The organism is Muricomes intestini (assembly GCF_004346165.1).
In the GTDB taxonomy this organism is placed as follows: Bacteria; Bacillota; Clostridia; order Lachnospirales; family Lachnospiraceae; genus Muricomes; species Muricomes intestini.
This window is the reverse complement of the sequence record NZ_SLZZ01000005.1, coordinates 115,344-171,662: the sequence shown is the minus strand read 5'-3', so window position 1 is coordinate 171,662 and position 56,319 is coordinate 115,344. Positions and strand designations below refer to the sequence as shown.

48 protein-coding genes, 1 tRNA gene and 2 pseudogenes (1 of these 51 cut by a window edge) are annotated in these 56,319 nt (G+C 44.0%); 7 read left to right on the top strand and 44 right to left on the bottom strand.

Annotated features, from left to right (window positions below):
- A pseudogene (locus EDD59_RS05545) lies at positions 1-90 on the bottom strand (MerR family transcriptional regulator); the annotation flags it as partial.
- A gap of 149 nt (positions 91-239) precedes the next feature.
- The gene (locus EDD59_RS05540) at positions 240-617 is read right to left on the bottom strand and encodes a substrate-binding domain-containing protein (protein WP_132379741.1); all 378 of its coding nucleotides are present in this window, start codon (positions 615-617) and stop codon (positions 240-242) included.
- Positions 618-850: 233 nt separating this feature from the next.
- Between EDD59_RS05540 and EDD59_RS18550 the strand changes: the two are divergent.
- Positions 851-2,352, top strand: a pseudogene (locus EDD59_RS18550) (transposase).
- Positions 2,353-2,580: 228 nt separating this feature from the next.
- Here the strand turns inward: EDD59_RS18550 and ftsZ are convergent.
- The 30 genes from ftsZ to EDD59_RS05385 all read right to left on the bottom strand — a co-directional run bounded on the left by ftsZ (position 2,581) and on the right by EDD59_RS05385 (position 32,756).
- A complete protein-coding gene (gene ftsZ / locus EDD59_RS05530; protein WP_132379739.1) occupies positions 2,581-3,798 on the bottom strand; it encodes a cell division protein FtsZ in 1,218 nt (405 codons plus the stop codon).
- Positions 3,799-3,925: 127 nt separating this feature from the next.
- Positions 3,926-4,687 (bottom strand): cell division protein FtsQ/DivIB, encoded by a 762-nt coding sequence (locus tag EDD59_RS05525; RefSeq protein WP_132379737.1) that lies wholly within the window; start codon positions 4,685-4,687, stop codon positions 3,926-3,928.
- A gap of 37 nt (positions 4,688-4,724) precedes the next feature.
- The gene (locus tag EDD59_RS05520) at positions 4,725-5,810 is read right to left on the bottom strand and encodes an FtsW/RodA/SpoVE family cell cycle protein (RefSeq protein ID WP_132379735.1); all 1,086 of its coding nucleotides are present in this window, start codon (positions 5,808-5,810) and stop codon (positions 4,725-4,727) included.
- Between the two features lie 56 nt (positions 5,811-5,866).
- Complete coding sequence (murD, locus tag EDD59_RS05515) at positions 5,867-7,231, bottom strand: UDP-N-acetylmuramoyl-L-alanine--D-glutamate ligase (RefSeq protein ID WP_132379733.1); 1,365 nt, start codon at positions 7,229-7,231, stop codon at positions 5,867-5,869.
- Between the two features lie 4 nt (positions 7,232-7,235).
- A complete protein-coding gene (gene mraY, locus EDD59_RS05510; protein WP_132379731.1) occupies positions 7,236-8,192 on the bottom strand; it encodes a phospho-N-acetylmuramoyl-pentapeptide-transferase in 957 nt (318 codons plus the stop codon).
- Positions 8,193-8,391: 199 nt separating this feature from the next.
- Positions 8,392-10,143 (bottom strand): peptidoglycan D,D-transpeptidase FtsI family protein, encoded by a 1,752-nt coding sequence (locus EDD59_RS05505; RefSeq protein WP_132379729.1) that lies wholly within the window; start codon positions 10,141-10,143, stop codon positions 8,392-8,394.
- A gap of 67 nt (positions 10,144-10,210) precedes the next feature.
- Positions 10,211-12,232 (bottom strand): peptidoglycan D,D-transpeptidase FtsI family protein, encoded by a 2,022-nt coding sequence (locus EDD59_RS05500; RefSeq protein ID WP_132379727.1) that lies wholly within the window; start codon positions 12,230-12,232, stop codon positions 10,211-10,213.
- Between the two features lie 11 nt (positions 12,233-12,243).
- Complete coding sequence (locus EDD59_RS05495) at positions 12,244-12,786, bottom strand: hypothetical protein (RefSeq protein ID WP_132379725.1); 543 nt, start codon at positions 12,784-12,786, stop codon at positions 12,244-12,246.
- Positions 12,787-12,868: 82 nt separating this feature from the next.
- Positions 12,869-13,804 carry a 16S rRNA (cytosine(1402)-N(4))-methyltransferase RsmH gene (gene rsmH / locus EDD59_RS05490; RefSeq protein ID WP_132379723.1) on the bottom strand — a complete coding sequence of 312 codons (936 nt, stop codon included), beginning with the start codon at positions 13,802-13,804 and terminating at the stop codon, positions 12,869-12,871.
- A 29-nt stretch (positions 13,805-13,833) separates the two neighbouring features.
- Positions 13,834-14,271 carry a division/cell wall cluster transcriptional repressor MraZ gene (gene mraZ, locus EDD59_RS05485; RefSeq protein WP_132379721.1) on the bottom strand — a complete coding sequence of 146 codons (438 nt, stop codon included), beginning with the start codon at positions 14,269-14,271 and terminating at the stop codon, positions 13,834-13,836.
- Positions 14,272-14,601: 330 nt separating this feature from the next.
- Positions 14,602-14,838: a hypothetical protein gene (locus EDD59_RS05480; protein WP_132379719.1), complete on the bottom strand. Its 237-nt coding sequence runs from the start codon at positions 14,836-14,838 to the stop codon at positions 14,602-14,604.
- A gap of 52 nt (positions 14,839-14,890) precedes the next feature.
- Positions 14,891-15,730, bottom strand: a complete 840-nt coding sequence (locus tag EDD59_RS05475; protein WP_132379717.1) for a DegV family protein — start codon at positions 15,728-15,730, stop codon at positions 14,891-14,893.
- 111 nt (positions 15,731-15,841) lie between these two features.
- Positions 15,842-17,035 (bottom strand): FtsW/RodA/SpoVE family cell cycle protein, encoded by a 1,194-nt coding sequence (locus tag EDD59_RS05470; protein WP_132379759.1) that lies wholly within the window; start codon positions 17,033-17,035, stop codon positions 15,842-15,844.
- Positions 17,036-17,057: 22 nt separating this feature from the next.
- Entirely contained in the window at positions 17,058-18,938 is a 1,881-nt protein-coding gene (gene asnB / locus EDD59_RS05465) for an asparagine synthase (glutamine-hydrolyzing) (protein ID WP_132379715.1), read from the bottom strand.
- 144 nt (positions 18,939-19,082) lie between these two features.
- Positions 19,083-20,060: a hydrogenase expression/formation protein HypE gene (gene hypE / locus EDD59_RS05460; protein WP_132379713.1), complete on the bottom strand. Its 978-nt coding sequence runs from the start codon at positions 20,058-20,060 to the stop codon at positions 19,083-19,085.
- 1 nt (position 20,061) lies between these two features.
- On the bottom strand, positions 20,062-21,117 hold the full coding sequence (hypD, locus tag EDD59_RS05455) for a hydrogenase formation protein HypD (protein ID WP_132379711.1): 1,056 nt from the start codon (positions 21,115-21,117) through the stop codon (positions 20,062-20,064).
- On the bottom strand, positions 21,104-21,331 hold the full coding sequence (locus EDD59_RS05450; RefSeq protein ID WP_132379709.1) for a HypC/HybG/HupF family hydrogenase formation chaperone: 228 nt from the start codon (positions 21,329-21,331) through the stop codon (positions 21,104-21,106). The genes hypD and EDD59_RS05450 overlap by 14 nt, the downstream gene beginning before the upstream one ends.
- A 4-nt stretch (positions 21,332-21,335) precedes the next feature.
- The gene (gene hypF / locus EDD59_RS05445) at positions 21,336-23,624 is read right to left on the bottom strand and encodes a carbamoyltransferase HypF (protein WP_132379707.1); all 2,289 of its coding nucleotides are present in this window, start codon (positions 23,622-23,624) and stop codon (positions 21,336-21,338) included.
- Positions 23,597-24,250 (bottom strand): hydrogenase nickel incorporation protein HypB, encoded by a 654-nt coding sequence (gene hypB, locus EDD59_RS05440; protein WP_132379705.1) that lies wholly within the window; start codon positions 24,248-24,250, stop codon positions 23,597-23,599. Before hypB ends, hypF begins: the two co-directional genes overlap by 28 nt.
- A 14-nt stretch (positions 24,251-24,264) precedes the next feature.
- Positions 24,265-24,612: a hydrogenase maturation nickel metallochaperone HypA/HybF gene (locus EDD59_RS05435; protein ID WP_330571909.1), complete on the bottom strand. Its 348-nt coding sequence runs from the start codon at positions 24,610-24,612 to the stop codon at positions 24,265-24,267.
- Positions 24,581-24,931: a 4Fe-4S dicluster domain-containing protein gene (locus EDD59_RS05430; RefSeq protein ID WP_132379701.1), complete on the bottom strand. Its 351-nt coding sequence runs from the start codon at positions 24,929-24,931 to the stop codon at positions 24,581-24,583. Before EDD59_RS05430 ends, EDD59_RS05435 begins: the two co-directional genes overlap by 32 nt.
- A gap of 5 nt (positions 24,932-24,936) precedes the next feature.
- Positions 24,937-26,016, bottom strand: a complete 1,080-nt coding sequence (locus tag EDD59_RS05425; protein ID WP_132379699.1) for a hydrogenase large subunit — start codon at positions 26,014-26,016, stop codon at positions 24,937-24,939.
- On the bottom strand, positions 26,016-26,363 hold the full coding sequence (locus EDD59_RS05420) for an NADH-quinone oxidoreductase subunit C (protein WP_132379697.1): 348 nt from the start codon (positions 26,361-26,363) through the stop codon (positions 26,016-26,018). The genes EDD59_RS05425 and EDD59_RS05420 overlap by 1 nt, the downstream gene beginning before the upstream one ends.
- A gap of 6 nt (positions 26,364-26,369) precedes the next feature.
- Positions 26,370-26,801: an NADH-quinone oxidoreductase subunit B family protein gene (locus tag EDD59_RS05415; RefSeq protein WP_132379695.1), complete on the bottom strand. Its 432-nt coding sequence runs from the start codon at positions 26,799-26,801 to the stop codon at positions 26,370-26,372.
- A 9-nt stretch (positions 26,802-26,810) separates the two neighbouring features.
- Complete coding sequence (locus tag EDD59_RS05410) at positions 26,811-27,677, bottom strand: respiratory chain complex I subunit 1 family protein (protein WP_132379693.1); 867 nt, start codon at positions 27,675-27,677, stop codon at positions 26,811-26,813.
- Positions 27,674-29,596 carry an NADH-quinone oxidoreductase subunit 5 family protein gene (locus tag EDD59_RS05405; RefSeq protein WP_132379691.1) on the bottom strand — a complete coding sequence of 641 codons (1,923 nt, stop codon included), beginning with the start codon at positions 29,594-29,596 and terminating at the stop codon, positions 27,674-27,676. The genes EDD59_RS05410 and EDD59_RS05405 overlap by 4 nt, the downstream gene beginning before the upstream one ends.
- 201 nt (positions 29,597-29,797) lie before the next feature.
- Complete coding sequence (locus EDD59_RS05400) at positions 29,798-30,487, bottom strand: amino acid ABC transporter permease (protein ID WP_243117348.1); 690 nt, start codon at positions 30,485-30,487, stop codon at positions 29,798-29,800.
- Positions 30,484-31,212: an amino acid ABC transporter permease gene (locus EDD59_RS05395; RefSeq protein WP_132379689.1), complete on the bottom strand. Its 729-nt coding sequence runs from the start codon at positions 31,210-31,212 to the stop codon at positions 30,484-30,486. The genes EDD59_RS05400 and EDD59_RS05395 overlap by 4 nt, the downstream gene beginning before the upstream one ends.
- Positions 31,209-31,994, bottom strand: a complete 786-nt coding sequence (locus EDD59_RS05390) for a transporter substrate-binding domain-containing protein (protein WP_132379687.1) — start codon at positions 31,992-31,994, stop codon at positions 31,209-31,211. Before EDD59_RS05390 ends, EDD59_RS05395 begins: the two co-directional genes overlap by 4 nt.
- Before the next feature lie 36 nt (positions 31,995-32,030).
- Positions 32,031-32,756: an amino acid ABC transporter ATP-binding protein gene (locus tag EDD59_RS05385; protein WP_132379685.1), complete on the bottom strand. Its 726-nt coding sequence runs from the start codon at positions 32,754-32,756 to the stop codon at positions 32,031-32,033.
- A gap of 946 nt (positions 32,757-33,702) precedes the next feature.
- Between EDD59_RS05385 and EDD59_RS17720 the strand changes: the two genes are divergently transcribed.
- Together EDD59_RS17720 and EDD59_RS05380 are read left to right on the top strand one after the other, a co-directional pair.
- Positions 33,703-33,876 carry a hypothetical protein gene (locus tag EDD59_RS17720; RefSeq protein WP_165920870.1) on the top strand — a complete coding sequence of 58 codons (174 nt, stop codon included), beginning with the start codon at positions 33,703-33,705 and terminating at the stop codon, positions 33,874-33,876.
- A gap of 3 nt (positions 33,877-33,879) precedes the next feature.
- Positions 33,880-34,290 carry a hypothetical protein gene (locus EDD59_RS05380; protein ID WP_132379683.1) on the top strand — a complete coding sequence of 137 codons (411 nt, stop codon included), beginning with the start codon at positions 33,880-33,882 and terminating at the stop codon, positions 34,288-34,290.
- A 218-nt stretch (positions 34,291-34,508) separates the two neighbouring features.
- Here the strand turns inward: EDD59_RS05380 and EDD59_RS05375 are convergent.
- Positions 34,509-34,583: transfer RNA gene (locus EDD59_RS05375), tRNA-Pro, on the bottom strand.
- A gap of 109 nt (positions 34,584-34,692) precedes the next feature.
- Between EDD59_RS05375 and EDD59_RS05370 the strand changes: the two genes are divergently transcribed.
- The 3 genes from EDD59_RS05370 to EDD59_RS05360 are packed head-to-tail and all read left to right on the top strand — an operon-like array spanning position 34,693 to position 35,945.
- Positions 34,693-35,058 (top strand): spore coat associated protein CotJA, encoded by a 366-nt coding sequence (locus EDD59_RS05370; RefSeq protein WP_132379681.1) that lies wholly within the window; start codon positions 34,693-34,695, stop codon positions 35,056-35,058.
- Positions 35,055-35,324, top strand: coding sequence for a spore coat protein CotJB (locus EDD59_RS05365; RefSeq protein ID WP_132379679.1), 270 nt, complete (start codon positions 35,055-35,057; stop codon positions 35,322-35,324). The genes EDD59_RS05370 and EDD59_RS05365 overlap by 4 nt, the downstream gene beginning before the upstream one ends.
- Before the next feature lie 3 nt (positions 35,325-35,327).
- The gene (locus EDD59_RS05360) at positions 35,328-35,945 is read left to right on the top strand and encodes a manganese catalase family protein (protein ID WP_132379677.1); all 618 of its coding nucleotides are present in this window, start codon (positions 35,328-35,330) and stop codon (positions 35,943-35,945) included.
- Between the two features lie 151 nt (positions 35,946-36,096).
- Here EDD59_RS05360 and EDD59_RS05355 read toward each other — a convergent pair whose 3' ends face one another.
- On the bottom strand, positions 36,097-41,016 hold the full coding sequence (locus EDD59_RS05355) for a Spy0128 family protein (protein ID WP_132379675.1): 4,920 nt from the start codon (positions 41,014-41,016) through the stop codon (positions 36,097-36,099).
- Between the two features lie 268 nt (positions 41,017-41,284).
- Here EDD59_RS05355 and EDD59_RS05350 point away from each other — a divergent pair, with 268 nt between their 5' ends.
- A complete protein-coding gene (locus tag EDD59_RS05350; RefSeq protein ID WP_132379673.1) occupies positions 41,285-42,700 on the top strand; it encodes a hypothetical protein in 1,416 nt (471 codons plus the stop codon).
- A 51-nt stretch (positions 42,701-42,751) separates the two neighbouring features.
- Here EDD59_RS05350 and EDD59_RS05345 read toward each other — a convergent pair whose 3' ends face one another.
- The 10 genes from EDD59_RS05345 to EDD59_RS05300 form a co-directional block, all read right to left on the bottom strand.
- A complete protein-coding gene (locus tag EDD59_RS05345) occupies positions 42,752-42,949 on the bottom strand; it encodes a heavy-metal-associated domain-containing protein (protein ID WP_132379671.1) in 198 nt (65 codons plus the stop codon).
- A 12-nt stretch (positions 42,950-42,961) separates the two neighbouring features.
- Positions 42,962-43,267 (bottom strand): metal-sensing transcriptional repressor, encoded by a 306-nt coding sequence (locus tag EDD59_RS05340; protein ID WP_132379669.1) that lies wholly within the window; start codon positions 43,265-43,267, stop codon positions 42,962-42,964.
- A gap of 46 nt (positions 43,268-43,313) precedes the next feature.
- Positions 43,314-45,572, bottom strand: a complete 2,259-nt coding sequence (locus EDD59_RS05335; protein WP_132379667.1) for a heavy metal translocating P-type ATPase — start codon at positions 45,570-45,572, stop codon at positions 43,314-43,316.
- A gap of 172 nt (positions 45,573-45,744) precedes the next feature.
- Positions 45,745-47,061, bottom strand: coding sequence for a S1C family serine protease (locus EDD59_RS05330; RefSeq protein WP_132379665.1), 1,317 nt, complete (start codon positions 47,059-47,061; stop codon positions 45,745-45,747).
- A 135-nt stretch (positions 47,062-47,196) separates the two neighbouring features.
- Positions 47,197-49,188, bottom strand: a complete 1,992-nt coding sequence (locus tag EDD59_RS05325; protein WP_132379663.1) for an S-layer homology domain-containing protein — start codon at positions 49,186-49,188, stop codon at positions 47,197-47,199.
- 32 nt (positions 49,189-49,220) lie between these two features.
- A complete protein-coding gene (locus EDD59_RS05320; protein ID WP_132379661.1) occupies positions 49,221-50,429 on the bottom strand; it encodes a glycosyltransferase in 1,209 nt (402 codons plus the stop codon).
- A gap of 31 nt (positions 50,430-50,460) precedes the next feature.
- Positions 50,461-51,567 carry a polysaccharide pyruvyl transferase family protein gene (locus EDD59_RS05315; RefSeq protein ID WP_132379659.1) on the bottom strand — a complete coding sequence of 369 codons (1,107 nt, stop codon included), beginning with the start codon at positions 51,565-51,567 and terminating at the stop codon, positions 50,461-50,463.
- 68 nt (positions 51,568-51,635) lie between these two features.
- Positions 51,636-53,462 carry a glutamine--fructose-6-phosphate transaminase (isomerizing) gene (glmS, locus tag EDD59_RS05310; RefSeq protein WP_132379657.1) on the bottom strand — a complete coding sequence of 609 codons (1,827 nt, stop codon included), beginning with the start codon at positions 53,460-53,462 and terminating at the stop codon, positions 51,636-51,638.
- A gap of 268 nt (positions 53,463-53,730) precedes the next feature.
- Complete coding sequence (locus tag EDD59_RS05305; RefSeq protein WP_165920869.1) at positions 53,731-55,206, bottom strand: cohesin domain-containing protein; 1,476 nt, start codon at positions 55,204-55,206, stop codon at positions 53,731-53,733.
- Between the two features lie 29 nt (positions 55,207-55,235).
- Positions 55,236-56,319, bottom strand: the 3' portion of a protein-coding gene (locus EDD59_RS05300; protein WP_132379755.1) for an LCP family protein. The gene runs 311 nt beyond the window's last position; only the last 1,084 of its 1,395 coding nucleotides appear in the window; the start codon falls outside the window, past its right edge; the stop codon is at positions 55,236-55,238.

The following is a 56,319-nucleotide window of genomic DNA, read 5'->3' as shown; positions in this document are numbered from 1 at the left end:
TTTAAGTATTTCGTCTCTGTCCCAACGTTGGAGTGTTTTTACTGATACTCCTAGTAACTCTGCAAAATCCTTTGGCTTGTAGTTTGTGATATTCGATGTGTTCATGATTATTATATTGCCTCCTTCATAAACACATTATATCGCATTTGAGTATATTTGTATATATTTTTAATTACTTAAAATCTCTCCTTCCTTAAATTCAGAATATTCTGAAAATGTCTTGTAAAAGGGTCAGTCCCCTATTGTGCTCTCTTTTTGAACTCTGCAACATTGTCTTTATTCACTTCCTCAAAATCAATCCAGTAATTATCCTCTACCTTTTCACCTTTGATTGCATTAACCAGGACCTCCACGGCCTTACTTCCCTGGCCTGCTCCGTCCTGGAAGATAGATGCCACAAGATCATCATTTTCTACTGCATTTAAAGCATCTGTAATACCGTCCACTCCAATGGCAGGAATATTTTTATCTGAGGCTTTTACCGCTTCCCTTGCACCTAGTGCCATCTCATCATTTTCAGCTACAATTGCATCAATCTGCTCAAATGCCTGGAGCCAAGTTTCCATGACAGTCATTGCCTCTGAACGTGACCAACTTTGTTTTATCTTATCACACATCTCTTATATACTCCATATAAAACTGGAAGGACATCTTGGATTTACATATCAAAACAATGGACAATAAAACAGAGAAAAATGTATATAAAAGGGGTTGTCAGGAAATAGATAATCTCAAAGAAGGAGGGCGTGACCGATGCCGGTCACACCCTCCCTCTTAACTTTATCCTAAAAAAGAAGAAAAGATGGCTAACGACAACCACCTTTTTTCCGTTACATGTTATAATGTAACTATGCAAAAACAAGATTATTATAACGAATTTTTTGAAAAAGGGCAACAAAAAATTAACATCAGTTTCTTCGAATTGCATTTACCCGATGACGATCCAGTCTATTCCCTGAAAAAAGTGATGGAGGAATTAGATTTTTCAGGCTTACTTGCCTGTTGTTCAGATAAGGGAAGAACCGGGTATAATCCAATCATGCTGTATGCTGTTGTTACTTATGCAAATATGCGGGGAGTGCGTGCTGTTGACCGTATTGTTGAATTATGCGAAAGAGACCTAGCTTTTATCTGGCTGACCAAAGGCCAGAAGCCGAAGCGGGATGCGTTTTATGATTTTAAGAGTAAAAAACTCACCGGGGAAGTTTTGGACGAACTGAATTATCAGTTCCTCCGCCGGTTGAAAAGGGAAGGCCTTATCACGCTCAAAGAGCTTTTTATAGATGGTACAAAAATAGAAGCGAATGCAAACCACTATAGCTTTGTCTGGCGGGGGAGTATCAACTACCATCTTGCCGGTCTGCTGGATACGATAGATACCCTTTATGCAAAGTACAATACACTTCTGCACGAAAACGGATATGGTCCCAAATATGATCTTGGGGATGCGCAGATGTTTCTCATTGAAGGCATGGAAAAAGTCAGACGTATAATTGACGAAAACCGGAAACGGAAGCTGACAAAACATAAGAAACTCTCAAACAATACGGTCATCGAAATTGATAACTGCTCTCCTCTTGAGATTTTGAAACTCCAGAAGAATCTGATGCGGATTGCAGAGGGTGAGGGAATTTCATTCGTCCATAGTAAGGGAAAACAGAAGACCGAAATACAGAAACTGTATGAGGAACTGGAAGAATGTGGAAATCGTCTGATGTGATATAAAGAGTGTTTTGAAATCATGGGAAAAGACCGCAACAGTTATTCCAAAACAGATCTGGAGCGACCTTTATGCGGATGAAGGAAGACCACATGCTTAACGGGCAGTTAAAACCAGCATACAACGCCCAGATCGCAGTGGAAAACTACTTCATCATTCACGGCTATGTGAGCAACGACCGGACGGATTATAACACTCTGATTCCGGTTCTGGAAAAGCATCGGAAAGCTTTTGGTGAAACATTGGAAGAAGTGACAGCAGACAGCGGATACTGTAGCGGATGTGAACATAAAGCCCGTTGTCTGTATAAATATGATGCGGAAAAGAACAGCGGCCGGAATAAAGTGATGAAGATTAATGAGCAGTGGGAAGCCCTGAAAGAAGCATCCAATGCCAATATACAGAGTGAGAAAGGAATCCTGAAGCGTCAGATCTGCTCCATCCAGACCGAAGGTCACTTTGGGGATATCAAGGAAAACGAAAACTTCCGGCGGTTCAATTACCGCAGTTCAGAAAAAGTGTATAAAGAATTCATGCTGTATGCAATGGGTCGAAATATAAATAAATATCATCGGTTCCTTCACCATGAAATTGAGAAATTCACAGGAAAAGCCGAGCAGAAAACAGCTTAGAGAACAGTGTGCGTCCAGGGTTATGGAAAAAGGGGATTTTGTGCCCCAAAATAGGCCAGCTAAAGAAAAAACAAGCATATCTACCAGAGCGTCCTTTGCTGAAAAGCATGGAACTCTGTAGGATATGCTTGTTTTGGTGTAAGAGCCTTAAAAATCGGTATTAACCGACAGCCCCTTGAATTGTAAAACAATTCTGAAAACGGGCGGCAAAAGGGACTGACCCCTTTTTTATTTTTTGAAAAAGTCCGGAATCTTGATCTGTTGTTCTTTGACCTTTCCTGAAGGTGTTCTGGGCTGTTCCAGGGTCGGCATTGTGCTGTTCCCTGAATTTGTCCGGCTCGCGGAAGATGAGCCTGTCCCCGGCTGTCTTATTTGCGTCGGTGTCCTGCGCTCTCCGTCCAAAGGAACTCTGTTGACTCTTTCCCCTGAGGGGAGGATGGAGCCTACCTTCTGCTGTCCTTCCAGTCTTGCTTTGAGCTTGGAAGAACTTCCGCCCACATTATGTAAACCAGTGGCGATAACGGTGATTGTAGCCTCGTCGGACCTGGAGTCATCATACATAGCACCGAAGATAATATTTGCATTCTCGCCGGCGAGATCCTGTACATATTCAGCTGCATCGGATGCATCCATCAGGGTAATATCACCGGAAATATTGATGATAACATGGGATGCTCCCTGGATGGTTGTCTCAAGCAGCGGGCTGGCAACAGCCTGCTTTACCGCCTCCAGAGCCTTGTCGTCTCCGCGGCCTGCACCGATACCGATGTGAGCAACACCCTTGTCCTTCATAACAGTCTGGATATCCGCGAAATCCAGGTTAATCAGTGACGGCACATTAATCAAATCAGTAATACCCTGAATACCCTGCTGAAGAACCTCATCAGCCTTCTTCAGAGCCTCCGGCATGGTTGTCCTTCTGTCAACTACCTCCAGCAGCTTGTCATTCGGGATGACAATCAGTGTATCTACATTCTCTTTCAATTTATCTATACCTGCCTGGGCATTGGCCATACGTGTCCTTGATTCAAAGCGGAAGGGCTTTGTGACAACGCCTACCGTCAATGCTCCCTGCTCTTTTGCTATACGCGCAACAACCGGAGTAGCTCCTGTTCCTGTTCCGCCTCCCATACCGCAGGTTACAAATACCATATCGGCACCTTTCAATGCGGAAGATATCTCTTCTGCACTTTCTTCAGCAGCCTTCTCCCCCACTTCCGGCTGTGCACCTGCTCCAAGACCTTTCGTAAGCTTCTCACCTATCTGCATCAGAGTGGGAGCCTTACATAGCTGAAGTGCCTGCTTGTCTGTATTAATCGCAATAAATTCCACGCCTGCAATCTGCTCATCAATCATACGGTTTACCGCGTTATTACCGCCGCCGCCGACTCCGATGACAATAATTCTTGCAGCCGCTTCCGATTCGTTTGTTTTAATTTCTAACAAGAGTATTTCCTCCTTTATAGTCTTATTAATATAATTTTATACTTCCCTTTTTGATTGAACGATATAATTCAATAAGTATATAATATAGTCTTTCATACAAATAATCAATAGATTTTTGCTTATTTTCTCACTTTTTATCCGGTACAAAGCGTATAATTTTGTCCGAAGTGTCATAGTTTTCCAGATGCAGCGTCCCCGGGGTATCAGGATACTGCTTGGACAATTTTTCTAAAATAGGAGGCAGCTGGGCAACACGGTCCTCATAATTCGTCTTTCCCACAAGGACCTCCACATTTCCAAAATAGAATGCCGGACCGGCCTTTGAGCAGACAATTCTGTCAGGGACCAGTTTATATTTCCTGAGAAGCTTTGACAGTTCCACTGTTCTCTGAAATATATCCTTATCTGAGACAGGGAGCACCTCTCCCAGTTTTACTTTTGATACGTCCACCTCCAGACCTTCCAGGTTTGCCACCCCAGCAGGCTTATCAGCGGTTGTCAGCATTGCTGTCCCTTCTTTGTCAAAGCACAGATACCCGCCGTTATACTCTATATAACCGGATATTTCCTTTTCTTTCACCGTGACCTGCACAATCCAGGGTGTTCTCAGTGTGATTTTGGTAGACTCCACCCCGGGCAGCTGTTTTGGACTGGCAAAATTATATCGTCCCCAGATATACACAGTATTAGCAGTATACTTGTCTTTCTTCAGCCATTCTGTGACGTCCTCTTCACTGACATATTTATTCCCTTTTACCTCTATCTTTTGTGTGTGGAAAAGGAGCATGAATGAAAATAGGACAATCAGAATTCCGAGTATAAAAATCAAAAGCCCAAGAACTACTCCCTGGCGTTTTTTCTTTTTGTGTTTTTTCTCTTTCTGCTTCATCTAAAGTCCTCCTCTATCCAATCGGACCTGGATACTGTTATTCTATCAGATTTGACACACTTAGTACAAGCCCCATTTCCAGAAGAAGAAACATGACCGAAGTTCCTCCGTAGCTGATAAAAGGCAGTGTGATTCCTGTATTTGGTATCGAATTTGTCACAACTGCAATATTTAATATTACCTGTATCATCATGTGAGCCAGCGCGCCGGTTGCTATAAGAGCTCCCAGCAGGTCTTTTGCATGAGTCGCAATAACAAAAAAGCGCCAGATCAGAATCAGAAACAGCAGGATAATAAAGCTTGCTCCCACCAGACCCAGTTCTTCACAGATAATGGAAAATATCATATCATTTTGTGCCTCCGGCAGAAATCCCAGCTTTTGCACACTTTCTCCCAGTCCCCTTCCAAAGAGGCCCCCGGAGCCGATGGCATAAAGTCCCTGCAGTGTCTGATAACCCTTTTCGTACATTTCTGGATTCCGCCAGATAGCCAGTCTTTCCATGCGGTAACTCTCCAGCGCCAGAAAGATTCCCATGAATCCCACGCCTGCAGCTCCCATCCAGATAAACTGGGCATATTTTGGACTGGCAACAAAAATCAGAACCACCGCAATGCCCATAATAATAATAGCAGTACTTAAATTGCTTGCCCCAACCAGCCCCACTATGGGCAGTACGGGAACCAGTACTTTTATCAGAGTTCTGAATTTGCCCATCTTCTTCACATTTTTTGTAACGAGACATGCGAGAAAAAGTATAACCGCTACTTTTGCAAATTCTGACGGCTGAAAAGAAACAGGCCCCAAAGACAACCATCTTTTGGACCCATTGTACTCATCTCCTATAAATATGACCGCAACCGATAACAAAATAGCGGTCAGATAGCCTAAGTTCGCCAGAGGCACCCACTTGTGATAATCAATTTTTGCCACAATCAGCATTCCGGCCATTCCCAGCACCGTTGCAAATCCCTGTTTTTTCAAATAGTAAAAAGAATCGTGAAATTTTACCCGTCCATTATAGGAACTGGTGCTGTACAAGAGAACCAACCCTATACTTACCAGAAGTAATACAACAATCAGCAGTGTGTAATCATACCGCCTCTTTTTAGCCGGACGCTCCAATATAAATTCACTCCTTATACTTAATGTTTTGCTCGATCCCGCTACACTGCATGCATCTAGTTTAACTGTAACACCATCTCTTTAAATTTATCTCCGCGTTCTTCATAATTCTGGAACATTCCCCAGCTTGCACAGGCGGGGGACAAAAGAACAGCGTCACCCGGCGCTGCATATTTTACACAGGTTTCTACTGCCTCCTCAAATGTATCTACAAGGACGGTGTCTGTGAATCCAAGCTTTCTGGCCGTTTCGTCAATTTTTTCCCTTGTGGCCCCCAGCAGCACCAACTTCTTTACTTTGCCGTCAAATGCCTGAATCCATTCTTCATAGGAGGATCCCTTATCGTACCCCCCCCCGATAAGCAGAGTGGGACGGTTCATTGCCTGGATTCCCCTGATGGCCGCATCCGGGTTGGTGCCCTTGGAGTCGTTATAGTATACCACTCCGTTTTTTTCAGCCACAAACTCAATCCGGTGCTCCACGCCCTGAAATTCTTTCAATGTCTTTCTTATAATTTCCATGGGAACCTTATAGGCTAACCCCATAACAGCCGCCGCCATAACATTCTCATAGTTATGTAATCCAAGAATTTTTAATTCATCTACATGACAGACTTTTTCCGGCACACCTGTAATATTGCAGATGATACTGCCGTTATCCAGATAAATTCCCTTTTCTAGTTTACGCTGGCTGCTGAAATATAGAACCTCGGCGCTGACTTTTTCTCCAAAATTTCTTGTCGCCTCATCCTCATAGTTCAACACACAGGTGTCTGCAGGTGTCTGATTTTTTGCTATATTCTGTTTTGCCGCTATATAAGCCTCCATGGTATGATGGCGGTTCAGGTGGTCTTCAGTGATATTCAGAATCGCGCTCACCTTAGGACGGAAGGTATGTATGCTTTCCAGCTGAAAGCTGCTCATCTCCGCAACAATCACTGAACTTTCTTTTGTTTTGGAAACGATATCGGTGTATGGATTCCCAATATTCCCCACCACAAAGACGCTTTTCCTATAATTCTTTATAATTTCGCCCAACAGTGTTGTGGTGGTAGTTTTCCCGTTGGTGCCGGTGATTGCAAGTACATCACCCTTCCCCAGGACATAGGCAAGTTCCGTCTCCCCCCAGATAGGTACCCCCTTTGCCCGCATCTGGTTTACCGCAGGAATATCCAGAGGCACGCCGGGACTCATAATCGTCAAAGCTAGGCTGTCCACAATTTCTGCCGGCAGTTTTCCCAGTATCACTTGTAATTTTCCTTTTCTATCCTCCAAAATCTCATTCTTTATCTTCTCGGCATCCAATGAGATATTCCCATCATAGAGAATCACCTCAGCTCCTTTAGCGAGCAGCAGACGGCTTGCAGACACTCCACTGATACCGGAGCCGAACACCAGAATATTTCTTCCTCTTAAATCCATTCTTTTACACCCCCATAAGCGCAATCAGACAGAGAATCGCTGTTGTGACGGAAAATACCGCAACAACCTTCGTCTCAGACCATCCGCTCAGTTCAAAGTGGTGATGAATGGGCGCCATTTTAAAGAAACGCTTCCCGCCTGTTTTCTTAAAATAAGTAACCTGTATTATAACTGAAGCAACTTCCACCAGATAAACCAGACCCACAATAATGATAAACAGCGGCATCTGCAGCATATACGCCGTGCCCGCCACAAAACCTCCGAGAGCCAGCGACCCTGTGTCCCCCATGAATACGCTTGCAGGATATACATTAAATAGGAGGAATCCAAGCAGGGCGCCTACGACCGCACATGTAATCGGCTCTATTCCACTTTTTGTCCCTATGGCAACCACTGTAAAAAATGTTGCCACCAACACTGTCACACTGGAAGCCAGACCATCCAGTCCGTCGGTAAAATTCGCTCCGTTCACTGTCCCAATTACGGCCACAAACAAAAGGGGGACTGCCGCCCAGCCGATATCCCAATACTTCCCGCCGGAAAAGGGTACTAAAAGAGTCAGAGGAATCTTTGACACCTCTATAAGGTAATAGGCGAAAACAGCCGTCACTACAAGCTGCAGTGCCATCTTCTGCTTTGGATAAAGTCCATCTGAGCGCTTCAGCACCACCTTTAGATAGTCATCCAAAAATCCAATCAGACCAAAACCAATTGTGAGAAATAAAACAGGAATAATATTTGGATAGCTTTTTACATAAAGCAGAGAGGTAATCACCACACTTCCCAGGATGATCACACCTCCCATAGTGGGCGTCCCTGTCTTTTTTAAATGGGACTGCACCCCATCTGTCCTCTCCGTTTGTCCCATCTTCAGCTTTCTAAGAAACGGTATTACAACCGGTCCCATCAATAAGCTCAACGCAAATGAAATCAATACCGGAATCACTACATGATAATTCATACATACACCTCTTCAACTCTTTTGTTAAACGGACACATATCTGCCGTGCTTTCTTTATCCGGCAGACACTTTATTTAGTATATCATATCTTAATACACATTTGTAGTTCTGTTTTCAAGAAAATGTAACAGATCAGCCATGCGGATTTTAGGCAGCACAGGCAGAAAAAAGCTTGCTGCTGAACTGTTAGAAGAACATCTCACTGCTGCTCTTCATCACTCACCGTCTCGCTCTTTTCTATTCCAAGATAAGGGAGTACATTGTCAAAAATATTTCTCATCACCGGCGCAGCTATTGTTCCTCCGTAGTACACCCCCTGGGGATTATGTATCGCAATCATTCCCAGCACCTGCGGATTGTCTGCCGGAGCAAATCCAATGAAGGAGGAAATATATTTATTTGCACTTCTGGGCAGGGTTTGCGATGTGGCCGTTTTCCCTCCGATCGAATACCCTTCGATATAGGCATTTTTCCCCGTTCCTTCCGATATAACCCCTTCCAGAAGCATCCGCATGGTGGCAGATGTCTCTTCAGATACAATCCCATCTTTTTCTTTATATTTCAATTCTTCCACCACGTTTCCCTCTTTGTCCAGAACTGCCATTCCCAGATGAGGCGTTATCCGTTTTCCTCCATTGATGAGTGAGCTGACCGTTGTAGCCATCTGGATCGGTGTGATCTGGAAGGACTGTCCGAAGGACATGGTTGCAAGCTCCACCAGACCTATGTCCTCTTTTTTGTGCATAATCGTTCCCGCTTCGCCGGGCAAGTCTACATTTGTCAGACCAAAAAGCCCAAACTGGTCAAAATAATCATAGAACCTGTCGGCTCCAAGACGGAGGCCAATGTCTATAAAAACGGGGTTGCAGGAATTTTGTATCCCCTGGACAAACGTTTCGGAGCCATGGCCTCCCACCTTATGGCATCTTATCTTCCTGTCCTCCACAACCCGGTACCCGGGGCAGGAAAATGTATCATCTAATTTTACGACACCCTCCTCCAGAGCGGCGGAGGTAGTAATAATCTTAAACGTAGAACCGGGCTCATAGGTATCATTAATGCAGCCGTTCCGCCACATTTGGTTTAACTGATCCTGCAATTGTTCATCAGTCAGTGTGTCCGCATCTGTCCCTGTATTTAGTATATACGGCTCATTCAAATTAAATTCCGGCACATTGACCATTGCCAGAATTTCTCCGTTCTGGGGATTCATCAGCAGTATGGATACAGCGTCCGCCTGTTTTTCCTCCATAGACTTCAGTGCCGCCTGCTCACAGAAGGACTGAATATTATAGTCCAGGCTGATTTGAAGTGACTGCCCCGCCACAGGTTCCATTCTATCTTCCGCCACTCCCTCCAGCTCTACTCCTCTTGCATCGGTAGTCGTCAGAATCGTCCCGTTAATTCCCTTTAAATAGTCTTCATATTTAACCTCAAGGCCAATAATCCCTTGATTATCGCCTCCCGTAAAGCCAAGTACCTTGGACGCCAGTTCATTGTGTGGATAATAACGTTTAAAATCCTCATCCACCTTTACGCCTGCCAGATTATAATTGCGGATTCTATCCCCAATTTCCTTCTCCACATTTGTTTTTATTCTTTCTATAGAAGAAACTTTCTCTACACGTTTTCTGACTGCCGCTTCATCCAGCTCCAATTCCTTTGCCAGAGTCTGGATAATAAGCTCTGGATCCTCAATTTGATTATGTATGACAGAAATGGTGCAGACTGTCTTGTTCGTGGCAAGCACTGTCTTATTTCTGTCTACAATTTCGCCCCTTGCAGCCTTGATGTCCCGCTCCCGCTCATGAAGTGACTCTGCCTTTTTCTGATAGTACTCTGCGTCAAATATCATGAGATATGCCAGACGCCCAATCAAGGCCAAAAGAATGGCTGAAGCACACACAAAAACAATGAGTACTTTTCTCTTATTATATGTTTTGTTCTTCATAAATAAAAAACCTTACAAAAGATATTTTTATAACATATTACATCTTTTGTAAGGTTATGCGTACTCTCTATTCCGACGGTTGGCCGGCAGCCCAGTCATCAAGGTCAGGTGTATAGTTTTCGTCCACATAAGAGCCGGCCTGATTCGTATATGTATCCTCATATTCGGAATCAAAGGCTTCATAATCTGTCCCCTGAGAAGCCGTATCTGCTGGATCTGTATTCTCCGGGGCAGTATCACCGCTTTCTGTGGTTGTGATATTCAGATAGGGAAAAACCTGAGACATTATTTTTTGAGAAAGCCCCAGTACATAAGCACTGTTATCCTGCCTTTCCACATTTGGCTCATCTATTACCACATAAACCACAACCTCTGGATTTTCCTGGGGAGCATACCCGATAAAAGATAGCAGGTACTTGCCCTGATTCCGTGGAAGCTTTTCGGCGGTTCCTGTTTTTGCTCCGATATCATATCCCGGCACCTGTGCTCCTTTCCCGGTTCCGGATGTCATAACGGCCTTCATATATTGTTTCACCATTGTCGATGTCTCGGCTGATACTGTCTTTCTTAAAAGCACCGGGTTCTTTGTCTCAACAACACTTCCGCTCTGATCCTGAATCTGTTTTACTACATGAGGCTCATAATACAAACCCCCGTTTACCAGAGAAGAAAAAGCAGCGGCCATCTGTGTCATTGTCACGTTAAATCCCTGTCCGAAGGAGTTAATTGCCAGATCTGTAATCCCCATATTTTCATTTGTGTAGACAAGAGACGAGGTACCCGCTTCACCAGGCAGGTCAATTCCCGTATATTCTCCGAATCCAAAAATATGCTGGTATTTGACGAAATTCTCTATGCCGATACTCTTAGCCATCTGCATCAGCGCTACATTGCAGGAATTTGCCACTGCCTGTTCTATAGTTTGTGTTCCGTGCCCTGTTTTAAGATGACAGGAAATGTCCCAGTCCCCCACGTGAAGAAATCCGTTGCAGACATAACTTTCGTCCCCGGTCAGCGCTCCTGACTCCAGGCCTGCAGCCACCGTAAACGGCTTTACCGTCGAACCGGGCTCATAAGCATCACTGACAGCAAAGTTCCGCCACAATGTGTTCATGGCATCCAGCTTTTCATCATCTGACATCGCTGCTGTCTGCTCCTTGGAATACACCCCGGACAAGTCCCTGGGGCTATTCAGATTGAAGTTCGGGTAGGAGGCCTCAGTCAGTATTTCTCCTGTGTTGGGATTCATTATAATGACCGCTGTGTTCTTGCTTCCCGGCTCGCCTGCTCTCACCTCTCCGGCATGTTCCTCATTGAACTCTCTGATGCATTGCTCCACAATGCTCTGAAGTGTCACATCAATGGTAGACACAACCGTATTCCCGTTCTTAGCCGGTTTTACAGTGCGTTTTGCCAGAGATGCGTCATCGAAATACCCGTATTCGCGCCCGTCTGTTCCGCTTAATATGTCATTGTAGGCACTTTCAATTCCGATTGCACCCTGATCCTCGGAAGACACAAAGCCGATTACATCACTTGCCAGTGTGTCATAAGGATAATGCCTTTTATAATCATCCTCCAGCCATATTCCTTTTACGTTTGGGTGATTTTCTGTATCATCCTCTATCTCTTTAAATTTCTGGGCCTTGTCATAGGCCACGCCCTTTGCCAGTATCTGATACCGGCTGTCGGGGGCTTCCTCGATTACTTTTTTTACGTCTTCTTCTTTTATCCCGAAAACATCTCCCAAAACTTTTATCGTGGGCTCCTCATAATCCTTATCAGATTTCAGAGCAGCTACATCTAATATGACATTGTAGACTCTCTCGCTGGCGGCCATCTTTGTGCCGTTGCGGTCCACGATATCTCCCCGCTTATATGGAATCACACGGCTGTCATACTCCTGCTGGTCAAGTACAATCTTTGTATACCGGCTGCCCTTTGATGCGTTAATATAAGTAATTCTGCCTATAAGAACAATAAAAGCCAGTATAATTGCCATAAACAGCATTACCAGCTTTTGTTGCATCTTTTTTGAAAACCGTTTCGTTAAAAAATTAAATCTGTTCTTTTTATTTCGTTTTGTCATATTTTATATCCTTAATCTGCCGCATTCTGAGATCTGGCGAGGACACCGTCAGAGGGTATATCACTGTACTGGCGGACATAATCGCTGGTAGGGCTGTTATACTCTATCACAATCCCCTGGGCTGCATAAACCATTCCCATCTCATTCATTGCTTTGCTGCGTATTTCCTCCAGATTCACGGAATCCGCCACTGCATTATAGGCCGTATCATTTTGCTCTGTTAATTCCGTTAATTCTTCCTGCAGTGCAGAAACATTTTCAGTTCTGTCGACCATATCCGACTGCAGCTTCAGATATGACACACATATCATAACTGCGCAGACTGCGGCAATCATCTGGAATATCACATATGCCAGGCTCATACTGAGTGCACGCCTGCGGTTCCTGCGGACCCGGCTGCTTGTCCTTACCGGACGCTTCGGCTGTTCCCGTGTTCTTCTCACCGGCACAGCTTCCGGCTGGCGTACTGTATTGCCATAAACATATTCCTGTCTGTGACTGTTGTTTGTACTTCTTACTTGTCTGGTTGCTGACATCCTTCTTCTTGCCGCCATACTGTCTGCCCCTTTCTTAATACTGGTTCCGTCAGGCTCTCCCCTTCCTGCCGGATCTATTTGCTATACTCCTTTGACTTCCCTAGCTCCGTTCAAATACTCTCAGCTTTGCGCTCTTTGAACGGCTGTTTTCTGCCAATTCCTCCTCACTTGGTAAAATCGGTTTCTTTGTGATTGCCCTTCCTTTTGATACTTTCCCGCATACACATACAGGAAAATCAGGCGGACAGGTGCAGGGATTTTCATTCTTTCTGAATGCACTCTTTACAATTCTGTCCTCCAGAGAATGGAAGGTGATAATACAAATTCTGCCTCCTGGATTCAGTAAATCGATCATATCATCCAATGTATCCTTTAAGACATCCAATTCATGATTCAGCTCTATACGGATTGCCTGAAATGTCCTCTTGGAAGGATGTCCTGAAGTTTTCTGAAACTTCATGGGAACAGCTTGTCTTATAATTTCATTGAGCTGTCCCGTTGTCTCAATCGGACCCTTCCCGCGTGCTCTTACGATATGCTTCGCAATATTCTTTGCAAATCTATCTTCCCCATAATCCCGGATCACGCGGTAAAGGTCTGATTCGCTGTAGTCATTGATAATGTCCTTTGCCGTCCTCCGCTGCCTCTGATCCATTCTCATGTCCAAAGGAGCATCGGTACGATAGGAAAAACCTCTTTCTGCCGTATCCAGCTGATACGAAGATACGCCCAAATCCAGTGTAATCCCATCTACCTTTTCAATGCCCAGTTCCCGGAGCCTCGGCTTCATATCACAATAATTGCTCCTGATTATTGTAACTTTCTCCCCGAAGTCGATTAATCGAATGCCGGCTGCTTCAATAGCTGCCGCATCCTGGTCTATTCCTATAAAACTCCCCTTGCTGCTTAACCGCTTACACACCTCAAAGGCATGTCCGCCTCCGCCGAGTGTAGCGTCGACATAGATCCCATCTGGCTTCACAGCCAGAGAGTCTACTGTCTCATTCAGTAAAACTGATGTGTGCCTGAATGCCATAAATGCCTCCATGTGTTATTTAACCGTCATTAGATTCGGATACCGATGGATTCCATACGTTCTGCAATCGCATCTAACTCTTCTTCGCTGACCTGACTTCTTTCTTCCCAAAGTGCTTTATCCCAGATTTCAACGCGGTCCTGTACCCCTACAAGGACAACATCCTTCTCCAGTTGGGCTGCTTTTCTAAGTGTGGGGGAAATCAAAACCCTCCCCTGTCTGTCAAAGCTGCCTTCCGATGCGCTTCCGAAGAAATAACGTTTGAATATTCTGGCATCTTTATTCATCCGTGGCAGTGTTTCCAGTTCGGCGACAAAGTTATTCCATTCATCCTTAGAGTACACAAAGAGACAGCCCTCCAAGCCATTACAGATTACGAAACTTTCTCCCAAATCATCTCGCAACCGGGCTGGAATGATTAATCGGCCTTTTTCATCAATTGTGTGATTAAACTCCCCTAACAGCATCCGGAACCCCTTCTTCTAAGCGGGCCTCCACATTCCTCCCACTTTACACCACTATCTACCACTTCCTACCACTTGACACCATTGTAAACCACACTCACTCCATTTTCAAGTGTTTTTTTCTTTTTTATCTAAAAGGGTAGTCCTGTTTTAAAACTCCAAACGCGCCTTCCACCTGTATGAAACGGTTTATCCGTAATTCAATCCCTTTTGGAGTCATTATATTTTGACCCGCCACTACAAGTTTCTTGTGCCCGTCATCCGCGCAAAAAAATAGTGCAGCCTCCATAGGCCGCACTGTTTCTTATCCTTCTTTAATCTATTCTTTTTTGATTATTCACTCAGCTGACTCATATAATCGTTAACCCCATTGTAGTTGATCTCTGCCACCGGCCGGTCTTTCTTTGCTTCCTGCTTCTGATGTGCAGAAAACCCAAGCCACAAGACGACTGCAAATGCCGCCAGCACCAGTGCGGTTCTCCGCAAAGCATCCATGATCCGCTGTTTTTTCATGATTTTCTTTCTGTTGGCTTTTTCCTTTTTGTAACGGTCTACCTTCTCCTGACTCATACTCAGTTCTCCTTCGTGCTAAACAGTTATGTTTATTTTAACACAAATCACTTTATATCACAACTATGATTCCGCCGTCATTGGCATACATAGTGCTGATGCCTGCCGTATCTACAATGAAACTAGATTTCACTTTTACTTTCCGGAGAATTGACTCCTGTACCTCCAGAGCTCTTTCCTTACAATTGCAGTGTGCAATGGCCAGTATTTTTCCCTCCGGATTCTTCAAATCCTCTAAAATATGCCCTGTCATCTTCACCAGCGCTTTCTTCATGCCCCTCGCCTGTCCCAGCTGACAGATAACGCCCTCCGGCTTTGCCCCCATAATCGGCTTAATATTCAGTGCACTGGCCACCATTGCTTTAATCCCGGTAAGTCTTCCGTTTTTGCGGAGTGTATCCAACGTTTCCAGCACAAAGTAAGTATTCTGGATCTCTATATATTCTTCCACTGCTGCAATAACCTGTTCGAAAGCCATACCCGCTTCTTCACACTCCTGAATCTTTAATGCAATCAATGTCTCCCCTACAGAGGCAGAACGGGAGTTGAATACATAGATATCCTTTTCTCCATACTCTTCTTCATACAGTTTCTTACCCAGCTCTGCGCTGTTATAAGAGCCGCTTAGCTCTGAAGACAATGTGACTGCATAAACTCTGTCTGCCTCACAGTGATATCTTTCCATAAACTCCTGCGGCGACGGACATGAAGACTTAGGGCTTACCTGGCTTGCCGCCACACGCTTCAAAAAATCAGCCTGATCAAATGACATATCGTCTGCAATCCGCACTCCATCCACTTCCATCGTAAGAGGCGCAGTTTCAAATACCCCGCTCCCTTTCATCTTATCAGTTAATTCGCCACAGCTGTCAACAATTACTTTATAGCTCATGTTATATCCTCCCGCACCATACATCATGCATTCTAATCCTATTATATGTAGTTTCGAATACTACATTATAATATAACACAATTTATATAGTATGAAAAGATATTTTTTTACTTAGTTTTCATCTAGTTGAATTTTCCGCGATATGCCCAGTGCAATTCCCATTTCCGTCATAAGAAATAAAATAGAGGTTCCCCCGTAGCTAATGAACGGGAGCGTGACTCCTGTTGTGGGAATTAGGTTAGTGACGACTGCTATGTTCAATATTACCTGGAGTGCAATATGTGCAAATATGCCGGAAGCTACAAGGGAGCCGTACATATCCGGTGCATTCCTGGCAATAAACATCAGACGATATAAAAGAAGCCCGAACAACATCAGTATCACAATGGCGCCAAACACACCCAGCTCCTCACAGACAATAGAAAGAATCATATCATTTTGCACTTCCGGAATCACACCCAGTTTCTGTGTACTGTTGCCAAGCCCTTTTCCGAAAAAGCCGCCGGAGCCTATGGCATACAAGCCCTGCATCACCTGGAACCCGCCGGTGTCCGCGTGATTTTCCGGGTCCAGCCATGTAATAACCCGGCGCAGGCGGAAGTTATCACTTGTTGAAATGGCAGAAGCTAATATAGAAACACCGACTGCCACTACAGCTGTCCCCCCTGCCAAAATAGCAATAAAAGGTTTCGTTTTAGGATGAACGATAAATATCAGCACGCAGGTAATTGCCATTACGATAATCGCAGTGCTCAGATTATCGGTCAGGAAAAGAACCCCTGCGGCAGCCACTGCTCCAAACGCCAGAACTCTGATGATTCCTTCCCGTGTACTGATTTTCTTTCCCATCCTGCACAATTCATAAGATATGAACAGAATCACTGCTATCTTTGTAATTTCCGAAGGCTGCAGGGTCATATTCCCCGGAAGCTGTATCCATCTTCTCGCACCGTTTATCTCTGTTCCCAGGGGAGACTGCACAAGAGCCATTATAATCATAGCCAATATGTATAATTCAAATGAATATGCCCCCAGAATGTGATAATCAATTTTTGACACAATAAGCATGAACCCAAAACTTATAATGCTGAAAATTGCCTGTCTGGAAAAATAATGCATATCATTTCCGTCAAAATCTATCTGGGCGCTGTACGCACTTGTACTGTACAAGATAACCAGCCCAAAGCACGTTAAAAAGATAATGACCAGCAGCAGATCATAATCGAAATATTTTGTTTTCTCTCCTGTCTGCTGCCTGCCTCTCCTTTTTGTTCCAGCAGAAGACCTCGGCTTCCTGCCTCCCATACTTTCTCCCCTTTTCTTATACTTACCTTCCATTCATTGCCGGATGTATTGGTTTTCCATGTTCAAAAAAGCGGTCATACCATACAAGGAAAATATACACTGTCCAGATTTTGCGGCTGTTGTCCGTCTTTTCGTTGGTATTCTTTCCGTTTTTGTGGTTATCCAGCATTTTGACAAGCAAATCTGTATTAAAGAACTTTCTTGCCGCCTCGGAGGTAAACATTTCTTTTACTATGTTGTAATACTTGTCTTCCTTCAGCCATACACGGGTAGGTATCGGGAATCCCAGCTTCTTCTTCTCCGCCGTCTTGCTCCGGATCACTTTCTCAGCGGCGCCACGAAGCGCTACCTTTGTCTTTGGTGCCCGAACCTTGTAATCCAGAGGTAGATTCTGGGCCAGCTCCAGAACCTTCTTATCCAGGAACGGCACTCTGACCTCCAGCGAATTTGCCATTCCCATCTTGTCCCCCTTCATCAGAATGTCGTGAACCAGCCAGAGATGTAAATCCACATACTGCATCTTTGTAACCGGGTCCTTCCCATTTACTCTGTCATAGAGCGGGCGGGTCACCTTCTGAATTCCCGGCTCACAGCCCTTTTTCAATATTTTATTTGCTTCACGCTCTGTGAAAATGTTGGTTGCATTTGCAAAATACCTCTCCTCCAACGTCTTCCCATGGCGCATAAGGAAGCCTCTTCCCTTCATCCCGCGGGGCAGGCAATATTCTGCAAACTTACCCAAAAACCGCCTAAAAAACATTGGAAGTTTATTAAAGCCGGTATGCTCCAGAGGCTCGCAATAAATATTGTAGCCGCCGAACAGCTCATCCGAGCCCTCTCCTGAGAGCACAACCTTTACCTTTTTAGAAGCCTCCTCGCTCAAAAAGTAAAGCGCGATTGCCGCCGGGTCGGCAACAGGTTCATCCATATAATACTGGATGTCGGATAACTTATCCCAGTACTCCTCAGGTGTAATTACCTTCGCATCATTCTGCATATTGATGCTTGCGGCAAACTCCTTTGCATCCTGAATCTCACTGTACTTTCCTTCATCAAATCCCACTGTAAAGGTTCTGTCCACCTGCCCTAAATAGGTCAGATAGCTAGAATCTACGCCGCTTGACAGATACGAAGCAACCTCCACATCACTGATTTTATGTTTTTCTACAGATTCCTCCATAGCTTTTTGCACATCTTCCACGATTTCCTCAAAAGATTTCTTGCTGTCTCCTGTAAAATTCGGCTCAAAATAACGGGTTATTTTCATTTCTTCATTTTCATAGACAAAAAAATGCCCCGGCTGCAGGCAAAATACCCCTTTAAAAAATGTCTCATTGGTCGGGACAAACTGAAAGGAAAGATAATTTCCAAGAGCTGCCTCATTGAAAACCTTATCAAACTTAGGATGCTCCAAAAAAGACTTAATCTCCGAGCCAAACATCAGGGTACCGTTCATCTGTGCATAATAAAAGGGCTTAATTCCAAAAATATCCCTTGCACCAAAGAGTCTTTTTTTCTCCCTGTCCCAGATTACAAAGGCATACATTCCACGAAGCTTGTCCACAAGTGTCTCACCCCACTGCTCATAACCGTGAAGAAGTGTCTCGGAATCGGTGTTTGACGTAAATATATGGCCTGCTTCCACCAACTCTTCTCTCAGCTCCTGATAATTGTAAATTTCACCGTTAAAAACAAGAACCTTGCTCCGATCCTCATTGTAAAGAGGCTGGTCCCCCTCCTCCGAAAGGTCAATAATACTCAGGCGCCTAAATCCTAAGGCCGCATCCTCATCCAAGAACTTGCCCTCACTGTCCGGTCCACGGTGTATAATGGTATTCATCATATCCGTCAATACCTGCTCTCTATCCTCAACATCTCCCACAAAACCTGCAAATCCACACATAAAACGTTTTCTCCTTTAAATCATGCATATTAAACTGCCGACGTTCAATAAATAACTAGACCTATTTCTCTCATGTAATTCCACATATTTACATAACTTGCACCCTATTATATCTTTTTTCATATATAAAGACAAGATTTACTTTTAACAAATACGTGGCAGTCCTTCTCCATACAGGATATCTATAATCCGCCTGCCATGCAGTGCTGTTGTCATGTAAACACCGGCACCTTCAGTGATATCGCCGATAATCCGGGCATTTTCCCCGTATTTGTTTTGCTGCATAGCCGCAAGGGCTGCTTCCGCCTGTTCCCCCGGTACCACTGCTATCATCTTACCCTCATTTGCCATATACAAGGGATCAAGGCCCAGAATATCGCAAAAACCTTTCACTTCCCGGCTTATTGGTATAGAAGTTTCGTCGATTTCCACTCTGCAGTGTGAGCTTTCGGACACCTCATTTAAGACTGTAGCCAGGCCGCCCCGCGTCGCGTCGCGCATGCAGTGCACGTCAATGCCATTTTTCAGCAAATCTGCAACGATAGAAGAAAGAGGGGCACAGTCACTGGATATTGTATTTTCAATTCCCATCCTGCCTGACATAATAGCCGCATGATGTTCCCCCAGGTTCCCGGAAAGTAAAATTGCATCCTTCGGACGGCAATTCTGAATACTTACGCCTTCTTTTAAAATTTCACCTATCCCCGATGTGTTGATGTAAACATTTCCGCTTCCCTCTATCACCTTCGTGTCGCCTGCTACAATTTTCACGCCTGCCTCTAAGGCCGCCTCTTTCATAGTCTGTGCAATCTGGTCAAGCTGATTCATATCTGTGCCTGCTTCTATAATAAACCCGGCAGTGAGATATTTCGGCTTTGCCCCCATCATAGAAAGGTCATTGACCGTTCCACATACTGCCAGCTTTCCAATGTTGCCTCCTCTGAAGAACATGGGAGTCACAACAAAGGAATCCGTAGTATAGGCAATCCTGCCGCCAATATCAAGGACAGCTGCATCCTCCAGCTTATTGAGGGTTTCATTGTCAAAATGCTTCAAAAATATGTCATGTATCAGGCTGCTTGTCTGTTTGCCGCCGCTTCCATGTGATAGATCAATATACATATCAACCTTTTCCTCCTCTGTTTTTGTACCAGATACCGCAGACTCCCTCCGTTGATACCATACAGGGACCGACGGCATTTAAAGGTGTGCAAGCTCCCGAAAACAAGGGACATTCCGGGGGATTAATTCTTCCCAGGATCACATCCCTGCATCTGCAGCCTGCCGGGATCTTTTCCTCAAATTCATCAAAGGAACTGCCCGCGTCAAATTTGCTATATTCCGGCTTAAGCTTCAGGGCCGATTTTTCAATCGTGCCAATGCCTCTCCAGGAATCGTCCTTCAATTCAAAATACTTCTGGATGACAGACTGGGCTGCCAGATTCCCTTTTTCTGTGACCGCATTCGGGTACAAATTTCTCATCTCGTGACGGCCGCTTTTTATCTGACACAGGATTTCATAAAGCGCGGCAAGAATATGTTCTCCCTCAAAGCCTGCCACAACAAAGGGCTTTTTATACTTCTGCGCCAATTCTTTGTATACGTCACAGCCAATGATTACACTCACATGGCCGGGAGCCAGAAAAGCATCAATATTCTTTTCATTTTCACATACATAGGAGAGAGCCGGAACCATAATCTTAAGAGAAGTGAGCAATTTCAAATTGTGTATTTCTCTTTTTGTAATTTCGTCAAGCAGTACGCCGTAAACAGGTGTCGTCGTCTCAAATCCAACGGCAGCAAAAACGTACTGAGTATTTTTATCCTCCAGCGCAATTTTTACTGCGTCCAGCGGAGAATATAATACTCTTACCCGGGCTCCCGCAGCCACCGCTTCCGTCAGAGACATCCGGCTTCCCTTCACCTTCATCATGTCCCCGAAGGTGAGTACGCAGTGCCTCTCCTGTCCTGCTATGTCCACCAGCTTATCCACATAAACGGAGGGGGTCACGCAGACCGGGCAGCCGGGCCCGGAAATCAATCGAATTTTTGGAGAGATCAAGGACCTGATTCCATTCTTAAATATGCTGGAGGTATGGGTCCCGCATACCTCCATGATTTTAATCTCTTCCCCGTCATAGTCTCTAAGCTCCCGGACAATCCGCTCAAGCGTTATCATGAACTTCCTCCTCCAGCTCTGCAAACACATCCAGTATCTCCCGGGCAGTATCCTGCGCCAGCACATCAATGGCACAGCCGGCGTGCATCAGCACATAGTCCCCCGGCTTTACATTGACCAATTTCACATTGACATCACAGATATTATCCATAACATCCACCTTTGCAGTATCACCATTTATTTCCATTACCTTTCCAGGTACAGCAACGCACATATCTCTACCTTCCTTTCATCAGACCTATATAAGCCTGGCCCAGGCTGACGGACCCGTCGTTTGGGGGAACCGCCATGTTATAGTATACTTCAAAATGACTTTTCCTTAAGAGCTGTATCAGATGTTCAGTCAATACCGAATTCTGGAAAACACCGCCACTTAAGGCAATCTGATTTATTTCTTTCTTCTCTCTGACAATAAGGCATACCTTAAGTGCTGCCTCCGCCACCGCACAGTGAAAACCAAGTGCCAGCGATCTGCGAAGAGCCTTTTCATCTTCCTCTTTTCTTTCACTCCACTCACTTCCAAGTGTCTCCAAGACGGGGCCGGGTTCTATAAGCAGTTCTCCCTCTTTCTCGGTAATGCCAAATGACATCTGCCGGGGCCGGATATGATTTTTTTCTGCCAGAAGCGCTTCTTTCTCCAGAAACACAGCACACTTTCCCTCGTAGCTATTTACATCTGCTATTTCCAGCATGCTGGCAGCCGCATCAAACAACCTTCCCATACTGGAGGTCAATATCGTGTTAATGCCATGATCCAGAGCTGACTTGATTATACCACTCCTGTCATCATTTATAAACCGATCCAACCCGGAATTTAAAAGAAAACAGGCTGCCGTCTTTTTTGCATCCTTCATGGACGGATCCCCGCCCAGCACAGGTGTGTATGTCAGATGTGCAGCTCTTTTGAATTCTCCGCCTTCGCAGATCATAAATTCGCTTCCCCACACATGGCCGTCCGTCCCATACCCGGTGCCGTCAAAGGCGATTCCGAGAACTTTTCCCTCCATATGATGCTCTGCCATAACTGATGCAATATGCGCATGGTGATGCTGAACATAGAGAAGAGGAAGGCCAAGAGTTTCTGCATATTTTGAGGAAAGATACCCCGGATGCATATCACATACTGCCAACTCAGGAGTCATCTGCAGCAATCCACCTAAATCTCCCACCGAAGCCTTGTATTCATCAAAAACTGCCGCCTCCTCCAAGTCTCCAAAATATTGGGAAACTACTGCACTGCCTCCCTGATACAAACAGAATGCAGCTTTTAAGTCTCCCCCGGCGGCAAATATTTTCATGTTCTTCCCGTTATCCTGTAAAAAAACGGGATAGGGAACATAACCTCTGCTCCGGCGGATCAGCTGGGGCTTTTTATCCACAATCTTAGCCACGGAATCATCCACAGATCTGAGAATTCTTCTTTCATTATACAGTACACCGTCCAACAGGGGCGATTTCAGGGACAGCATGGCCGCATCCTCCCGGATGATGGGCTGATCCGAGATATTCCCACTTGTCATAATCAAGGGCCCGCAGTCTTTAATCAGCATAATCTGCAGGGGCGTATAAGGCAAAAATGCACCACAGTAAACACTGCCCTTATAGGTGGAAAAGGCCATCCTTTGATTGTCAGAATACAGCAGCACAATGGGCTTCGCTCCGGATTCCAGAAGTATTTTCTCCTTTTCTGTGACATGACAGTATTCTTCAATCTCACTTACTGAGCCAAACATAACTGCAAAAGGTTTCTCCTCCCTGCCCTTTAGCTTTCTTAAATTCTGCACCGTTTCTTCTATAAAAGGAGAACATACAAAATGATACCCCCCAATACCTTTTACTGCAATAATCCCTCCCTGTTTTATAATCCCGGCAGCTCTGGCATAAGCTTCTTCATCCTTCAGTTCTCTATTTTCCCGGAAGATCAGGCGGGGCCCGCATTCATGGCAGGATATGGTCTGTGCATGAAACCGTCTGTCCGAAGGTGATTTGTATTCTCTTCCGCACTCTTTGCACATGACAAAGTCTTCCATTACTGTATTCTCCCGGTCATAAGGAATGCAGTCAATAATTGTATATCTCGGCCCGCAGGACATACAGCTTATAAACGGATGCAGATATCTCCTGTCTGACTTTTGGTACATCTCCTCCCGGCACTTATCACAGACTGCAAGGTCCGGAGGAATAATGGAAATCTTCCTGCCTGCTGTACTGCCGATAATCCGAAATTCTGTAAACTGCTCCGGCTTGCTTTCTGTGATATCCTTCACCGCAAGATTGACGATCTCACAGCCTCCCCACCGGGCATTTTTTAATTCTTTTATAAACGCTTCAAAATCAGATTGGGAGGACTGGGCGATGATTTCCACCATTCCGCCCTTATTCTGCACGGTTCCTCTAATATTATATTTTTCTGCCAAACGAAAAGTAAGGGGGCGAAAACCCACCCCCTGTACAATTCCTGAAACCAGCACCTTATTTGTCACTGTTTCAAATTCTCTTTTATCCATGAAACCACTTCCTCAAATCCTTCATCTGACTTAGCAGACACTTTGAAAACTGGAGCTGACGGATTCAGTGCTCTGACCCCTTTCATAAAATACTCTTCATCGAAATCCACATAGGGAAGCAAGTCCCATTTGTTGATTAAGATAATATTTGCTTTTTCAAAAGCAAGAGGATATTTATATGGCTTGTCACTGCCTTCCGTAACTGTGGAAATCAGCATCTTCACATGTTCGCCAATCTCAAATTCCGCCGGACATACCAGATTTCCAATATTTTCAATAAACAGGACTCCCTTCTGCACATCCAGTGCATCCGCAGCTTCACCTATCAAGGGTGAATCCAGATGGCACGCCCCGTTTGTATTAATCTGAATGGTTTTTATCCCCAGAGCCTGCAGGGCTTTTGTGTCAATATCCGCCTCAATATCACCCTCGATTACATAGGGAGTAATATCACCCAGCTTCTCCATAATTTTCACCAGCGAGGAGGTCTTCCCGGCTCCGGGTGATCCCATAACATTGACGGCAAAAATTTCCTTCTCTGTCAACCTCGCATTTGTCTGCTTTGCAATTTCATCATTTTTGTCATATACAGACTGCATAACCTCTACTTCTTTTGTTTCTGACATTTCACCATCTCCTATTATATCTCAATGGACTTCACATAAAATTCCTTGCCGATTTCAGTTGGCCGTCCCTCTCCGCCGCAGTCCGGACATTCAAAAGAAAAAGGCCTGCGCTCAAAAAATTCACCGCACACTGTGCATTTTAACTTCGGTTTCACCCGCTCAATATTAAGTACAGCATTTTTACACAAGCTGTCCCCGGCTATAATTTCAAAATACAAGTCAATCGAACTAGCTACGTATCCGGAATAATCCCCTACCACCAGATTAATCTGCTTTACTTCCTCTGCGTGATTTTCCCTGGCAAATTCCTCAGATATTTCAATAATCCTTTTAGTGATCGGATATTCGTGCAACGTAATCATCCTTTACTTTCTCTGTATCAGGGGCTGTATACTGATTCCTCATATGAAGGCACTTTTTCGGGCATACATTTACACAGTACCCACACTGGATACATTGCATTCTCTCAATACTCCAGCGTTTTTCCCCCTTATCGATCTCCAGAGCACCGGTTGGACACTGTCTTGTACACATTCCACAGAAGATACAGTCTTCAATATCATTTTCAATACTGCCTCTCGTGCGCTCGTAGTTTTCTCTCGGCTTTGCAGGATAATTTTCTGTATACGGGCCATGTACAATACTTTTAAAAAGTGTCTTTGTCATGCTTAAAATAGACATATTCATCACCTCTCTGTGCAGCTGATGCAGGGGTCTATCGTTAAAATCAGGATAGGCACATCCGCAAGATCACAATCTTTTAAAATTTCAAGAAGTGCAGGAACATTTGCAAACGTAGGCGTGCGGACCCTGAACCGGTCCAGGAATTTTGTCCCGTTTGCCTTCACATAGTAAAGCGCCTCTCCACGAGGCTGTTCGACACGTGTGAAATGCTCTCCCTTTGGGTTCCCCTTTATCTTTGTAATGATATCCCCTTCGGGAAGCTTCTCTATGCATTGCTTAATTAAATCAATGGCCTGAAATATTTCTCCGATCCGAACCTGCATTCTTGCATAGCTGTCGCCTTCCTCTGCCGTTATAGGCTCAAATTCCAGGTATTTGTACGCGCAGTATCCCTGAGTCCTCATATCCCTGCGGATTCCACTTGCTTTCGCCATGGGCCCCACAGCGCCCAGTTCCAGTGCCTTTTCCTTTGACAGCAGACCTATACCTACGGTGCGGTGTTTCACTGTTGAATCATTTAAAAACACACTGGTGACATCCCGCAGTTCTTTGTCCATATTTGTCACTACAGACACAATCTTATCCAGCATCTCGGGAGTTATATCTTTTCTGACACCGCCGATATCACACACGGAAAAAATCAGTCTGCCCCCTGTTGTCTGTTCAAACAAATCCAGAACCTGCTCTCTCAATCTCCATGTGTGCATAAACAGGCTCTCAAAGCCGAATGCATCCGCAGTCAGACCCAGCCAGAGCAGATGACTGTGGATTCTTGAAAGCTCTGCCCATATGGTTCTCAAAAAAACAGCTCTTTCAGGCACCTCGATCCCCATAATACTTTCCACAGACATACAATACCCCGCACCGTGCATAAAGGAACAGATTCCGCAGATTCTTTCCGATACATAGGTGAACTGCTTAAAATCTTTTTTATCGACTAACTTTTCAAGCCCCCGGTGGACATATCCTATCTGGGGGATTGCTTCTATCACCTTCTCATCCTCCAGTACCAGATCCAGATGGATAGGTTCAGGAAGTACCGGATGCTGAGGGCCAAAAGGAACAACTGTTCTCTTTCCCATTATTCCTCCTCCTTTTCCTTAAATGGAGCTTCCTCTGATATTCTGTACAGCTTATCGTGGAAATCAGCAATAATATTTTTTATTTTCACACCAAAAAGCTCTTTTATTTCATTTTCATATAAAAATGCATATCCATAAATAGGGGTGATACTCTCTATCTCTGTATCATAATCCATATTCACTCTTAAGTGTATAAAATCATAGTCTTTATCAAAGGAATAACTTAGTTCTACACCGTCCTTTCCTGTACAGGATATGGCCACCAGACGATAGCCTGCACTGTGCAGGTCGACGGTTTCAATTAAAATCTCGTCGGGAGATATTTCTTTTATTTTTTGTTCATCCACAGCAAACTACCTTCCTTTCAGAGCTTTCTGCTTTTCCTCCAGTATATCACAGGCCTTTAAAATTCCATCAATAATTGACTGGGGCCTGGCGGCACAGCCCGGCACATAAACATCAACCGGCAGCACCTTGTCGACTCCGCCCTCCACGTTATAGCAGTCGGCAAAAATTCCGCCTGACGTGGCGCATATTCCAACTGCAACGACCGCCTTCGGGTCTGGCATCTGCTCATAAAGCTGTTTAATAACGGGAATGCTCTGTCCATTCACACTCCCGGTTATCAACAGAATATCTGCGTGCCTTGGATCGCCTGTGTTGACAACACCGAAGCGCTCTACATCGTACAACGGCGTAAGACTGGCCAACACTTCTATGTCACAGCCATTGCAGCTTGTAGCATCATAATGTAATATCCATGGTGATTTTTTATTAAAACTCATATACCCTCCTTAGAAATTAAAGAAAGACAAAACTACAAGGTTCGCTGTTCCCAGAACCCCGGATACAAGCCATGCCAATGACAGAGCTTTCTGCCATTTTACACGCACTGTCGAATTATCTAATATAATTTCGAATAAATACACAATCAAGCACACTATAACTGCCAGAATGTGGGTGCCTATGCTGTCTGCCGCAAAAAATATATATACAAACCCCAGTGCAATAATTGTCTCATACCAATGTGTAATTTCTATAAATGCCAGAGATCTCCCCGAATATTCTGTCGAGATTCCCTGTACCAGCTCCTGGTGGGCATGATGTCCCAGACTTAGATCAAAGGGCGATTTCCTCAGTTTAAAGGTCAAGATAAATACAAACCCGACAAAAATTGCAGGCAAATATATGATCGCAGGCATTTTCCTATTGACAATATCACGGATAAAAAAGGTATTGCTCACATAGTACAGCCCCGCCGCAGTCATAAACATCATTGGTTCATATGCCATCATCTGCAGCAATTCTCTTTCCGCACCGAGCACGCTGTAGGGAGACTGTGAGGCATACCCTCCCAGCAGGAAAAATATAGAGCCCAGCGTCAGCACAAATATCGTCAGCAATATATCTCCTCCGGTCAGCATAATCAGCGCAGTCAGTATGATAAACATAAGAGACACATACACATAAAACCGATGAGACGGGTTTACCTCGATGGTTTCTTTCTGCAAGAGCTTCAGCACATCATAAAAGGGCTGCAGAACCGGAGGCCCTTGCCTTCCCTGCAGTCTGGCTGAAATTTTCCGGTCAAACCCCGTGAGCAATCCGCCGGCCAGGGGCGTAAAAATAATAATCAGAAGAATCTTAACTGCCAGCATCATGATGCCCACCTCCCAATCAGTAATATTACGCCGGCACACAGCAGTACAATAGAAATAATGTTGCTCCAGAATCCGATTCTTTTACTTCCGAATATTCCTTCCATGTACCAATTGCTCATCTCACTTTTCCGCTTTACACCACCGGAGCCGACAAAGTTCTTGTTGTCCCCGGAATTTTCACCGGCCATGTAGATTGGAGTCGTTCTTCTTTTCTTAAGAAAGCTCGTCGGAGCGTACCCCAAAGGTACAAGAATTAACAAACTTATCATGACAACCATGAGAATCATAAGTGTCTGATCTCCTGCCCCAATGGGAATAACTGCGGCGACACCGAAGGTATCCTGCAAATACGGAATAAGGACATATTTGGAGATAACCGGATATGCAACGCAGGACAAAAGTACGATCACCGCCTGAATAATTATCGGAATCTTTTCGTCCAGGTGCAGGCCCGGATGCTGTTCACCTTTTTTGGGGTGCCCATTAGAAACCAGTTTTCCAAGCCATTTACCCCAATAGAACAAGGTCGCCGCACTGCCGTAGGCCAGGATAACTACAATAAGGATATTCTTTGAATCAATAAAGGATTTCATGGCCACCCATTTTGATATCAGCATGCCGAAAGGTGCAAGGAACATGCCGGAAATACCGATAATCATGCAGACAGCAAGTTTTCTCGATACATCCATCAGTATGTCCATATTTTCTACATTTCTGCTGCCAAGCTCGTTTTCGATGGAACCCACCGACAAAAACAGCAAGGATTTTGAAACAGCGTGGAAAATCACAAGCAATATTGCTGCCCAGATTGACTCCCGTGTACCCACACTGGCACATATTACAATCAGCCCCAGATTTGCAATCGTAGAGTAAGCCAGAACTTTCTTCGCATCCCTCTGGGAGATTGCCATCAAGGAGCAGGCGAGAAATGTGACCGCGCCAACCAGCGTGATTATCCTGCCTGCCACTGTCTCACCCAGGAGAGGAGCAAGCCTGATAATCAGGTACACACCTGCTTTTACCATTGTCGCGGAATGCAGCAGGGCAGAGGACGGCGTTGGCGCAACCATAGCCCCCAAAAGCCAGGAGGAAAATGGGAGCTGTGCCGACTTTGTAAGTGCCGCCACACAAAGTAAAAACACTGCCGCAAGTACCAGCGGCACCGGCCTTTTGGCCGTCAGGGCCGACAGCTCCATAATATGAAAATTTGTGCCGACAATTACAATTGCGCCTGCAAATGCAAGCCCGCCGCCCACATTTATAGTCAGTGCACGCAGGGAATTGTTTTTTGCTTCCTCTGTCCTCGTATATCCAATCAATAAATAGGAGCAAAATGTCGTTATTTCCCAGCAGAAATACATCCACATCAGGTTGTTGCTGAGAACCAGTCCAAACATAGCCGAAAGGAAAAGAAACAGTACTGCAAAAAAGAAGGATTTTCTTTCCTTCACCTCACTGTGGTGGACGTGGTAGGACTTCATATATCCCACAGCATAAAGACAGATCAGACTTCCGATAATGCCTACAATCAGAATCATAACGCTGGACAACTTGTCCACGATAATATCTGTCCCCGTTTCAATCCCCTTTTTCTGAGTAAATTCAAACCAGAGAATTAAAACAATCTGAATTGCTGAAAAAAAAGAAAGCAGATACTTTCTTTCTCTGATACCCGTCATTATAATGTATGCTGCCAGACAAACTTCCACTATCAGAATACATATATCTATGACCTCTGTCCCCCCGACGGAAACACGGAGTCCAGCCCCGAAAAATCTAAATGCCGCTGCCAATGTCAGCACAGCCGTAATAGCCGCCCCTATCCGCATTATAGCATTCCTGGTATGTTCCTCTCTGATAACATATACCAAAACGGACGTAATAAATGGAAAAAGAATTAATAACATAATTAAACTCATAATTCACCTCTTGCTTTACCCTTATTCCTCATTATTGGCACTAGTATCCAATAATTCACGTTCCTCATTATAGCACTTTTAGTAATATTTACAATAACACCTATAAATGTTCTAAATTTAATACATAAAAGGGGTCAGACCCTTTTGCCGTCCGTTATCAGAATATTCTGACAATGGTGTGCAAAAGGGTCTGACCCCTTTTTATGCCTCCTGTTTTTTTCTGCTGTTTCGCACGATACAGGAGAGTGTAAAGTTTATGATGAAGTATACCAGTGCAACAAATCCGAAGATTATAAATACACGCATGGACTGATTTACTGTGCTGTCTATCTGTGCAGACATAATCCATTTGCTGTTGTTGAAAAATTCTTCGATCGCTACCTGGGCCAGGAATGAGGTGTCTTTGATAACAGTGATGACCTGTGACAGCATGGCCGGCACAATGGCTTTATAGCACTGCGGCAGTATGATAAACACCATAGTCTGGAAGAAATTAAATCCCTGGGAATATGCAGCCTCAAACTGGCCTGCATGTACAGAGTTTAAACCGCCCCGGACAATCTCCGCCATCACTGCGCTGGTAAACAGCGTAAATGCCAGAATTCCGGAATACATAGGTGCATCAAAGGGCTCCGGCATTCTTACCATAAACCGGATTGCCAATACCCAGAGAAGATTTGGTGTATTCCTGAAAAGTTCTATATATGCCACGCTGAAGCCTTTGAGGAACTTGTTCCCATAGGTACGGAACAGCGCCAGAATCGTTCCGAAAATAACGCTCAATATGACGGAGATCAAGGCTACATAAAGTGTCACTCCGAGTCCCCGGAACATGTAGAATATATTGCTTCGGGTAAATACAGACTCAAATGCATTCATTAGTTCATTCATTTAGCTGCCCCCTTTCCCATACTGTAAGCCGAAAGCAATGCCGTATAGTCCTTAGGCTTCGGTGTAGCTCCAAACCGCTTTTCCAAATAACCTGATAATCTGGCAAGCGGGAAGCATATGATAAAGTATAAGATACCGACTACGACATAAGCCGGTCCGTAAGCCAGCGTGCTGGAGGCAAATGAATCTGCCTGGTACATCAGATCTCCTCCTGCAATGATTGCCAGAATAGAAGTATTCTTAATCAGGTTTGCGGCCACATTCGTAAGCGGCGGCAACATCACCTTTAATGCCTGGGGCAATATAATGTATAGCATCGTCTGAACATAGCTAAACCCCTGGGAGTCTGCCGCATCCCGCTGCCCCTTAGGTGTCGCCTCGATACCGGTCCTCACAACCTCAGCCATATACGCTCCATGGTAAATGCCCACACCTACAATGCCGATGGTTTTTACCGGAATAAAAACGCCCACGTAGGGAAGTGCATTATAAAGGAAGAAAATCTGTACCAGCAGCGGCGTGTTCTGAAAAAATTCCACATAAACTCTCGCGATTCCTCTTAACACTTTGTTATGGCTGGTGGAAATCACACCAAATATGGCTCCCAATACTAAAGACAGCAGAAGTCCTAGCAGTACGATATACAAGGTGGTTCCAAATCCCTGAATGAAGAGATCAATATTTTGAAATAACTTTTCCCATTTTTGTGCTGAAAATGCGCTCATTGAGTCAATCCCCACCTCTCCATTAGTTTTTCCAGCTCACCATCCTGCTTCATCTCGGATATGGCTTCATCAGCCTTAGCGGCCAGCTTATTATTCCTTTTTGCTATTGCAATGCCGTATTCCTGAGGTGCAAACTCATCCGGAAGCAGTATCAGTGAATCATTTAAATACCCGCTCAATATAGAACCATCCACCGAAAAGCAGTCTACGCGCCCTGAATCCAGAGCCGCCTTAATCTCCGGATAACTGGAATACCCACTGAATTTCAGCGAAATGCCTGCCTCGTCTGCTGCTTCCTGCAAAGACTGCTCTGTCGTCGCCGACTGAGACACTCCTATAGTCTTCCCGTCCATACTCTTGAAATCAGTAAAGCCGGCGGATTTCTTAACCATCAGTTTTACATGATCCGTATAGTACGGCTGTGTAAAGTTATAAGTTTCTTTTCTCTCATCTGTAATCGTAAAAGTAGCAGCTACCATATCTAACTCCCCGGTCTCCAGCAGAGGGCCCCTGGTCTTTGCGGTCACCGCCTCAAATTCTACTTTTACATCATCTCCATAAATTCTTCTGCAAACCTCTCTTGCAACATCGATTTCAAAACCTTCAAATTCCCGTGTGTCGATATTCATCAGGCCGAAATTTGGGACATCATTTTTGCAGCCGACCTTGACCACGTCTTTGCTAAGTACAGTTTCTTCATCCGGTGCACCACACCCTGTCAGCGTGACCGCAGCAAGCAAACCCGCCGCTAAAAGAGAGGATACTATTCGTTTATATCTCATATCTCGTCTCCTAATCATAACATTTTTTCTAAATACTTATCGGATAATCTTGCTTAAGAACGCTTTTGTTCTTTCGTTTTCAGGATTCTCAAAGAAATGCTCCGGAGTTCCCTCCTCCATAATCTGGCCCCCGTCCACGAAAAGGACTCTGTCTGCCGCCTGTCTTGCAAAGCCCATCTCATGAGTTACAATAACCATTGTAAAATTCTTTTCATGGGACAGATTGATAATGACATCCAAGACCTCCTGCACCATCTCAGGGTCCAGAGCAGAAGTCGGCTCGTCGAACAAAATGACCCGGTTCTTCATGGTTAGTGCGCGTGCAATGGCTATTCTCTGCTGCTGTCCGCCGGAAAGATTCTGCGGATAAGCGCCGGCCTTATCCTCCAGACCTACTTTTTCCAGATAATGCAGAGCGGTTTCCATTGCCTCACTTTTATTCATCTTCTTAAGCTTTGTCGGTCCTAAAATCAGATTGTCCAGAACTGTCATATGCGGATACAGATTAAATTGCTGAAACACCATGGCACTGTGTATTCTGTTGACAAACGCCCGGTTCTTTTTCGTCAGCTCATGAGTATGAATATAAACCTTTCCGGAGGTAGGTTCCTCCAGCCCGTTCATCAGGCGTACCAGCGTGCTCTTGCCTGAGCCGGAAGGTCCGATGATCACCACCTTCTCTCCTTCCCTCACATGAAGGTTGATTCCTTTTAACACTTCATTATTACCAAAGCTTTTGTGTACGTTCTCTAATCTAATCAAATTTCTTCCTCCTCTCTTTCCGTTACAAAAATCATCAAGTTCTTTTTCAGATAAAAATTCCTTCTGAATAAAATAAAAACGCCACCTCGTGATAAATAGACTTGGTAAGCGCTATTATTACCTGTAACTCATCAAAAATTAAGATTAATTGTAACTATTTTACAAAAATCTATAAAACTTGTCAACGAGAAAACTTATAAATCCTTTCATTGCTAGTGTGCTGTCTCATTGACATTTTGCAAAAAAGCCACCGCCAAAACCAGATACTTACCTGATCCTGACGATGACTCTTTCTCAAAAACTTACATAATCGGGGTGACAAGATTTGAACTTGCGACCTCACGGGCATCTGGTAGCTTGAAAAGCCTGTAAATACGCGGTTTAAAACATCAATATTACAGGGTAATAAAAAAGGTAATAAATTTTTTAGAAAGGAGCAATCTTGTACACATGCTATTAGTAAAAATAATATTTAGGACAACAATATAAGCACATTGAATTACAGTGTTTTTATATTATTGTCCTATTTTTTACATCTTATTTATTAGTATCTTTATGTACGGTCATCCTATCTGTGCTGCCAAATCCACCATTGCGTACACCAGTTGCATTGTCGTCATAAGTAATGCCATACTCGACAAAGATACCTTAAATGAAAGCTTCTCCTTGATTTACCGTAAATGTTTTAGTTCCACCATTATACATCTTTGCAAATATATGACCTTCGCTGTCACTAAAATAAAAATGTGTACGGATATGATGAAAACAGCCATGGTTTTACTTGATTTTTGTCCATGGTAAGAGTATAGTATGAATATAACTAGTAAATACGCATATTTATATGTTACACAGAACGACATACTTTTTCTCTTAATACTGTTATAGTGGTTTTGAGGTGATGAATATGTGTGATGAAAACAATAATACAAAAGAGGAGGATGAAAATATGAATAATACAGCAGAGTATAAACGTCTTGATTTTAGTAAATTGAATTTTGATCCAACTCCAATATCAACAGAGGAATCTTTGCGCGATATTACTCCAATTAAATGGTCAAAGGATGTATTGTCTGGCAAAAGAAAAATAACGTTGCATAAGAAAAATGAAAAGGACGATTAACTAATGTGTAAAATTGGGGATATTATTCTTGTAAACCCACTTAAAGGATATGGAAAAGATATAGGCAAACATTCCTTCTTTGTTATTGATGACAATGATGGAGAAATTCGTGGATTAGAATTTAATATGGTTGGATTAATTATGTCTTCTATGGATACTGAGGAAAAGCGAAAACGACTCATGAAATATCCCGCAAATCTTCCTTTAACATCTGACGAACAAATAATAGAGGGTGGTGGAAATCACAAAGATGCTTGTGTAAAAGCAGACCAATTCTATTATTTTAATAAATCCACTTGTAAGTATAGGGTTTTGGGAAATTTAGATTCTGACGTATTTAATTTGCTAATAGAATTCATCGAGGAATTGTCGGATAAAGGATTAAGATTTAAAACCGTAATAGATAATTTATAAACTACATAAACTAAGCAGGAGAACTACTCTCCTGCTTTTATTATTGTGTAATTATTTTGAGGTCGGAAATGATTTCATGCTTGCATGGAAAAGCATGGCCTAGAAGATAAGGCAGATATTATTTTTAATATCCATGCCTGTATCTAAAAAGGTAATAAAGGTAATAAATTAAAACCGACTGACCGACCAGTCAAAAATCCCATAAATACTGGGTTTAATCGGGGTGACAAGATTTGAACTTGCGACCTCACGGCCCCCAGCCGTGCGCTCTAACCAAACTGAGCCACACCCCGCCCTCACTTTCCCCATTATATATGACTTTCGCCAAAATGTAAAGAGGAACCTTTCAAATTTTTTTTCATACTATATACCGTAAATGTAATTGGAAGGAGAAACCTCAAAATGGCGAATTATCAAAACAACATGCGTTATGACAGGCAAATGAATTCCCCCAATGGCTGTCGGCCTATGCCTGCTTATAACAATAACTCTTGCTCAAACTTTGCCCCCACAGGGCGAGCAGATAATCCGCGCCGTCCGGGATACGGCGAATGCCCTGCTGTAGAAGGTGCTCGAAAAAATGTAGCACCGGGACAATGCGAAAAACGTTATGATCCACTGGCTGATGTACGGCTTCCTATAGCCATGGCCTATGTACCCTGGCAAAAATGGCGTGATGTAATGAAACCTCATGACGCAATAAGAAGAGGTACTATTTTTGAAGAACTCAGCTTACCATTTTACGGGAAAGGAGGCTGTAATCGATGAGTAACCCTCCAAGCAGAAAAGAATTACTGGATCATATCAATGCCGTAAGTTTTGCAGTAGACGATGTGAAACTTTTTTTGGATACCCACCCGTGTGATGAAGACGCAATGGCCTACTTTCGTGAGTACAGCCGTATGAGAAACGAAGCTCTGAAAGAATACGCCGCACGTTTCGGCCCTTTGACCGTGGACACTGCTGTTTATTCTTGCAGCGACAAATGGACCTGGATCGATGATCCATGGCCATGGCAGGAAGGGGGGTGCTAATTTATGTGGGGTTATGAAAAACGACTGCAATATCCAGTAAATATTAAACAGACCAATCCCAAACTTGCGCAGATAATCATCACGCAGTTTGGTGGACCAGACGGTGAGCTTGCCGCTTCCATGCGGTATCTTTCCCAGAGATATACCATGCCGTATAAGCAAGTCGCAGGTACCCTGACGGATATAGGCACTGAGGAACTTGCGCACATGGAAATGATTTGTTCCATCGTCCATCAGCTGACGAGAAACCTGACACCGGAGGAGATTGAGCAATCCGGATTCGGAACCTATTATGTGGATCACACACTCGCTCTCTGGCCGCAGTCAGCCGCTGGATCACCGTGGACAGCTACCGTTTTCCAATCTAAAGGGGATCCCATCACTGACTTGCATGAGGACATGGCTGCAGAACAAAAAGCCAGAACAACTTATGATAATATTCTGAGGTTGGCAAAAGATCCTGATGTCTGCGATCCAATTCGTTTTCTTAGAGAACGTGAGATCGTTCACTATCAGCGTTTCGGTGAAAGTCTCCGTATTGTACAGGATAATCTGGACAGTAAAAACTTCTATGCAATCAATCCGGAATTTGACGTACGTCAGAACAATAACTGCAGATAACGAGACGAAACATTCTTTGCTCGTTTGGCTCGTCACCCGCGTAAAAAGTTCGTACTGCAGATGGATGTTTATCATCTGCAGCACGAACCTTCTGTTATGTTCTCACATATGCGGATATGTAACAGCATATATTATTGAACGTTTTTATCTCTTAGGATCTTCTCTTTCTCTTTATACCAAGCACCGTCAAAAGAACGCCTGCGCTGATTAAGAGAATCACTCCGTACATAAGCGGCAAGTGTGAATCCCCTGTTTTTGGTGTTTTAGCCTTTGACGTATCTTTCTTACCTGTATTTGGCTTTTTGGGTGAATCTATCTTTCCTTTTTCAAGTTGTTTATAGGTATTCGTAAAGGTTTGGCCTCCTTCGTATACTGCGGCTGCTGACAGCTGGGCATCCTTATCTTCCACCGTAACTGTTACATTGACTACATGGGTATCATAAGTGATGCCTGTCATATCTCCCGGAACTTCCTGGATCGTATACTGGTAAGTACCTGCCTTCGTATATTCAATCGGATCAAAATATATTTTGCCTTGGGCATCATTTTCCTTTGTTTGAAGAACCTGGCCCTCCTGGTCTTTCAGCTCAAAACTGAAGTTACCGGCATTCAGGTTCTGACCCTCTAATACTTTCTGTGCCCATAATATAATACTGTCTTCTGCAGGTTTATAAGTGTTGTTAAATGTCTGATTGCCTTCATTATATACAGGAGTAGCAATCAGCTTTCCCTCTTCACCTACTTCTACCTTAACCGTTATGCTGATTACATTCGTATCATAGATAACACCAGCCTCATCTCCGGAAACCTCCTGGATCGTATACCGATGTTCACCGACGGTGTCATAGGAAATTTCGTCAAATGTGATTTTCCCATCAAGGGCATTTGTCTTAGTCTGGATTGTATTTCCTTCTTCATCTTTCAGCTCAAAGCTGAAAGCACCTTCCGTCAAATTTTTTCCGTCCAGTACCTTCTGCACCTCCAGGACTACAGATGCCGGCACGCGGGTATTTGTAAATGCCGCCTTTTGTGTCTCATCTTCCACTATGGTGCCTGTACTTCCTGTACTCTCGCTCACATAACCTTCTTCGGAATAGTCTGCCTCCTTTATTGTATACCCCGTACCTTTGGGAATACCTGCAATAGTAATACTCTGTCCATCGGTAAGGGAAATTGTCCCTTTGCCATCTTTTATTTCTATATCTCCGGCCGGAACACGCTTACCGATATAGGAATACGTGCCATTTATTGCATTGCCGTCTACATCTTTTAATGTAATGGTAAAGTCAAAGGCTTTAGTTTTGTCTGCAGCTTCGCCTGTTACCATCTTGCTGAGAGTCAGTTCTCCCGCTGTACCCTCCTGGTAGTTCTTAATGGTAACAAGGTTGGCATCATCTCCTGTTTTTCCGTCGATTGAGCAGGTGATAGTTGCACTGTCCTCTCTCACAACCGATAGGCTGTGCTCACGGCTGTCAGGTGTATACCCCGCCGGGGCATCTGTTTCCATGAGTATATAGTCACCGTCAGGCAGGCCGCGCAGCTTCAGTGTTCCGTCCGCCTCGGTTCTGCCTTGTCTGATAACAGTTGTGCCGTCCAGCGCAAAGATAGTGAATTCCACACCCGAAAGGGGAGTCTTTGTTGCACCGTCAATTTTGGCAATCTCTATCCAGCCGCTCCTGCGCATGGTAGCCCTGCCGTCCCTGTCGGTAATCTGATAGTTCTTGCCGGTGCTTTCCTGCACTTCGCTCTCACCGTACAGCTTTGCCTGATTCGTCACCGTGCCCGGTTCGCCTGTAACATCTGTCAGGTAGGTAAAACGGTAAGCCTTTACAGAATCCGGAATCATAAAGGTAAGCACCCGTGTTGTACGGTCATAGAAAACATTTTCTCCGATAACCGGTGTAACCGCGGCTCCGTCCTCATAGCTGCCATCTGTCTTCATCGTCAGTTCAGTGACAATAATATTTCCGTCCAGAATCAGATTGCCGCTTGCATCTGTGCGCAGCTCCATTCCGATTGGCAGTGTATCCTCAATTTTGGTGTACCTATTTTCAAGCTTATAGGGCTTGTATTCCACTGACCAGTGCACAACACCCTCCTCCGCCAAAGCTGCGGTCTTGGAGAGAAGTGAGCTGGTGATCGTTACTTTACGGGTAGATTCAATGCCAGTCTCCCAGTTGTCTGCTGTCAGCTTAACGCTGTTGGTTGCTGTATAACTGCCATTTTTACTGAAATATTTTTCCAGTGTTTCTGCATTCGGCTTAGCCTTAACCAGAATGACATATGGTTTGTTCAAATTTTCAAATGTAAAGGTAATACTGTTTTTTGTCTTAGTATAATCCAGACCGGCAACCGTATCGGGTGTGGTATCGGTGGCCGTCACGCTATTGCTGCTCACGTTTTTATTACCATCAAATATGAGATAATCCTCACCGGGGAGAATCTCTGCCAGCTCCCAGCCCGCCGGCAGTGTATCGGTAACAGTTACCTTGCCCAGCGCTTTACCTGTGGCATTGGTCAAATCCAGCCCGTCAGCATTGACACTGATGCGGAAAATAGCAGATTTATCTTCATAATCAAAACCAGCGTCGCCATTTGTAAGAATATCATTCACCCCGCCGGCCGGGTCTTCTGTGTGTCCGCGCTTAATCAGTTCCTTTTTCAACATGTTGCTGGGATAAGGAACTTCTGCATCCGCCCCATTCAGTCTTGTATTTGCACTAAATAAAGCAGCTGTATTTAACACTTCCGCCGATTTGTTGCCCGCGAAAATATCCGGGTCAGTAACAATGGAATCAAATGTAAACGTTTTTTTCGAAGTGTCAAAACCTGTTACGACCAGCAGCTCACCCACTTGTTCGGTGCCATTCATCACCGGAAGTACCTGTTCGGTAAGTCCTGCTTCTGCTCCGCTAAAGCTTCCTGCATATCTCTGGTTATACTGCGGAGTAAGTCTGCCCTTCACTTTATCGTCAATACCCGCAATAGTCAGATCCTCCAGCTTTACACTGCCCGATTTTCCGTAGAGCAGCAGATCATACACTTTCATTTCCGGAATAGTCTGCCCCTTGGGATCTACCGTCACCGTCCATGTGATGGTCTGGTTATCTTTGTCTGAAATCGTGCCGCTCTTCTCAATCGCGTTGTAGCCGATGCCTACGCCGAATCCGCCGCTGCTGATTCCCTCTCCCTCACCTGTGTATCCATCCCAACTGATATAAGCTGTATTCGTATAGGTTGTTATATCGGCGGCATATTCTCCGTTCGGCACTTTGGTGACGATGGTCAGCAGAGCCTGCGTATCCAGAATCCGGCCACTGCCGTCTGTTTTATTGCCGATCGCATAATTGCTGTCAACGGGTGTGATGCTCTGTTCAGAGCCCCAGTCATCAATTGTACTGTCCCAATACTGCACTGTCGCCTTATCAAGTGTCAATCCCTCCGGCAGCAGATCACGCAGGACAGGATTTTTCAAAGCCGCTTCCATCTGGTTGACCGTAATCGTCCATGTGATGGTGCGGTCCTTCGGATTATATACACCGCTGCTGCCATCTTCATTGCTCTCGCCTGTTTTTTTAATCCATTCCGGCGTGAACGTGACATTTCCGCTGTTCTCAGTCTTGTACTCGTCCTCGTCATACAGCTCAGCCTTATTGTTGATCCACTGCTGACCGTTTGCAAAATATTTATTATCAGGAATTTTCGTTTTGAACTTGACAGTCTGATCCCCCATCGAATTTTCCGGGAAGGTGTAGCTCAATTTCCCGTCTGTTACAGAGGGGCCGGCCACACTGCTGCCATTGAGCTTAAACGAATCAGGCACATAATCACCAACGTCTGTTAAGTCGTCCCGCAGCTCATAGCCCGCAAGATCCACATCATTTGTGCCCTTTTTTCCCGAAACCTTTACTGTCCATTCAACGGTCTGGTCCGGCTGTACTTCACCAGATTTTGTCAGTGTATATTCAGTCTCTACCGGCGGTTTTTCGAGCTTGTACTCGTGATCTACAATAGCAATAATTTTATCCCCGACACCTGACTCTCCACCCTCTTCACTAAATTCAAACTCTGCATTAAAAGCAGCACTTACACCCTCGTTGGTTCCATCAAACACCTCATCAGCTCCGTCAAAGTCAACTCTGGCAGTCACCTTCCCGTCTGCTTCGACAAATATAATATGGCCTACTACGATGCCATCTGCGTTTCTGAGGGGAATCGACTCCGTTGAAGAAGGTACCTTCAATGCGTCGCTCAGGAGTATTAAAGCATAGTCACCCTTCTCAACATGTGGGCCTGGGCCATCTCCCAAAACCGGCACTCCGAAAGAAACTTCAACTCTTATGGCCTTGTCATCCAGCAAAACATCTCCCGGCTGTACCTCGTTTCCTTCCTGCTTCACCGATGCAGTCACACCTGTAAGTAAAGATGTCACATCATTTCCACCAGCCTGCACGGAAGCTGACCTTTTCACCTGCTCCTCAACTTCAGTTTTTTCTTCAGGTATGGTTACTGTATATGTCTTGTCCAAAATTGATACGCTATGTTCTCCGGCACTTCCGGAATCTCCACTGGCATCATATGTAAGGTTTAGGTGAAATCCTCCTGTTACATTTCCCTGTGTTTCGTCAAAAGCCCTATCATCTCCGTCGAAAATTACATTTGCAGTAATTCCTCCTGTACTGTCGTCTTTTGCAAAGCTGACATGCCCAATTGTGAGGCCTCCTGCCGTTGTCAAGTCAATATTTGTCTTTGCGGCCAGATTGAAGCCAGTGGCCAAATGAAAAGCTGCCGTATCTCCTTTTTTGACCAAAGCCTGTGGGGAAGCGTCCTCACCACCCACGGGTATGCCAAATGAAACGGCTATTGAAACAGCTTCTGTTCTGGATATCGTACTGCCTTCGGTAATTGCAGCTTCATTCTGACTGACAGCTGCCGTAATGTCGATGAGTACAGAGGTTTTATCCGTTCCCACATTTTCAGCATGGACTATATTCATGGGCAGGACGCTAAACATCATCAACAATGTCATTATCCAACTAATAACTGCTCGTCTTTTTCTTTTTCTTATCATGTGTTTTCTCCCTTCTCATATTATTTTTAGTACCCTGTGCGTCGAGTTTAAAAAACATTTTCATTTAAAATTACACAAAATACTCCTATATGGATTGTATACGATTAAATTTCCCACTGCTTGAAAAATATGTTAGTAATAGTTACTGTTTTTTCCTTAAAAGGAAATTTTTATAACCAAATTTTCTTTTTAAGGAAAGCAAAATGCAACAATTCGTTGTATAATGGGAAAAGTGATATTTTACCTTAAGATAAAAGGGAGGAACAATATGAATACCGGTAAATTACTAGAAAAATTGATTGACATCGCTAAGATACCTAAGACGGATTTTGCACTCAATATGAATATGACACCCAGCGGACTGAGCAAAATCCTGACAGGAAAAAGGCTGCCCGTCCTAAAAGAGAAAAAGGCTTTCAGCAGACAGGCTGCCCTTTGCTTTGCTGAAGCTATATATGATTTCAACTGCTACATGAAGCTGGAGGAAATATTTCCGGTTATCTACAATTTCAATTCCAAATACGAGCTGGAAATCTTTCTTGCATCTGCCGTAGAATATTCTATAGACAGAGACTTTGTAGAAGAAAATAGTGAGAATAAGAATTACCCTGATACGGAGGCAAGTTTTCTGGGAAAAAAGACAGTTTTGAATATGATCTGTATCATTATTTCTGATCAAATTACAAATGCAAAAGACAGGATTCTGCCATTTTACAGCACTCTGCCATTGTTTGACCCGGTATATTCCGGAACCTTTGTTAAAATTAAAACTGTAAATTTAAGAAATTGGAAAAACCTTTCCATGAATCATTTTTTTGATTATTCATCACTTGAGGTTGTCTTTGATAAATACGGTATGACATTTCTCTCGTCCATACCTAAGCTTCATCTGTTTGCTAACCTGGATTTATGGATAACAGAAGAAAAAATGGAGTCTGCCTTTATATTGCTGAAGGATCAGGTTCTGCTGGTTTTCAATGTTCAGCTGGATGGAACTCCTCTCCTGACAGCAATCCGCCACAAAGGCTATCTCAATGTATTTTTCACTAGTCTTATGAAGAGGAAAATCAAAAAGATCAGCTATAGCCGCAGCGAAGCTTCTGCTCTTTTAGAAGCGAATCCTACATTCATCGACAAGCTTGCCTCTGCAGGTGTGGATACAGTATATAATTTTATTTCTCTGGGATATTTACTTGAAAGACATGAACTTGATGTATTAGATGGGAAAGACATTGTAAAGGATTTCATTTCGAAATTTTTTAACTGTATTCTGACAACAGAGACAACCTTTGCAGTAACGCTTGATGCAATGACAAGCTTTTTTACCAGCGGAAAGGCCATCGTTCCTCTCCTCGGAGCAGTTGATTTTGCACAGGAGGAACGCCTTCCTTATCTCGAGCGCTTTGGCTTGTATCTGGACCGGAAGAAGCCTGACAAGATACAGGTTTTAAACTGTGACATGCCCTATATTGCCATTATCTGTTCAGCGGGGGCCAATATTGTTTATTACGTCGACAGTACATATCAGTCCGAAAGGTTTTACTATTTTAAAACAGATAAGATAAATGAAATGCTCAAAGACAAAATAGCGGACGGCAGTTTAAAAACTCTGGATTTCAGTGGAGAAATATGGGACTATTATGTGGAAGAATTAAAAACAAATGTTCACCCGGCTAGTTTTTAAAGAAAAAGGTGCCCTGAAATTCAATCTTGACACTTCAGGGCACCTTTTTCTTTACTCCACTACACCTTCAAATCCCAGGTCATCCAGAGTTTCCAGTGCAGTCCTTATTTGTTCTTCATCGGTCTCATCTATGGTGACTGTTTTATTTGGAAGGCTGACCTCAAATTTCAACCCTTCCTCTGTCATCGCTTTTGTAATTCTATCCACGCATGCATCACAGTGCATTCCTTCTACCTTAATTACCTTCATCTTCTTTTCCTCCTATTTCATTAATTTTTGTATCGTTGTACACAACTCGTCCACCGCGTCTTCTTTTCCGCCCCGAATATCATCCACGACACAGGTGCGGATGTGATTTGCCAGCAACTCTTTATTAAACGCATTCAGTGCAGATTGGATGGCAGACACCTGCACTAGTATATCTACGCAGTACCTATCGTTTTCCACCATGCTCTTAATCCCTCTCACCTGACCTTCTATCCGGTTCAGACGGTGAATCAGACAGGTGTATTCATCTTTATCTCTGTGCTTTGTCTTTGGACAGCATTGACTATCTTCCAACTTCATCGCCTCCTTTGTTTTTTCCTCCTACCTGCGGCCTCATCATTATTCCTTACAAGTTTAAGCTGCGGAGCCGCAGTGCATTTCCCACGACCGAAACAGAGCTTAAGGACATTGCCAGCCCGGCAATCATCGGGCTCAACAGTGTGCCGCTGACTGCATACAGGATGCCTGCTGCAAGAAACAGTCCGCAGGTATTATAGAAGAAAGCCCAGAATAAATTCTGCTTAATGTTCCGGATGGTTGCACGACTTAATCGGATTGTCTTCTCCACGTCCCGCAGATCAGATTTCATCAGGACGATGTCGCTGGAATCCAGAGCAATGTCACTTCCGCTTCCCACTGCCACACCGATATCCGCCTGTACCAGGGCAGGCGCATCATTGATTCCGTCGCCTACCATCATAACACATTTTCCTTCTTTTTGTAGCCGCTCTACTTCGCTTGCTTTATCTCCGGGAAGCACTTCTGCAATGACGGCATCCACACCTACCTGCTGCCCGATATATGCAGCGGTCCTCTTATTATCTCCGGTAAGCATGTAGACCTTGATACCTTCGTGCTGCATTTTAGAAATAGCTTCCTTACTGGTCGCTTTTACTGGATCTGCAACGCTGATAATTCCAAGCATTTCAATGTCCCTGTCTTTTTCTTTCTGTTCAGACAGAAACATAGGTGTCTGCCCTTTGTCTGCAATTTTCCCTGACTCCTCTTCATAAGCTCTGAGAGAAATATGCTGTTCTTCGCACAACTTTTTATTGCCTATATAGTAAACCTTTCCACTTAGCACCGCCCGGACTCCCTGTCCTGTGATGCTCTGGAATTCTTCTGTTTTTTCCAAAGCCAGATTTCTCTCTTTAGCTTCCTCCACAATAGCGGCTCCCAGAGGATGTTCTGACACCTGCTCACAGGAAGCGGCTATTCTTAAGAATTCATCTTCACTCATTGACTTTGAAAGGATAGAGATTACCTTTGGTTGGCCTTCTGTCACCGTACCTGTCTTATCCAACACTACAGCATCTGCCTTGTGGCTTAACTCCAGCGCCTCACCGCTCTTAATCAAGATACCGTGATTCGCTCCCAGTCCCGTTCCTACCATAATAGCAGTAGGCGTCGCAAGTCCAAGAGCACAGGGGCACGCAATAACAAGTACCGATACGAAGATTGTCAGTACAAAAGACAGATCATGCCCGAGGAGCAGCCAGATTATAGCTGCAATTACGGCTATTGCCATAACCGCAGGGACAAAATAGCCTGCCACAGTGTCTGCCAATTTAGATATCGGTGCTTTCTTTCCCTGAGCATCCTCCATCATCTTAACAATCTTTGATAGTGTGGTGTCGGCTCCCACTCTTGTCACCTGAGCCGTTACTGAACCCTGATAGTTCACACTGCCGCCGATAACTTCATCCCCCACAGCCTTCTCTACAGGAATACTTTCACCGGTCAGCATAGACTCATCTACCGTAGTGAGGCCTTCTATCACGATTCCATCCAGTGGAATCCGGCTTCCGGGCTTTATCAAAATATATTCACCCTGACTCACCTCTTCTATTGGAACCTCTTTTTGATCGCCATTTCTCAAGACAACTGCTTTATCAGGCGCCAGATCCATAAGCTTTTTAATCGCTTCCTTGGTCTTGCCTTTACTTCTGCTTTCCATATATTTTCCAACCATTACCAGGGTTACAACAATGGCTGCAGACTCATAATACAGGTTGTGGACAGCCATCATATCGGAAGGTATCCTGATGGTCATCACCAGACTGTAGAGAAAAGCGCTTCCTGTGCCGATGGCTACCAGCGAATCCATATTCGGATGTCCTTTGAACAGAGTTCTGAGCCCAACGAGATAGAAATTACGCCCATTGTAAAGTATACATGCTGTCAAAATCAACTGGATTAACGCATAATTCAACGGACTGTGCTCCATATCCAGAAACCTCGGGAGGGGCATGGGAAATGGCATCATATGACCCATGGAAATATAGAGGAGCGGAATTGCAAGAACGATATTCGTAATCAACCTGCGCTTTATCTTCTTCGCCTCCTCCGCAGCGTCCTCCTCTTCAAGGACACGCTCCTTCTTACTCTTCTCTACATATGGCTCAGCTCCGAAGCCCGCCTTTGTAACCTTGGCAACAATCTTATCCGGATTCGCCAGAGTATCATCATAGGTGATGGTCATCAGACCTGTAGTCAGGTTAACATTGCTTTCCTTAACTCCCTCCAGCTTCCTGGTGACACGCTCCACAGAGCTGCTGCATGCGGCACACGTCATACCATCTATCTTATACTTTTCAGTAACCATAGCTATTCCTCCTTACTCCTGAAAACATTGACTCAATAAATACCCTATCGGGGTATGTTATTATGGTATACCCTTATGGGGTATATGTCAAGTGTAAAAAGGGGTCTGACCCTTTTGACCGCCATATTCAGAATATTCTGAATATGAGCTGCAAAAGGGTCAGACCCCTTTTTTATTCTGCTTTTGTACCTAATGTGACTTTATAAGTTTGTTCTTTATAGTTTCCTCCATTTCCAGGCTCCTGTACGGTAAGTGTTACGGTATCACCTTTTGCATAGTACTTGAGCTGCTCCTGCAGAGTAGTCATGTTGTCAATTGTAATTCCGTTTAGTGCTGTGATTACGCCGCCTTTGGTGAGGCCGGCTTTTTCTGCACCGCTTCCGCCGGTAACTCCGTTAATGTACACACCGAGAGGCATGCTGAATCTTTCGGAGTATTCTGAGGTCACATCAAAGCCTTCAATTCCAAGATATCCTCTGTCGCTCTCGCTGACTTTTGTTTTTGTCTCCTGATTCATCAGATTGGTGATGATATCGGACACGTCGCTGATCGGGATCGCATAGCCTACACCTTCCACAGAGCTTCCTACAAGTTTGGATGAGTTGATTCCGATTACCTCTCCCTTTGCATTCACCAGAGCGCCTCCGCTGTTGCCTGGATTAATAGCTGCATCTGTCTGAATCAGCTTTACATCGCTGGGAGCTGCCTCGCCGGTAGCCTGGTCGACAACCTGTGCGCCTTCCCGGTCTGTGGCGCTGATAACACCTGTTGTGACTGACTGTCCATATCCAAGAGCGTTGCCTATAGCAATTGCAGGTTCCCCTACTTTTAATTTTGTAGAATCCCCCATTGTAGCAACTGAAATAGATTTCATTGTATCATCAGAAATGCTTTTCAATGGTACTGCTATTACTGCAACATCATGTGCAGGGTCTGTACCTTTAATATCCGCCTCCACACTTTTGTTGTCATTAAATGTAACGGTCAGCGTCTCACTGCCTGCCACTACATGGTTGTTGGTTACAATCAGTAACTCGGAGTCATTTTGTTCAACAATGATTCCTGTTCCCGCACTCTCACTTTCCTGCTGGGAAACCCCTCCGAAGAAATCCTGTACCTGCTGAACACTCATGTTTGTAATAGATACAATCGATGGCATTACATTGTCTACTACATCAGACACATCAGAAGTTATCACACTTGACGATGTGGTCAGTGTGGAATTGTTTACAGGTGCTGTACTCTTAACCGATGAGGAAGAGGATGAAGAAGATTCATCGAGTCCCAAGACCTTGTTTCCCACAATGTTTGACGTTAAAAATGTTGCGCTTGACACTACTCCAAACAACAGGGCAAGTCCGGTCACTGCAATAGCCTTCGGCATTTTCTTCCGTTGCGGCCTGCTCCCATTTGGCTGGTTTGACTGGCTATTATATTGAGTATTTCCCGGTTGTCCTTCAGGATTATAATAATTATATTGATTTTCCATAAAACTTCCTTCTTTCTCTTGTATTCTATATTGATATAATAGCCGTTCTTTGTGATAGAAGTGTGTTCAAACATTTAACAAATTTTGAAACTATATTATGATTTCCCACAAAATGTATTGACATTACCTTCGTCTTTATAAATCATATTTCTCTATGAATCTGGTGATAATTGTTGCACAATGTGCACGGCTTGCGCTCCCCTGAGGATTTAATGTCCCCTGATCTCCCTGAATCAGACCTGTGCCTACTGCCCAGCTCATCGCTTCTCTTGAAAAGTCACTTACTTTACCTGCATCAGGGTAACTATTGAGGTTCGCACTGTTCTGCGTATTTAAACCGCAGAATTTTGCATATCGGTACATCATCAGAGCCATCTGTTCTCTGGTAATCACCTCTGAAGGCCCAAATTTTCCGCTCTCATATCCGGTTATCACCTTATTATTATAAGCCCACAGCACAGGCGAGGTAAAGAAATACCCATTTGGCACATCGGGGAATACCGCCTTATATGACACAGAGGGGGAACCCTGCATACGATACAAAATAGTTGCAAAATGCGCACGGCTTAAGCTTACAGCGGGACCGAAGGTATAAGTATCCATGCCGGTCATAATACCACGTTCATATACCGTCTTCACGTAGCTGTAATACCAGCCGCCTGCATTTACATCCCTGAATTTATCAACACCCGTGGGAGTTCTTCCTGTATTTACAATTACAATACTGTTGGCTGCAATATATCCATACATTGAGCTGAAATTATATGTACCCGCATCCTTGTTGATACCTGTTCTGGCGCTGTTTAACACACCGTCGCTGGCTATTTTATAAAATCCGTTCTGGGCTGTATTGTCCAAGAGTAAAAACGAAGTATTACACTGCGTTCCCGTAGAGTACATAGTTGCTGAGCTTGCAGAGCTTCCTGCCTTCACCAGCAGATTCTGGTGACTGCCTGCAAAAGTGTCTTTGATACCGATTGAGTATGCATACTGATCCTTATTTCCTCCGGCTGCATCCAAAAGCCATACCATAGAAGCCGCCTTTTCTCCCCAGTATGGATCCGAAGCATATTTCACATTAATTCCACTTCCCTTATTTCCCAGAAATCCACCCCAATATATTCCGTCATTGGGATTTAAATATGTCTTAGACATATAAGTTTCTGTAAAAGCCTTAATGCAGACACTGACACTGGAATAAGCGTAGGAGTCATCGGGATTGCTGTCTCCTGCATTCAGACCAAAAAGATTGTTCTTCTGCATCGCATAATTACTATTTCCCCAGGCACTTTCATTTGCGGCAATTCCTGCAGTCAGAAGTGCGTTTACTCCATAGGTATTCTGAGAACTTGTCAGAGAAGAACCAATCCCCCGCATCTTGGAGGTGGATGTAGTCTTTCCTGCAATTAGTGTATCCATGGTTGAGGATGAATATGAGCTGGTACTGCGCATCGGAAGATACTGGTAATAGTTATAATAAGGGGTGTTTGGATTAATGGAATTATTTCTGTTATTGTTTATGTAATCCGTCAGCATTGCCCCATATTTGTCGGATGCGTAAAAATAATGTCCGTCATAGCTATAATACTGTCCGCCCTCCTTAAGATAAGACGGTGCCGTACCACAATTCAGGTTACTCGCATACTCATTGTATCTTAAATCTGTAGTTATCCTATGTTTCAGCACTCCTCCCGAAACAGTATAATAACTGATAGATTTGGCTGATGCCTTATTTATTACCTGGACATCACCTTGTGGCACAGAACCTATCACTCCGGAGAGCAGGAACTTTACCTGTCCGTTGGACGTTCCCAGGTAAGCTGCATCTGCCCCATAAGCGCCGTTTGTATACCCCGTATCACCTGTGTCCGCCTTATAATCTGTTTTGGCATTTCCTTTTGTATTAAAGTTTACAACCTGCTCCGTGGCGGTAGAAAAAGTAGAAAATCCCTCTTCCACCACTCCTGCCTCAGATTCAACTTCATATACATTGCCTTCCTCGTCCACCCCTGTGACCGGACGGTCCTCATACTCTTCTGCCTGTACTTCCAATGACAACCCAGCCCCTGTAGATAGAAAGAGACCTATCCCCACTATATACAGAATTGCTTTACACCATTTTTTCATGATTTGTACTCCTCTCTTTTGTTTGCAAATCTTTATTTACGGATAATCCCCCCGATTTTTCTCAATGGTGCTGTAATCCTCCAGCTTGTAGAATTCTTATATTCATCAATCACCGTCCTTTGTTCTTCAAGCAACGTCTTCTGTTCCCCAAGCTGTCTCTTTAGGCTCACTTCCTCCGCCTTCAGACTTGTCCACTCCTCTGTGTTCTTTGACAGCTTTCTATTTATAATTTCATTGCAATACAAGGATTTGCCTGTCACCTCATAAAAATCCTTTATTGTAAAGTTGTATTTTCCCTCCAGAAGCCTAAAAAACTCTGGTCTTCTGAGCAGCTCATGCAGTCTGCGTATACCTGCCGGCGGCACTAATGTTTCCGCGTGAATCGGACGGCACAGCAAAAATGCTTTTTCACATTCTAATTCTTCTGCGGTTACCGAATCTTTGCATATAAAATCTTCCCGGAAGGTTTCACAGAAAAGCTGATTATCCATATCATCGAAAAAATGTGCCCGGATATCCATATATTCGTTGAAGAAACGTACAGTATTCGTTTCAGAAAGATTACTGTTGTTTGTATTTTCTTTTTCTTCTCCTACAAACCGCCTCATTGCAAGAAGTTTCTCCGGTATTACATAGAGCGGGTACTTCTTTGCAATCCGCACCCAGTAATCAAAATCATGGGCCTGCATATATCCAAGGTCAAAACCGCCTGTCTCCTGCATAACCTCTGTCCTCATCAATACAGAAGGGTGAGAAAGGCAGTTACCAGTATAATAGAAAGCGTGAAGACAATCTGCCTGTCCCGTGAACTTTTTTTCAAAAAGAAACTGTAATCCTTTGCAGTCCTCATTGATATTCCTTCCATTCTCATCAATCAGGTCCACCCATGAAAAGCAAATCTTTCTATCTGGATTGGACTTTAAAAACTCCACTTGTTTTTCCAGTTTTTCAGGATACCACACATCGTCACTGTCTATTCTTGCCAAAAATTTACCCTTCACTTTTTTGAAGCCATAATTTGTAGCATAGCAGATATGCCGGTTTTTTCCCAATTCATATAACTCAATCCTTTTATCTTCATATTGCCGGATAATATTGCAGGATTCATCTGTAGAACCATCATCTACAATAATAAACTGCATATTGTCATAGCTTTGTTCCAATACACTCTCAATCGTTTCTGCTATCGTATCCTCATGATTATAGTTTACCATTAATACGCTCACGAGTTCTTTCCCCATTAAATTCCCCTCTCACCGAATTTGTATATTTCTAGCCTTCTTTCCTTTTCAAAATCTGATCCAATTTTTCAAACTGACCTTCTGCCTCACTTACAAGATTTTTAATATCCATAACTTTTAACTCCTCTATTTTCTGTATAACCTGACTTATATTCTGCTCCAGGTCATCCAGTTTCAAATAAGATGAACATTCATTATCTTCCAAGACATGTTTTGTTTTTCTGTCATATACTACAGGAAGAACTTTCTTTCCCATAAGCCAGCCCAAGACTAAACTGTGAAATCTTGTTGCAATAATAATTTCTGATTCTGCAAAACTCTTAATGCACTGAAGGAGATTCTTATCATAAAAGCACGTTGAAACCTGCTCCTTTTCCCAGCCTTCAGCCAAAGCAATGATTTCCTTTATTGCCTCCTCGTCCCCTTGATACTTACAGAATGAAATGAATTTTATGTGGTATCCTTGTTTAATGTACCCGTCTGCAAGATTGACAATAAATCTTTTATACGGCCGGTCATATTGACTGATTCCCCATTTTCCTTTTCTATCCTTCATATCAATCACTGAAATAAGTACTTGCTTTTTTTCAGGTACGGAGACATCTGCCTTATAATTAAATGCAACATCCGGTGCATATGTAACATTTGGCAGCTTATGAAATAATCTCTGAGAATATCTGTCCCGGAAACATACCCCTTCATACTTCTGCAACAGTTCATAATACTGCCGATAATATTGTTCGTCTGTATAAGGACCAAAGTTTGCTCCGACAACATAGAGCCTCCTGCTTCTGGCACGGAGCCCTTCATCCAGCTGGAATGCAAGCCCAAAATCATCCTGATGCTGTACAAACACAGAACCGCCGATATGAACTGTAGCATAAGAAGTCTTTATCAGCAGCTTCCAAAAACCCATGTCTGTATGTTTTACTTTACTTATCGCCATATCTATAAATCCAACACGCTTGTCCGAAGGAGAATAGACAGATAAATTACCTATATCCTTAAACCTTTCTTTATAGGATTCATCAGCATATATTCTAAAATGCACCTTGGGATAACGCTCACACAATATTCTGATTAAAAGATCATCCCCCAGATTTCCTGCAGTATATGCATGAATAAATACCCTCTTCATATCAATCCTCCATTACACATATTTACCACATTTCTACTTGGCATAATACTTTTTATAATATATCATTTTTACTCAACTGTAACGGACTTTGCAAGGTTTCTCGGCTTATCTACATCGCAGCCTCTGCCCACAGCAATATAATATCCGAATAACTGCAGCGGTATAATTGCAAGTGAATTGGTAAAATATTTATTTGTCTTTGGTATATAAATAACATAGTCGGCTGCCCGTTCCACTTCAATGTTGCCTTCATTTGTCACTGCAAGCACAAAGGCCCCCCGGGTGCTCACTTCTCTCATGTTGCTGATCATCTTCTGATATAGCTCTTCCTGGGTCAGCACTGCTGCCACCAGGGTACCCTCCTCTATCAGGGAAATAGTCCCGTGCTTGAGTTCACCCGCCGCATATGCCTCCGAATGAATATAGGATATTTCTTTTAGCTTCAAGGAACCCTCCATAGAAATTGCATAGTCGATTCCTCTGCCAATAAAGAATACCTCTCTCGCAGCCAGATACCTGTTCGCAAATTTCTGAATCTTATTTTTATTATTCAGAAGCAGCTCAACTTGATCCGGAATCCGTTTCAAGTCTTCTATATAAGATTTCAGTTCTTCCGCTGTAATTTTCTCCCGTACTCTGGCAAATTTCATTGCAAGGAGGTACAAGGCAACCAGCTGACAGGAATATGCTTTCGTGGTAGCCACAGCAATTTCCGGCCCTGCCCAAGTATACATTACATTATCTGCTTCTCTCGCAATAGAACTTCCCACTACGTTCACAATACCGAGTACCTTAGCTCCCTTTCCCTTAGCTTCCCGAAGGGCAGCCAGTGAATCCGCTGTTTCTCCGGACTGACTGATGATGATCACCAGGGTTCCTTCTTCAATAATTGGGTTGCGGTATCTGAATTCTGATGCCAGATCCACTTCCACCGGGATCCTTGCCATTCCCTCAAATATGTACTTGCTTGTCATACCTGTATGGGATGCAGAACCACAGGCGACAATCATTATCTTGTGAATATTCTTTATTTCTTCATCGGTCATGTTTAACTCTTCAATAACAATATCGTTGTCTTTGATACGGGGGGAAAATGTATCAGCAATAGCCTTGGGCTGCTCATACATCTCCTTCAGCATAAAGTGCTCATAGCCGCCCTTCTCAGCCGCATCTACATCCCAGTCAATGTGGGCAGCTTCCTTCTGGATCTGCTCCTCGTCAACGTTAAAGAACTCCAGAGTGTCCTCCGTCAGTCTGACAATCTCCTCATTCTCTATAAAATAGACATCTCTTGTATATTTCAGCACTGCAGGTACATCGGATGCAATGATACTTCCGCTTTCTGCTTTTCCCACAATAAGGGGGCTGTCTTTCCGTACCGCATACAGCTCGTCAGGATGATCCTTAAACATAATTCCCAGCGCATAGGAGCCTTCCATCCGGTGCATAATTTTTGTAATGGCCCGCAGGGGGTTGCCCGAATAATAGTAATCCAACAGATGAGCAATCACTTCTGTGTCTGTATCAGATATAAACTCATAGCCCTTGCTGATCAGCTTATTTTTCAGCTTCAGGTAATTCTCTATGATTCCATTGTGTACCACAACGATGCTCTCATTCTTGTTAAACTGAGGATGTGCATTAATATCAGAGGGTTCGCCGTGGGTTGCCCATCTCGTATGCCCGATTCCCACAGTCCCCGGCAGAGTCGCCCCGTCATGTGTCAGTTCATTTAGTACCTTCAGCCGTCCCTTGGACTTCTTCATCTCAATTTCTTTTCCGTCATATACGGCGATTCCCGCAGAGTCATAACCTCTGTATTCCAGCTTAGCCAGTCCATCCAATAAAATTGGCGCCGCCTGTTCTTCGCCTACATATCCAACTATTCCGCACATAATAAATGTACTCCCTTCACACAATCATTGTATTTTAACCCCTGATATCTACGGATTGCTATGACCTTTAATCCTGATATCATCATACAATATATTGTAACAAATTTTTAATATATTGTAAATTCTATATGCTCTAACTTTTCACTCAAATAGTAACAGTTCAGCCATCGGCTCGATTTTGCTGCGCTTCATCTCGCTGTGGCAGAGCGCCATATGAACACGGGAAAAGGGTGCTGCAAGCTAAAACTGCAGCACCCTCGCCTTTAACCTAAAGATCTATAAAATCCATCGAATAATCATCATCCTGTTTCTTCTTAGACCTGCGTGGAGGTTTTCGTGAAGGCCTCTCATCCAGAAACTCATCTTCGTCAAAATTATCTTCTATATCCTCAAAGTCTTCGTTGTCATCGTAATATTCGTCATCTTCGAAGTCTTCGTCGTCATCATAATATTCATCTTCAAAATCTTCATCATCGAAATCCTCATCTTCAAAGTCTTCATCGTCGAAATCTTCATCCTCGAAGTTTTCATCTTCAAAATCATCAGACCGTTTCCGTGGCTTTTTCCCTGCAGCCGGCGGCATATTATTGTCATCATCATCGCCGTCAATGCCATATTCATCGTACAACTCGTCCAATTCCTGATTGCGGTGGGATAATTTCACTCCCAATACAATGATAATGATCAAAAGCAAAAGGAAAGCTCCCCAAAGTACGCACATAATCACAATCAAATGCTTTTCCAAAAAGTTCATAACCTTGTCCACGGCAGCATTGGTGCTTTTTTCTTCCTCAACTGTCTGAGCCACATATCTCTGATATGTTCCTTCGGTGGAATCACACTGATAATATCCCTTATTTCCTTCACTGCTCAGGGCATACACAAGATAATATTCCTGCTGTGACATATTCTGCCATACAGTAAAAACTTTTCCTTCTATATTTGATGTAGTCTCCTTGTATTGAGAAGGAAGGCCATCTTTGTCCTTATGATTCATCAGATAGATAGATACATCTGAATTCACATCCACCACTGCAGTCGGAGAAAAAGAACCGTCCTCTGTACTATAGAGAAAATAATCAGAATTTCCATCGCTGTCCTCAAGGTAGAACATATACTGGCCGCTGGACTCCTGCTGCATTGCCTTTGTATTTGTTCCGTCCAGTTCCATGTCAACGGCTTTGAATCCCTTCGGAATAGCCGCTTCTGAGAAGTTCTCATTGACTGTATATGCCTTTCCATCCACCTCTACCTGAAGACCTCCAGATGAGGCCTTGCTGTCATCTTCTGTGTCGGTAACTGCAGTTCCTCCCTGAATAGTTACTGTGGATGTCCCCGCAGATAGATTCAAAACTTCATCATTATACAGATACGCTGTGGACGATGTCACCTGCAATGTGGCTGTACCTTCCTTTAGTGCCGTAAACTCCAGAGTATAGGTAACCTCTGAAGCCGAACCATCTCCCTTTGCAGATAACTGCAGAGTGCCATCTCCGCCGGCCGCATTTGCTCCGCTCACAAACTTCAGAATCGAAGTGTCATATGTGACTGTCATGTCAACATCGCCAATTGCAGAAGTTCCTGACTCAGCCTTCACTTTAACCGTCACATTGTCGCCTGCTGCCGCTGACGGATCTGAAAACTGAATGGTTCCGTCGGCCGCAAACGCTGAAATCGAAAAGCATGATACGGTTAAGCATAACATCAGTAGTATACTGCCTATCTTTTTTCCTATCTTCTTCATCTTACTCCACCTCTTTTGACTGTTGATTATCATTCAATTGCTGTATTCTGTGTGCCTCCGGCACCTGGTGTGCTGCCGATATCCGGGGTACCGCCTGCAGAGCCTGATGGCTCCTGGCCCCCTTCAGCTGTTCCTGTGTCACCGCCTCCTGTGGTGCTATCCGGGCTCCCGGAATCTATGGCTCCATAGTCTGTGCCGTCGAAATCTGAAGTTTCTGAGGCTGCAGAATCTGCAGTACCATAGTCTGTGGTTCCGTAATCAATATAGTCTGTTCCTCCACTGTCCCCGGTGCTGCCGCCCCATGTCTCTTCATACAAGGCTGCCTCATCATCCGGCACCGTATTCATCGCATATTGCTGTATCTGGCTGCTAATCAAGGTGACCGTGGAGGAGGGGCTGTATGTGTCCTTATCAAAGAAGAACTTATGCAGCTGTATTACATTATCTTCCAGATCGTCCGGGATTACAGAACTTCCGACACCGGATAAGGTTGCCGTTGTCTTATCAAATGGAAAACCCGACATCTCTGTCAGCTTATAGTCAAAAACATCTTTGGCATAGGCCAGAATCTCAGTCAATGTAAAATTTGTGGCTACTTTTGGAAATACCTTATCAATAATTTTATTTATAGTTGACAAATCTGCATTCTGTGCTTTCTTAACAACCTGCTCCAGCACATACCTCTGCCTCTCTGTCCTTCTAAAGTCAGTTCCATCATTCGGATCTCCATCAAAGACCTGATATCTAATCCTTGAATAGGAGACGGCCTGCACTCCATTTAAAAGCTGCTTTCCTGTATGGTCAAGTAATTTCAATTCCTTGCCGGTAACCTTGGACGTCTCATTACCATATCCGTTTACAAGCTGCACTTCCTCAGGCGTCTTCAAGTCAACCTCTATTCCACCCAAGGCATCAATCACATCTACCAGAGCATTAAAATTCACCGTCACATAATGCTGTATATCCATATCCAGATTCTTGTTCAGCATCCCCACGGCACCTTCCGCATCGTCTGTGGAATACGCTGCATTAGCTTTGTTGTAACTGCCATCCGGCTGTTCCAGCAATGTATCGCGGTATACGGAGCAAAGCCTTACTTCCTTTGTCTCTCGA

What these genes read in the sequence shown, in the direction of transcription:
- EDD59_RS05540 (WP_132379741.1), bottom strand. Translation starts at nt 617, where the DNA reads ATGTGTGATAAGATAAAACAAAGTTGGTCACGTTCAGAGGCAATGACT.
- EDD59_RS05525 (WP_132379737.1), bottom strand. Translation starts at nt 4,687, where the DNA reads ATGAAGCAGAAAGAGAAAAAACACAAAAAGAAAAAACGCCAGGGAGTA.
- murD (WP_132379733.1), bottom strand. Translation starts at nt 7,231, where the DNA reads ATGGATTTAAGAGGAAGAAATATTCTGGTGTTCGGCTCCGGTATCAGT.
- mraY (WP_132379731.1), bottom strand. Translation starts at nt 8,192, where the DNA reads ATGAATTATCATGTAGTGATTCCGGTATTGATTTCATTTGCGTTGAGC.
- EDD59_RS05505 (WP_132379729.1), bottom strand. Translation starts at nt 10,143, where the DNA reads ATGAAGAACAAAACATATAATAAGAGAAAAGTACTCATTGTTTTTGTG.
- EDD59_RS05500 (WP_132379727.1), bottom strand. Translation starts at nt 12,232, where the DNA reads ATGACAAAACGAAATAAAAAGAACAGATTTAATTTTTTAACGAAACGG.
- EDD59_RS05495 (WP_132379725.1), bottom strand. Translation starts at nt 12,786, where the DNA reads ATGGCGGCAAGAAGAAGGATGTCAGCAACCAGACAAGTAAGAAGTACA.
- rsmH (WP_132379723.1), bottom strand. Translation starts at nt 13,804, where the DNA reads ATGGCATTCAGGCACACATCAGTTTTACTGAATGAGACAGTAGACTCT.
- mraZ (WP_132379721.1), bottom strand. Translation starts at nt 14,271, where the DNA reads ATGCTGTTAGGGGAGTTTAATCACACAATTGATGAAAAAGGCCGATTA.
- EDD59_RS05480 (WP_132379719.1), bottom strand. Translation starts at nt 14,838, where the DNA reads ATGAGTCAGGAGAAGGTAGACCGTTACAAAAAGGAAAAAGCCAACAGA.
- EDD59_RS05475 (WP_132379717.1), bottom strand. Translation starts at nt 15,730, where the DNA reads ATGAGCTATAAAGTAATTGTTGACAGCTGTGGCGAATTAACTGATAAG.
- EDD59_RS05470 (WP_132379759.1), bottom strand. Translation starts at nt 17,035, where the DNA reads ATGGGAGGCAGGAAGCCGAGGTCTTCTGCTGGAACAAAAAGGAGAGGC.
- asnB (WP_132379715.1), bottom strand. Translation starts at nt 18,938, where the DNA reads ATGTGTGGATTTGCAGGTTTTGTGGGAGATGTTGAGGATAGAGAGCAG.
- hypE (WP_132379713.1), bottom strand. Translation starts at nt 20,060, where the DNA reads ATGTATATTGATCTATCACATGGAAGCGGCGGCAAACAGACAAGCAGC.
- hypD (WP_132379711.1), bottom strand. Translation starts at nt 21,117, where the DNA reads ATGATAACGCTTGAGCGGATTGTCCGGGAGCTTAGAGACTATGACGGG.
- EDD59_RS05450 (WP_132379709.1), bottom strand. Translation starts at nt 21,331, where the DNA reads ATGTGCGTTGCTGTACCTGGAAAGGTAATGGAAATAAATGGTGATACT.
- hypF (WP_132379707.1), bottom strand. Translation starts at nt 23,624, where the DNA reads ATGGATAAAAGAGAATTTGAAACAGTGACAAATAAGGTGCTGGTTTCA.
- hypB (WP_132379705.1), bottom strand. Translation starts at nt 24,250, where the DNA reads ATGTCAGAAACAAAAGAAGTAGAGGTTATGCAGTCTGTATATGACAAA.
- EDD59_RS05435 (WP_330571909.1), bottom strand. Translation starts at nt 24,612, where the DNA reads ATGATTACGTTGCACGAATATCCGATCACTAAAAGGATTATTGAAATA.
- EDD59_RS05430 (WP_132379701.1), bottom strand. Translation starts at nt 24,931, where the DNA reads ATGTCTATTTTAAGCATGACAAAGACACTTTTTAAAAGTATTGTACAT.
- EDD59_RS05425 (WP_132379699.1), bottom strand. Translation starts at nt 26,016, where the DNA reads ATGGGAAAGAGAACAGTTGTTCCTTTTGGCCCTCAGCATCCGGTACTT.
- EDD59_RS05415 (WP_132379695.1), bottom strand. Translation starts at nt 26,801, where the DNA reads ATGAGTTTTAATAAAAAATCACCATGGATATTACATTATGATGCTACA.
- EDD59_RS05410 (WP_132379693.1), bottom strand. Translation starts at nt 27,677, where the DNA reads ATGATGCTGGCAGTTAAGATTCTTCTGATTATTATTTTTACGCCCCTG.
- EDD59_RS05405 (WP_132379691.1), bottom strand. Translation starts at nt 29,596, where the DNA reads ATGAGTTTAATTATGTTATTAATTCTTTTTCCATTTATTACGTCCGTT.
- EDD59_RS05400 (WP_243117348.1), bottom strand. Translation starts at nt 30,487, where the DNA reads ATGAATGAACTAATGAATGCATTTGAGTCTGTATTTACCCGAAGCAAT.
- EDD59_RS05395 (WP_132379689.1), bottom strand. Translation starts at nt 31,212, where the DNA reads ATGAGCGCATTTTCAGCACAAAAATGGGAAAAGTTATTTCAAAATATT.
- EDD59_RS05390 (WP_132379687.1), bottom strand. Translation starts at nt 31,994, where the DNA reads ATGAGATATAAACGAATAGTATCCTCTCTTTTAGCGGCGGGTTTGCTT.
- EDD59_RS17720 (WP_165920870.1), top strand. Translation starts at nt 33,703, where the DNA reads ATGAATAATACAGCAGAGTATAAACGTCTTGATTTTAGTAAATTGAAT.
- EDD59_RS05380 (WP_132379683.1), top strand. Translation starts at nt 33,880, where the DNA reads ATGTGTAAAATTGGGGATATTATTCTTGTAAACCCACTTAAAGGATAT.
- EDD59_RS05370 (WP_132379681.1), top strand. Translation starts at nt 34,693, where the DNA reads ATGGCGAATTATCAAAACAACATGCGTTATGACAGGCAAATGAATTCC.
- EDD59_RS05365 (WP_132379679.1), top strand. Translation starts at nt 35,055, where the DNA reads ATGAGTAACCCTCCAAGCAGAAAAGAATTACTGGATCATATCAATGCC.
- EDD59_RS05360 (WP_132379677.1), top strand. Translation starts at nt 35,328, where the DNA reads ATGTGGGGTTATGAAAAACGACTGCAATATCCAGTAAATATTAAACAG.
- EDD59_RS05355 (WP_132379675.1), bottom strand. Translation starts at nt 41,016, where the DNA reads ATGATAAGAAAAAGAAAAAGACGAGCAGTTATTAGTTGGATAATGACA.
- EDD59_RS05350 (WP_132379673.1), top strand. Translation starts at nt 41,285, where the DNA reads ATGAATACCGGTAAATTACTAGAAAAATTGATTGACATCGCTAAGATA.
- EDD59_RS05345 (WP_132379671.1), bottom strand. Translation starts at nt 42,949, where the DNA reads ATGAAGGTAATTAAGGTAGAAGGAATGCACTGTGATGCATGCGTGGAT.
- EDD59_RS05340 (WP_132379669.1), bottom strand. Translation starts at nt 43,267, where the DNA reads ATGAAGTTGGAAGATAGTCAATGCTGTCCAAAGACAAAGCACAGAGAT.
- EDD59_RS05335 (WP_132379667.1), bottom strand. Translation starts at nt 45,572, where the DNA reads ATGGTTACTGAAAAGTATAAGATAGATGGTATGACGTGTGCCGCATGC.
- EDD59_RS05330 (WP_132379665.1), bottom strand. Translation starts at nt 47,061, where the DNA reads ATGGAAAATCAATATAATTATTATAATCCTGAAGGACAACCGGGAAAT.
- EDD59_RS05325 (WP_132379663.1), bottom strand. Translation starts at nt 49,188, where the DNA reads ATGAAAAAATGGTGTAAAGCAATTCTGTATATAGTGGGGATAGGTCTC.
- EDD59_RS05320 (WP_132379661.1), bottom strand. Translation starts at nt 50,429, where the DNA reads ATGGGGAAAGAACTCGTGAGCGTATTAATGGTAAACTATAATCATGAG.
- EDD59_RS05315 (WP_132379659.1), bottom strand. Translation starts at nt 51,567, where the DNA reads ATGAAGAGGGTATTTATTCATGCATATACTGCAGGAAATCTGGGGGAT.
- glmS (WP_132379657.1), bottom strand. Translation starts at nt 53,462, where the DNA reads ATGTGCGGAATAGTTGGATATGTAGGCGAAGAACAGGCGGCGCCAATT.
- EDD59_RS05305 (WP_165920869.1), bottom strand. Translation starts at nt 55,206, where the DNA reads ATGAAGAAGATAGGAAAAAAGATAGGCAGTATACTACTGATGTTATGC.